This window comes from Aneurinibacillus danicus, assembly GCF_007991215.1.
Classification (GTDB): domain Bacteria; phylum Bacillota; class Bacilli; order Aneurinibacillales; family Aneurinibacillaceae; genus Aneurinibacillus; species Aneurinibacillus danicus.
In genome coordinates, this window is record NZ_BJXX01000078.1 from 1 (window position 1) to 40,743 (window position 40,743).

Annotated in this window: 38 protein-coding genes; 25 read left to right on the forward strand and 13 right to left on the reverse strand. The window is 46.3% G+C overall.

Annotated elements, in window-relative coordinates:
- The first annotated feature begins 139 nt into the window (after positions 1 to 139).
- Positions 140 to 916, forward strand: coding sequence for a sporulation protein (locus ADA01nite_RS09160; protein WP_146809655.1), 777 nt, complete (start codon positions 140 to 142; stop codon positions 914 to 916).
- 155 nt (positions 917 to 1,071) lie between these two features.
- Complete coding sequence (gene tnpA / locus ADA01nite_RS09165) at positions 1,072 to 1,470, forward strand: IS200/IS605 family transposase (protein WP_146809690.1); 399 nt, start codon at positions 1,072 to 1,074, stop codon at positions 1,468 to 1,470.
- Positions 1,471 to 1,570: 100 nt separating this feature from the next.
- Here tnpA and ADA01nite_RS09170 read toward each other — a convergent pair whose 3' ends face one another.
- Entirely contained in the window at positions 1,571 to 2,341 is a 771-nt protein-coding gene (locus ADA01nite_RS09170) for an alpha/beta fold hydrolase (protein ID WP_146809656.1), read from the reverse strand.
- A gap of 127 nt (positions 2,342 to 2,468) precedes the next feature.
- On the opposite strand from ADA01nite_RS09170, the gene ADA01nite_RS09175 reads away from it, so the two are divergent.
- The gene (locus ADA01nite_RS09175; protein WP_503826252.1) at positions 2,469 to 3,224 is read left to right on the forward strand and encodes a class I SAM-dependent methyltransferase; all 756 of its coding nucleotides are present in this window, start codon (positions 2,469 to 2,471) and stop codon (positions 3,222 to 3,224) included.
- A 468-nt stretch (positions 3,225 to 3,692) separates the two neighbouring features.
- Here the strand turns inward: ADA01nite_RS09175 and ADA01nite_RS09180 are convergent, their stop codons facing one another.
- Entirely contained in the window at positions 3,693 to 4,241 is a 549-nt protein-coding gene (locus tag ADA01nite_RS09180; RefSeq protein ID WP_146809658.1) for a hypothetical protein, read from the reverse strand.
- A 180-nt stretch (positions 4,242 to 4,421) separates the two neighbouring features.
- Here ADA01nite_RS09180 and ADA01nite_RS09185 point away from each other — a divergent pair, with 180 nt between their 5' ends.
- Positions 4,422 to 5,288 (forward strand): cell wall hydrolase, encoded by an 867-nt coding sequence (locus ADA01nite_RS09185; RefSeq protein WP_146809659.1) that lies wholly within the window; start codon positions 4,422 to 4,424, stop codon positions 5,286 to 5,288.
- 41 nt (positions 5,289 to 5,329) lie between these two features.
- On the opposite strand, the gene ADA01nite_RS09190 is transcribed toward ADA01nite_RS09185, so the two are convergent.
- Positions 5,330 to 6,160: a basic amino acid ABC transporter substrate-binding protein gene (locus ADA01nite_RS09190; RefSeq protein ID WP_146809660.1), complete on the reverse strand. Its 831-nt coding sequence runs from the start codon at positions 6,158 to 6,160 to the stop codon at positions 5,330 to 5,332.
- A gap of 221 nt (positions 6,161 to 6,381) precedes the next feature.
- Between ADA01nite_RS09190 and ADA01nite_RS09195 the strand changes: the two genes are divergently transcribed.
- From ADA01nite_RS09195 to ADA01nite_RS09215, 5 genes are all read left to right on the forward strand, one after another.
- The gene (locus ADA01nite_RS09195; protein ID WP_146809661.1) at positions 6,382 to 7,149 is read left to right on the forward strand and encodes a 3-hydroxyacyl-CoA dehydrogenase; all 768 of its coding nucleotides are present in this window, start codon (positions 6,382 to 6,384) and stop codon (positions 7,147 to 7,149) included.
- A 252-nt stretch (positions 7,150 to 7,401) separates the two neighbouring features.
- Positions 7,402 to 8,238: an STAS domain-containing protein gene (locus ADA01nite_RS09200; protein ID WP_170230213.1), complete on the forward strand. Its 837-nt coding sequence runs from the start codon at positions 7,402 to 7,404 to the stop codon at positions 8,236 to 8,238.
- A gap of 167 nt (positions 8,239 to 8,405) precedes the next feature.
- Positions 8,406 to 9,053 carry an MOSC domain-containing protein gene (locus tag ADA01nite_RS09205; protein ID WP_146809663.1) on the forward strand — a complete coding sequence of 216 codons (648 nt, stop codon included), beginning with the start codon at positions 8,406 to 8,408 and terminating at the stop codon, positions 9,051 to 9,053.
- Positions 9,054 to 9,212: 159 nt separating this feature from the next.
- Positions 9,213 to 9,434 carry a hypothetical protein gene (locus ADA01nite_RS09210; RefSeq protein WP_146809664.1) on the forward strand — a complete coding sequence of 74 codons (222 nt, stop codon included), beginning with the start codon at positions 9,213 to 9,215 and terminating at the stop codon, positions 9,432 to 9,434.
- 196 nt (positions 9,435 to 9,630) lie between these two features.
- Positions 9,631 to 11,514 (forward strand): copper resistance CopC/CopD family protein, encoded by a 1,884-nt coding sequence (locus ADA01nite_RS09215; RefSeq protein ID WP_146809665.1) that lies wholly within the window; start codon positions 9,631 to 9,633, stop codon positions 11,512 to 11,514.
- 51 nt (positions 11,515 to 11,565) lie between these two features.
- Here the strand turns inward: ADA01nite_RS09215 and ADA01nite_RS09220 are convergent, their stop codons facing one another.
- Complete coding sequence (locus tag ADA01nite_RS09220; protein ID WP_146809666.1) at positions 11,566 to 12,633, reverse strand: DUF6687 family protein; 1,068 nt, start codon at positions 12,631 to 12,633, stop codon at positions 11,566 to 11,568.
- Positions 12,634 to 12,799: 166 nt separating this feature from the next.
- Between ADA01nite_RS09220 and ADA01nite_RS09225 the strand changes: the two genes are divergently transcribed.
- Both ADA01nite_RS09225 and ADA01nite_RS09230 read left to right on the forward strand, forming a co-directional pair.
- On the forward strand, positions 12,800 to 13,399 hold the full coding sequence (locus tag ADA01nite_RS09225; RefSeq protein WP_146809667.1) for a DedA family protein: 600 nt from the start codon (positions 12,800 to 12,802) through the stop codon (positions 13,397 to 13,399).
- A 112-nt stretch (positions 13,400 to 13,511) separates the two neighbouring features.
- Entirely contained in the window at positions 13,512 to 14,303 is a 792-nt protein-coding gene (locus tag ADA01nite_RS09230) for a carbon-nitrogen hydrolase family protein (RefSeq protein WP_146809668.1), read from the forward strand.
- Between the two features lie 179 nt (positions 14,304 to 14,482).
- On the opposite strand, the gene trhA is transcribed toward ADA01nite_RS09230, so the two are convergent.
- A complete protein-coding gene (gene trhA, locus ADA01nite_RS09235; RefSeq protein ID WP_146809669.1) occupies positions 14,483 to 15,130 on the reverse strand; it encodes a PAQR family membrane homeostasis protein TrhA in 648 nt (215 codons plus the stop codon).
- Positions 15,131 to 15,334: 204 nt separating this feature from the next.
- Between trhA and ADA01nite_RS09240 the strand changes: the two genes are divergently transcribed.
- Both ADA01nite_RS09240 and ilvA read left to right on the forward strand, forming a co-directional pair.
- The gene (locus ADA01nite_RS09240) at positions 15,335 to 15,793 is read left to right on the forward strand and encodes a LysM peptidoglycan-binding domain-containing protein (protein ID WP_146809670.1); all 459 of its coding nucleotides are present in this window, start codon (positions 15,335 to 15,337) and stop codon (positions 15,791 to 15,793) included.
- A 215-nt stretch (positions 15,794 to 16,008) separates the two neighbouring features.
- Complete coding sequence (ilvA, locus tag ADA01nite_RS09245; protein ID WP_146809671.1) at positions 16,009 to 17,268, forward strand: threonine ammonia-lyase IlvA; 1,260 nt, start codon at positions 16,009 to 16,011, stop codon at positions 17,266 to 17,268.
- 97 nt (positions 17,269 to 17,365) lie between these two features.
- Here the strand turns inward: ilvA and ADA01nite_RS09250 are convergent, their stop codons facing one another.
- The 3 genes from ADA01nite_RS09250 to ADA01nite_RS09260 are packed head-to-tail and all read right to left on the reverse strand — an operon-like array spanning position 17,366 to position 19,246.
- Entirely contained in the window at positions 17,366 to 18,010 is a 645-nt protein-coding gene (locus ADA01nite_RS09250) for an ABC-2 transporter permease (RefSeq protein WP_146809672.1), read from the reverse strand.
- On the reverse strand, positions 18,003 to 18,869 hold the full coding sequence (locus tag ADA01nite_RS09255) for an ABC transporter ATP-binding protein (protein WP_146809691.1): 867 nt from the start codon (positions 18,867 to 18,869) through the stop codon (positions 18,003 to 18,005). Before ADA01nite_RS09255 ends, ADA01nite_RS09250 begins: the two co-directional genes overlap by 8 nt.
- Positions 18,869 to 19,246, reverse strand: coding sequence for a GntR family transcriptional regulator (locus ADA01nite_RS09260; protein WP_146809673.1), 378 nt, complete (start codon positions 19,244 to 19,246; stop codon positions 18,869 to 18,871). The genes ADA01nite_RS09255 and ADA01nite_RS09260 overlap by 1 nt, the downstream gene beginning before the upstream one ends.
- A gap of 413 nt (positions 19,247 to 19,659) precedes the next feature.
- Between ADA01nite_RS09260 and ADA01nite_RS09265 the strand changes: the two genes are divergently transcribed.
- Positions 19,660 to 22,479 (forward strand): S-layer homology domain-containing protein, encoded by a 2,820-nt coding sequence (locus ADA01nite_RS09265; RefSeq protein WP_170230214.1) that lies wholly within the window; start codon positions 19,660 to 19,662, stop codon positions 22,477 to 22,479.
- 80 nt (positions 22,480 to 22,559) lie between these two features.
- Positions 22,560 to 23,027 (forward strand): SLAP domain-containing protein, encoded by a 468-nt coding sequence (locus ADA01nite_RS09270; protein WP_146809675.1) that lies wholly within the window; start codon positions 22,560 to 22,562, stop codon positions 23,025 to 23,027.
- Positions 23,028 to 23,163: 136 nt separating this feature from the next.
- Here the strand turns inward: ADA01nite_RS09270 and ADA01nite_RS09275 are convergent, their stop codons facing one another.
- The 3 genes from ADA01nite_RS09275 to ADA01nite_RS09285 all read right to left on the reverse strand — a co-directional run bounded on the left by ADA01nite_RS09275 (position 23,164) and on the right by ADA01nite_RS09285 (position 26,451).
- Positions 23,164 to 24,189: a stalk domain-containing protein gene (locus ADA01nite_RS09275; protein ID WP_146809676.1), complete on the reverse strand. Its 1,026-nt coding sequence runs from the start codon at positions 24,187 to 24,189 to the stop codon at positions 23,164 to 23,166.
- 153 nt (positions 24,190 to 24,342) lie between these two features.
- Positions 24,343 to 24,690, reverse strand: a complete 348-nt coding sequence (locus ADA01nite_RS09280; protein WP_146809677.1) for an ArsR/SmtB family transcription factor — start codon at positions 24,688 to 24,690, stop codon at positions 24,343 to 24,345.
- 42 nt (positions 24,691 to 24,732) lie between these two features.
- The gene (locus ADA01nite_RS09285) at positions 24,733 to 26,451 is read right to left on the reverse strand and encodes a SulP family inorganic anion transporter (protein ID WP_146809692.1); all 1,719 of its coding nucleotides are present in this window, start codon (positions 26,449 to 26,451) and stop codon (positions 24,733 to 24,735) included.
- Between the two features lie 603 nt (positions 26,452 to 27,054).
- Here ADA01nite_RS09285 and fumC point away from each other — a divergent pair.
- From fumC to ADA01nite_RS09335, 10 genes are all read left to right on the forward strand, one after another.
- Entirely contained in the window at positions 27,055 to 28,443 is a 1,389-nt protein-coding gene (fumC, locus tag ADA01nite_RS09290) for a class II fumarate hydratase (protein WP_146809678.1), read from the forward strand.
- A 246-nt stretch (positions 28,444 to 28,689) separates the two neighbouring features.
- Positions 28,690 to 30,063 carry an ammonium transporter gene (locus ADA01nite_RS09295; RefSeq protein ID WP_146809679.1) on the forward strand — a complete coding sequence of 458 codons (1,374 nt, stop codon included), beginning with the start codon at positions 28,690 to 28,692 and terminating at the stop codon, positions 30,061 to 30,063.
- Between the two features lie 3 nt (positions 30,064 to 30,066).
- The gene (locus tag ADA01nite_RS09300; RefSeq protein WP_146809680.1) at positions 30,067 to 30,681 is read left to right on the forward strand and encodes an ANTAR domain-containing response regulator; all 615 of its coding nucleotides are present in this window, start codon (positions 30,067 to 30,069) and stop codon (positions 30,679 to 30,681) included.
- A gap of 182 nt (positions 30,682 to 30,863) precedes the next feature.
- Entirely contained in the window at positions 30,864 to 31,865 is a 1,002-nt protein-coding gene (locus tag ADA01nite_RS09305; protein WP_146809681.1) for an aliphatic sulfonate ABC transporter substrate-binding protein, read from the forward strand.
- Between the two features lie 14 nt (positions 31,866 to 31,879).
- On the forward strand, positions 31,880 to 32,734 hold the full coding sequence (locus ADA01nite_RS09310; protein ID WP_146809682.1) for an ABC transporter permease: 855 nt from the start codon (positions 31,880 to 31,882) through the stop codon (positions 32,732 to 32,734).
- Between the two features lie 15 nt (positions 32,735 to 32,749).
- Positions 32,750 to 33,484 (forward strand): ABC transporter ATP-binding protein, encoded by a 735-nt coding sequence (locus tag ADA01nite_RS09315; RefSeq protein WP_146809683.1) that lies wholly within the window; start codon positions 32,750 to 32,752, stop codon positions 33,482 to 33,484.
- A 31-nt stretch (positions 33,485 to 33,515) separates the two neighbouring features.
- Positions 33,516 to 34,586, forward strand: a complete 1,071-nt coding sequence (locus ADA01nite_RS09320; RefSeq protein WP_146809684.1) for an LLM class flavin-dependent oxidoreductase — start codon at positions 33,516 to 33,518, stop codon at positions 34,584 to 34,586.
- 23 nt (positions 34,587 to 34,609) lie between these two features.
- Positions 34,610 to 35,569, forward strand: a complete 960-nt coding sequence (locus ADA01nite_RS09325; protein ID WP_146809685.1) for an ATP-grasp domain-containing protein — start codon at positions 34,610 to 34,612, stop codon at positions 35,567 to 35,569.
- Positions 35,570 to 35,748: 179 nt separating this feature from the next.
- A complete protein-coding gene (gene sfnG / locus ADA01nite_RS09330) occupies positions 35,749 to 36,825 on the forward strand; it encodes a dimethylsulfone monooxygenase SfnG (protein ID WP_146809686.1) in 1,077 nt (358 codons plus the stop codon).
- A gap of 117 nt (positions 36,826 to 36,942) precedes the next feature.
- Complete coding sequence (locus tag ADA01nite_RS09335) at positions 36,943 to 38,163, forward strand: acyl-CoA dehydrogenase family protein (RefSeq protein ID WP_146809687.1); 1,221 nt, start codon at positions 36,943 to 36,945, stop codon at positions 38,161 to 38,163.
- A 76-nt stretch (positions 38,164 to 38,239) separates the two neighbouring features.
- Here ADA01nite_RS09335 and ADA01nite_RS09340 read toward each other — a convergent pair whose 3' ends face one another.
- Together ADA01nite_RS09340 and ADA01nite_RS09345 are read right to left on the reverse strand one after the other, a co-directional pair.
- Entirely contained in the window at positions 38,240 to 39,409 is a 1,170-nt protein-coding gene (locus ADA01nite_RS09340) for a M20 peptidase aminoacylase family protein (protein ID WP_146809688.1), read from the reverse strand.
- A gap of 34 nt (positions 39,410 to 39,443) precedes the next feature.
- Positions 39,444 to 40,463 carry an LLM class flavin-dependent oxidoreductase gene (locus ADA01nite_RS09345; RefSeq protein ID WP_146809689.1) on the reverse strand — a complete coding sequence of 340 codons (1,020 nt, stop codon included), beginning with the start codon at positions 40,461 to 40,463 and terminating at the stop codon, positions 39,444 to 39,446.
- Positions 40,464 to 40,743: the final 280 nt, after the last annotated feature.

Consider the following 40,743-nt stretch of genomic DNA (forward strand, 5'->3'; position numbering starts at 1 on the left):
TGAATCTTATTTCCTCTTCCCTTTCCTTCTTTTTTCATAATTTTCACAGAAAAGAGCAACCTCATTTTTCCTTTCTTCGTATAACTTACTGACTGCCAGGAGAGCGCATAAAAAATATTTAAAAAAGGAGAAATGATGGATGTCCTTCTTTAAAAAAATAGCGGCAAGCGTTGGCATCGGTTCCGCTACAGTTGACACGGTTCTGGATTACTCACAGTATCGTCCCGGCGACATGGTTACAGGCACTGTCTATGTGCGTGGAGGCAGTGTGGAACAGCACATGGATGACATTGATTTGTATGTCATGAGTCGCTACGTGATGGAAAAAGACGATAGCAAAGTATATCAGGAGTCTCCTATCGTTTCGCACCGCGTAGTGAACGGATTTACCATTCTGCCAAAAGAAGTGAAAGAGTTTCCGTTCTCGTTTCGCTTACCGTTTGATACGCCTGTTACGCTTGGAAGCGTGTCCCTCTGGATAAAAACGGACTTAGATATTAAGGGCGGAATTGATTCGGGGGATAAAGATTACATTCGGGTGCTTCCGCATCCATGGATGGAAAAAGTATTGGAGGCAATCCGCCAGGTCGGATTTAAACTGCGCGAAGCGGATTGTGAGTACGCTCCATTCTTCAAGCGCCGCCTTCCGTTTGTACAAGAATTTGAATTTGTTCCAACCTCTTCTAAATACTGTGGACGGCTCGATGAAGTCGAAGTTGTATGCCATGTAGAAGAACACGGCATGGAAGTCGCTCTGGAAATCGATCGCAAGGCCAGAGGAGTATTGGGATGGCTGGAAGAAGCGTACAATATGGATGAACGTCTGGTACGCGTTTATTTAAATGAAACCGAGTTAAATCAAGATGGCGCCTTGACCCGGAAGTTCCGCGAAATCATTGAACGGCATGCCAGATAAAAAGGAGAAAAAAGAATTTTCCGAACGAAAAAGCCCGCTCCTTTAGGGGGGATGAAAGTGAGGTTGGAACAGGCGTGGCCTTATGCCACGTCAAATGTTCCAACTATTTTTGTTTATTTGTTGCTGTTTGTTGGTGTAACTGATACAGTGTGGGTATGAATGAATATAGAAGAACTCATACAACAATATCTTTCATCAAGTATCATTTCGTTTTTTATCCTCGATACAGAAGGAAAATATTTCTTCGTTCCGATGTAGAGGAACGTTTTAAACAGTTGGTAAAGGAAATATGCGAAGAATTGGAAATTGTCATTGTTGCTTTAGAATGTGACAAAGACCACACACATATGTTTCTACATGCACTGCCACACCTGAGTCCTTCCAATATTATGGCAAAAATCAAAGGAGTGACTTCGAAAAAGTTGAGAGAGGAATTTCCTCATCTTCGACACTTGCCGAGTTTATGGACACGTTCCTATTTCGTTTCTACCGAAGGAAACGTATCAAGCGAGACAATCAAACGATATGTGGAACAACAAAAAACAAGGGGGTGAATCTGATGTCGCAAACAATCACTGTAAAAGTATACGAACAAGAGTACAAGGATACAGAAAAGTGAGATCGTGGTCGTTGAAAGCTACCGGGCAGCAAATATTATTGTTGCGCATGTACAAACCTCTTGATTAAACGGTTTAATTCACCGTGTGCTTTCGTCGGAATTTGATGTTTAACATTTGGTATCATGGCAAATTCGCTATGAGGCAGCTTCTGATGGATTAGCCTGCCATAAGCATGGAATGGGATATCGTTTTTACCATATACCAGCAAGACAGGAGAGGAGATGCTCCACAGCCGATTTGTGCAGTTATACGTTAAACTATACCGATAGTACTCTTCGACGCTTTTTTTATCGGCTTTTTTTGCATCTTTCCATAACTGTCGAAACATTGCCATAGTGTCGGAATTGCTCCAGGAAATGGAGCAGGCCAATGTAGGGATGGCCCCGGCTCTGGCGCATGAAGCTCCCAGAGAGATTACATTTTTTAGCCAACGGCTATTTACCTCTGATATCCCGCCGATAAGAATGCCGCCCAGCGATCGTTCCGGAGCCGTTAACAGAAACTCAAGGGCGATAGATCCGCCTGCTGAATAACCGCAGACGAAAGCCTTCTCTATGGTAAGATGATTCAATATTTTCTTCATATCTTCGACGACAAGCGAATAGGTCAGCGTTTGTGCAGAAGGCTGGCTTTTCCCATGCCCTCTTATGTCAAAAGCAATCACTGTGAAGTATTTTGACAGCTCATCAAGCTGATATGTAAAATTTGCACTGCTCAGTACGGGAGGATGAATAAAAATAAGCGGTGCTCCTTTTCCACGAACAATGTAATGCAGGGAAACTCCATTCGCGTCGATGCTGGCCATGACTCCTATCACCTCCGTTGTAAAACCTTCCCGATAAGGGGAACTCCAGCCGTGCTCCGCAGAAGATACGCTTATAGTTTGGCGGGAAAATACGCACCTTATTCAGTTTATCCAACACATCCCGCAGATGAAATTCTGGAGCGTGCGCTTCACTTCAAGGAAACTGGATATACGGAATGGGCGATCTTCCGACAAAAGAAGAGATTTATTGCAAGCCATGGGGTTACCTAATGTCCTTAGCCGTTCAAGATATACGGAAGACAACCTTGAGCAGGCTGTAAAACAAGGGGTGGGGCAGTATGTGATACTAGGGGCCGGGATGGATACCTTTGCTTTTCGTCGTCCGGATCTCCTAAGTCAGGTTCAGGTATTTGAAGTTGACCACCCGGCCACACAGACCTTCAAACTTAATCGACTGGCTGAATTAGAATGGGAAATCCCATCAAATCTTCATTTTGTACCTGTGGATTTCACAAAAGAGAGTTTGGCTGATGCACTCAAGGGAACTCCGTATGACTTGCAGACGAAAAGTTTTTTTAGTTGGCTGGGTGTCACAATGTATTTAACCCGAAACGAAGTGTTCGCAACGCTGCGTTCCATTGCCGATATTGCCCCCGTGGGCAGTGCGGTTATTTTCGATTACTTAATACCAGAAGAAGCTACTCCACATGTGAAAAAGATACAGGAGAATTTACGAAAGATAGGCGAGCCGATTAAAACGACCTTTCACCCGTCAACACTGGCTTTTGAACTGGAAAGTTTAGGACTCCGTCTTCATGAGAACCTAAGCCCATCCGATATCCAAGAACGCTATTTTCAGAGTCGAACGGACGGCTATTATGCGAGTAAGCATGTGTGCTTTGCGTGGGCAATAGTAGAGTAAAAATATATTCTCCCATAGTAGATAATTATGAACGCCGGGTTGATTGCCCGGCTTTTTTTAAGGGAAAAAAGCTTATCAAAATAGATAGATTGGACATGGAATTTGACGAAAGATTTTCTAGACCTGCCATGTTACAGGCGCGAGAGAAGAGGGAAAGACATGATAGGCTCATCGGCAGCAGTGGATATCATGCTGGTTTTACGACAAAATAATACAAAAATAAACAATATTCAATCTTTTAAGCGATCGTTTAATTATTACCCGACTTCTTTGTCGGATATTTTCTTTTTCTGTGAAAATTATGAGAAAAGAAGGGGGGAGAAATAAGATCCGGGGAAGAAAAAGGCGTTCGCCTTTTTCCCCGTTGAAATCCTCTCCTCAGTCTTTCCTCTTTTTTCCTTCGTACCACAAGAGTCAGCCTCTCTCCCATGATTTTCATGTCGGGGTTGCATCCGGCTTTTCCTGGATTTATTCCTCTTTGCACCGGCTAAGATGCTTTTTCCGACACGCCTCATAAAATGACGTTACCAAAATTTCTTCGCCATCTTCCAGTACGAAGTACATATTCTCCCCGTGTTGCTTTGTCCCTGTGATGCGCATGCCGGAGAACCGTTCGGTAAACAACCGCTCAAACTCCGCTTCTTTCCACGCTTGAATGTCGCGCGCCATTGCTTCCATTCCGAATTGCGCGAAGCACTTGCGGATGACGCTTGCTTCCCCGTAACTGCCGAAGAAGTCGGTAATCGGCTGCCAGTAAGAGCGCGTTCCCATCCGACTGTGCACCTTCCATGAATCCGAGCCGACGCTGTCTTCATATGTAAAACAATAGTCTGTTCCACGCCAGTGAATGAGAAACTCCATTGCCAGTTTGGCGGACGGCTGCACGGACGCGTCTTTGAATTCAAGCATGCAGAGAAAATCAAATCCGCGTTCCGATAACTGCGGAGCCCGCTTGTCTTTAATGCGGTCGACGTAACTCTTCCATTGTTCGTTCCATTTTATTATCGCTTCATTCATCAGCTTTTCACTCCCGTGTCGCAAAACACCTGCACAATCATTTTTTTACACTAGCATAGAACATCCGCTGCGGCAACTTCCGAAGAAGTAATAGTACTTATTTATTCCAATTGTTCCATATATTATGAATAGAAAGTAAACCTCCTTCTCGCTTACAATATTGGCAAGGGAGGGAGATATATGAAAAAAAGAGTAGTTGCTATTACACTTGCCGCTTTTTTCCTTGGAACGGCGGGAATCAATACCTCGGAAGCCGCCACTTCCACCTCCGTTCTTGTTGACGGAAGAGCCGTACATACGAACAGCCTGATCCAAAACAACTCGATGATGGTACCGGCCGTATTCTTTATGAACGCCGGTGTAAAAGTGGGGTGGAACAAAGACTATCAGGCGGTCACCCTGCAAAAAGGGGATATGATTATCGGGCTTCCGTCCGGCAAAAACTATGCGGATGTGTACACGAAACAAAGCGGCACCTGGAAGCGAGAATATTTGAAAACGACCACGAAGGACCGGGCAGACGGCACATACATTCCACTGCGGTATGCGGCGGAAAAATCGGGCATGGAAATAAAAGGGAACACATCCGCTACCCTCTCTATTTCCACGCAGCGGATGACAGCGAAACCGTCTGTGCAAATACATTCGCTGCAAAATTCAAAATATAGCCAGGAAGACATTCAATGGCTGTACCGGTTGACCGAAGCAGAAGCAGGCGGTGAGCCGTATGAAGGAAAAGTGGCTGTCGCGGCCACCGTATTAAACCGGGTCGACAGCCCGGAATGGCCTGACACGATACAAGACGTCATTTTCCATGTCGTCAATGTAAACGGTAAAAGCTATTATCAGTACTCGCCGGTATTGGACAAGCGTATCTACAGCGCAAAACCATCCAGTGAAACCATAAAGGCCGTACAGGAAGCGTTAAAAGGCAAGGACCCCAGCCGGTCGGCTCTTGTTTTCTACAATCCCGCCAAAACAGACAATCAATGGGTACGCTCTCGTCCGGTAACGGCGAAAATCGGAAGTCATATCTTTTCGAAATAAGGAAAACCCCGGTCTCTCCGAAGAGATGCCGGGGCTTTCCATTACTTGACTTCGCCGAAGTACTTTTTGTAGATTTCGTCATATTTGCCGCTATCTTTTACTTTTTTTAGCGCTTCATTGACTTGTTTTATCAGCTCGGTATCTTTCTTGTTAGCCATGATTCCGTAGTTTTCTTTCGGAATGTTCGGATCGTCGATTGTTACGTAACCCGGCTTCGGGTTTTTCTTCATGTGCTCCATCAAGAACGCGTTATCTGCGACCACGACGTCTACACGCTTGTTGTACAGGTCTTCAACCATGCTTGGCATTTCATCGTATTGAAGAATATCTTTATTTGCCTTGCCCAGTAGGTCGGAAACGATAAGTGCGCCGGTCGTAGAGGTCATAACGCCTACTTTGTGACCTTTGATGTCCTGTAAGCTCTTAATCGGCGAACCTTCTGGAACAAGAATCAGTTGCTTCGCCTGGAAATACGGCTCGGAGAATAAATACAGCTTCTCGCGGTCCGGTTTAATGGTGATGCCAGAGATAGCAAGTTCTGCTTTTCCGCTTCCAATTTCTTCGAATACGCCATCCCAGCTTGTATTTTTTATTTCGATGTTCCAGCCCATTTCTTTCGCCATTTCGTTAATCAAATCAACCTCAAATCCAACCGGCTTGCCGCTCGGATCCAAATACTCGAACGGCGGGAACTCGGCATGCATCACAACTTTGTACGTCTTTTTCTCCGGTGCGGAAGCACTCTGCGCCTGTTCATCTTTCTTCTCAGCCGGTGCGCTGGTCGGCTGTTCCGTTTTTCCACCGCATGCGACCACAAGCAAGCCCATAATAATAATCAGAAATACAACCCCTGCATGTTTCAACAGCTTCATCTCTTGACCCCCCAGATGTGTGTATAATTATAAGAATTAAAAAGATTATATACAAATTTTAAACAATTTGACAATCTATTCATCATAAAAACTTCTCAATAAAATATTTATCAATATATTTAGAATCTTTAAAATAATAATTGACTATTCATTCACAAAGCTCTAGCATGAAATAAGAGGAGGTTATCTATGAAAAAAATAGAGAAAGGAGATGAGGCACTATGAATCTCGCAAACCAAACCGCAATCGTAACCGGAGGCGCATCCGGACTCGGCGAAGCGACCGTGCGCCGCATTATCGAACAGGGAGGCAAGGCCGCCATTCTCGATCTGGCAGGTGACAAGGGAGAGCGTTTAGCCCGGGAATTGGGTGAACGCGCGTTGTTCCTGCCAACCGACGTTACAAGCGAAGAAAACGTAAAACATGCCATTCAACAAACGACAGACACTTTCGGGCCTCTGACTCTGGCGGTCAATTGCGCCGGTATCGGAAACGCGCAAAAAGTCATTCAAAAAGACCGCCCTCACGATTTATCCGTATTTACAAAGATCATTACCATCAACCTTATTGGTACGTTTAATGTAATCCGCCTCGCAGCGGACCAAATGAAGGACAACACACCGAACGAGGAAGGGGAGAGGGGGGTAATTATCAATACGGCGTCGGTTGCCGCGTTTGAAGGACAGATTGGACAGGCGGCGTACAGCGCATCCAAAGGGGGCGTCGCCAGCATGACGCTGCCAATCGCGAGAGAGCTTGCGCGCTACGGCATCCGCGTGATGACGATCGCGCCCGGCCTGTTCGAGACGCCGATGTTCGATACCATTCCGGAAGACATTCGCAACGCGCTCGGTGCTTCCGTGCCGTTTCCCTCCCGTCTGGGACGTCCGGCAGAATACGCGCGCCTTGTTCAAAGTATCGTCGAGAATCCGATGCTGAACGGTGAAACCATCCGTCTTGACGGTGCAATCCGCATGCAGCCGAAATAAGCAGAATTCAGCCGCCGGGCGTACTCCGGCGGCTTTTTATGCAATGGATGCCCATTTTTTCAACGGATGCATTCCCTTCCTCGTAGTGGCTGCCAAGATATCCTCTTTTTCTTCGCTCCTTCTTTACGATACAATAAAAAGAGAATACATGCTGAGTAAACACCTGCATTCTTTTTTGCATGATTGGAAATGCACAGAGAAAAATAACAGAATAATAGGATGGATGATATTGCAATGAATGAGGAGCAACTGATGAGCAGAAACTTGCAGGAGCTAAGCCGAAAAATTATAGAGAAACGCCATGAGTTGGCGGAACGGATTACAAAGGAACAGAACGAAAAGTATCCTCAACTTGTTCCTTTATCCGAACAACTGCGGGACTTTCGTGTTAACCTGGTGCAGTTGTATGGCGAGGCGATGGCCATGGATGAAGAAGTACGCACCGCCCGCCTGATGGAATGGGGGGAAGAGACCGGCACAGCATGTGCTATGCTCGGTACCACGCTGGATGCGATGCTCAATGAGGTCCCGCAGTACCGAGTTGCCATTGGCGAAGTCATCCGCGATGAAGGGGAGAAAATGAACCTTTCCCTGCGCGAATTCTATGAAATCATTTCTCATTTTGACGCTATTATGAATCTGGTGATTTACAGTTTCAGTTTGCCGTTTGTCCGATACCACGATGAACAAATGAAAAAATCCCAGCTCGCATTGCTCGAACTATCTGTACCGGTTGTTCCGGTAGCCAAAGGTGTAGCGGTACTGCCAGTTGTCGGCAGCATCGATACGCATCGGGCCAAACTGTTAATGGAAGAGGCGCTGAAGCGAAGTGCAGAGTTACGCCTGAACCATTTTATCCTTGATCTTTCCGGCGTGCCGATTATTGACACCGTTGTAGCCCAACAGATTTTCCAGATTATCAGTGCACTGCGTCTGCTCGGCGTCGATGCGAAACTCAGCGGAATCCGGCCGGAAATTGCCCAAACAGTCGTGAGTCTTGGCATCGACTTCGGCAAGACCGACACGTTCGCCAATCTTCACCAAGCGCTGGCTTCGATTGGATTTACATACAAGCAAAACAATCGATAAGCAACTCAGGCTGAATACGCATTACAAAAAAGCGCCGTGGAGCATCCTGCCTCTACGGCGCTTTTTTGTAATGTCTGTTTGCTGCCTGTCTACATTGCGCACCTCCCGATCTACCCTTATGATGAAGAAAAGAAAACTTCTGTATAAGGAAGAGAAGGAGAACCCGTATGTCCAACCATATCGTATCACTCAATGTCGGAAAACCGCGGAAACACGTCTATCAGGGGCGGGAAATCGAGACCGGTATTCACAAAACCCCGCTGAAAGATCGTATATTTTTATCCCTGTTTAACCTGGAGGGAGACGGACAGGCCGACCTTGTCCACCACGGAGGTATAGACAAAGCATTGTGCGTATATCCGTATGAACACTACGCATATTGGGAGCAGGAAATCGGGCAAAAGCTTGCATACGGAGCGTTTGGTGAAAACCTTACAACCATGGGGCTAAGCGAGGCTGAAGTATGCATCGGTGATATATTCCGATTCGGAGAAGCGATCGTGCAGGTCAGCCAGCCCCGGCAACCTTGTTATAAGGTGGCGGCCCGCTACAATATACCGGACTTTCCGCTGCGCATCCAGCAAACCGGGTTCACCGGCTTTTATTTCCGGGTCCTTAAAGAAGGGTGGGTATCCGCTGCCGGTCCGCTGCACCGGCTGGAAAAACACTCCGCAGGCATCACAGTCACCTTCGCAAACCAAATCAAGTATCATGATAAAAATAACATAGAAGCTATAAAAACCATTCTTGACGTGCCGGAACTGTCAGCCAGCTGGCGGGCAAGCCTGGAAGAACGGATAGCCAAACTGAAATAAGGGGAAAATATTTTGCAAGAATAGCGCATTTAGTTATATAACAGTATTTATTTTTTTAAATTATGATAGTACAATGGAAGTCGTAAAGGTTGTCGAAATTTTGTGATTCTATGGGGTTGTTAATCTGAACTAGAACAAAGAAAACAGGAGTGGATTTATATGGGGACATCAACAGGCGCTGATTTTCACCATATGATGCGCGAGGAAGCCCAACGCCTGCTGTCGCATATCAAAAATGAGACAGATAAAAACCGGAAGTACCAATTGTGCGGCATGCTGCTTGAAATCTATGAAGAACTCGACATTGAAGTAAAAGACAATACCTCCTTTTGGGGCGACATTCGCGTCGATTACCGGGATATCGTCAGTCATTTAAGGTAAAATTTACACGGAGCCTTTTTCCGCTTTCAGCGGGAAGGTTCTTTTTTTATGCTTCGTATCTGTCACGCAGACTTCGAATTTTCTACACAAATTGCACACAAATTATCGTTATAATGAATAAGTGTCATAAACAGCATTTTAATACTGGTAAACGAGCCGGAACGAAGTGAAACAGATAAACAATAAGGAGAGAACTATGTTTGCAGCAAAAAAAAGGGAATACCCTATTCTTTTCATCTATTTGCTTGCGGCAAGCATCGCCGGGCTTTTCCTTTGGACTTCGCCCGCGATGGCGCACTCTAAATTGGAGAAAACCATACCTGAAAAAGGAGCGGTGCTTGAAACGCCACCGAAACAGGTGGAAATCTGGTATAAGCAACCGGTCGATGTGCCTGCCAAGACCAATACGGTAACGAGCCAGGATGGCCGGAATGTACAGGGAAAAGCGATAGCCGACCCGAAAAACAAGCGACGGGTCATCATCCCGCTTGTTTCAGATATCCCGGCGGGCGTTTATACTGTCAAAAGCAAAGTCATCGCGCAGGACGGGCACATTCTGTCCCAGACATTTCAATTCGAAGTAAAGAAGCCGAAGCAGCCGGCAGCACCCGTGAAAAAAGAGTATAAGCTTGCAGAAACCTCACCGAGAGACGGAACGCTGCTGTCCGCTTCCCCTAAAGAAGTACGGCTAACGTTTACGGAACCGGTACAGGTCGAATACGCCTCCATTTTCGACAATCGAAACAAAGAATACAGCAACGGTAAGATTAAAACCGATCCAAACAACCCTCGCCAGATGATACTTACGCCGGTTAAAGCGTTACCGCCCGGAACGTATGGAGTAGAATGGAGCGCCAAGACGCCGACATCTGACAAAAAAGAGATGGAGGGTCAAATTTACTTCGCTGTGCAGGAAATGTCTCCGCCACTGAAAAGCGGGGGAGTAGACTTGATCGAGCAGCTAAGCCGGGAAACACTGCCGAACTGGCTGGCATTCTTTGGCATGGCCCTGTCGTTCGGAGGCACGTTATTCGTCCAATTTATTGCCCGAAGTAAAGAAGCGCAAAAACGCTGGCAATACTGGCAGGTTCCGATTTACTTTTTAACGGCAACCGCGACGCTCGTACTGTTCTTAGTCAGAAAAGCCACGCTGCCCGAAATTTCTCTTGGTGAGCTGGCGACGCTGCGCATCGGATGGGTACCGCTTGTGCAATCTCTTGTGTTCATGCTGATTTTCGCCATTACGCTTACGCGTTGGACCCTGCCGTTTCTCGCGGTGATGCTGGCGCTGAACTCGCTTGTCGGACATTCGTATTCATCCGAATACGGCGGCGGGCTGGCCATTATAATGAATACGATTCATCTGTTCGCGTTGTCCATCTGGTTCGGCGGTCTGTTCGCGCTGGTGGTGCTAGCACCGAAAGAAGAAAAATGGAAATGGTATAAAGAAAAAGGCGCCGAGTTCTCACGCTGGGCGCTCATCAGCATCGCGCTTGTCATTCTGACCGGTATTGCGATGACAGTAGATTACGTTCCGTCCTGGAACGATTTCATCCGCAGCGTGTGGGGCGCTTCGGTAGTGACGAAAGCAGGGCTGGTCCTTATCATCGTGCTGCTTGGCTACTTGCAAATGCGCTATGTGAAAAAAGGGACCGAAAAAAGCACAGGCTGGTTTGTCCACAGAATCAAATGGGAAATCGGGCTTGGAATTGTGACGTTGCTCGTAGCGTCCGCATTGATTAATTTTGTGCCGTTCGCCTCGGAAGCAGGCGGCGTGCCCGTGAAGGTGACCAAACACGGCATTACGGCGTATACTAGCATTTCTCCATTTGTCTCCGGCTTTAATGACGTAGACATTCGGTTTGAAAATGCCCCGAAGTTTAGAGAAGTGTATGTACAGTTCGCAGAGCCGCCGGAATATAGCGCAACAAACCGGGCGTTCGATCTTGGTGGAGGTCGTTACCGGATAACTGGCGATCAACTGCGAGCACCGAGCAAAACGTACATTAACGTGGAAGCCATCACGGAAGACGGCCGCAAAATCGTATTTTCTTTCCCGCCGCGCGACACGGCCCGGTAAGGATGTTTAATTTCTGTATACGAAAGACCCGAGGGGAAAGCCTTCGGGTCTTTAAAATGCCCGGGATAAGATCATCGCTACCCTGTCCGGAGCCAATTGACTCGCCATAGGCTCATAATCTTCCGAAAGAAACGAAAGTACCACCGGGAAGTTTCGCCCCTTCACGCTTGAAAAAGGGGAAAGCTCCTTCGCCAGCGTCCAGCCCCCGTTCGCAGGTTCATCCTGCCGCAGCGTCTGCACCGCTTCCTCCAGCGGAGCATATCCATACAGGTAGCCATTCGTGCTTCCGTTAAACACAAACCCGGGAGCTCGCCATGAATGAGGAGTATCCGCCCACATGTAGCCCGGATACCACAAGTCATAGTACCATCCGTCAGGCGTCTCCACGGAAATCAATTGGACTTTTTCTTGGTCCAGGCGATTTCGCGCCTGCGGATGGAGCCACATATCGTCCTGCAGCGCTTCATTGAAAGCCGGCACCTTTAACGCTTTTGTAAGCGATTTCTCAGCCAAAGCGGCAGGGATGTGGTAATGCACAAAGCGACTGTGTATCTCATGTCGAATAATATGACCTGCATCAATCCGTGCTACGGAGCTTTGCAATGCTTCTATGCCCTTCATGATGCGCGGATCGTCTTCTGCACCCTCCAGCAGCGAAAACGCCCGCTCGAAGCACGCTTCATATACCTGCTGCGTATCCGTTCCGCTCGCTTTTAAATCATCCATGAGGAGCGTTAGTCCCTGGTATAGGCGCTGGGCCTTCAGATCTCCCCAGCCGGAGAAATCGCCCATCTCCGCAGCCTGTACAATCGTATTGCGGTGCTCCAGCGCTTGTTTGCTATGTACCAGAGTAAATACGGCCAGTACGCCATCCACATCCACATGATTGTTAACGGCAAGATCCCAGTCGTTTGTATCGTTTCGGCTGAGAAAGTTCATGCAGATTTCTGTTGACGTATCGGCCTTATACACACCGGGCGTCCGGTTGGGAATCCAGTGGCTGAGCTCTAAGTCCATATCGGAACGAAAAGTGGCATCGGGCGCTCCGTCGGTAAAGATTGTCCGGTTACTTGCCGGGCGCCTGGTTTTACTGCCGAGGATATAATAATTTGCAATCATACGTTCCTTCCTTTCCCTTTTCTTTCCACGATACGTTTCTTTTTTTTCATCGTCAATGTCATGTCACAAAGGAATGATTGGATTTTTGCCATTCCACTGTGATACGCTTAAGTGTGGGAAGAGAAAGAATGTGGGAACTGACAATAGAGAAATAAAAGGGGATTCTATGGAACATCAACTTAGCGAATGGCTTGGCCATTTCGGGTACCTCGGCATTTTTCTGGCTTTAGTCGGCGGCATTGTGGGCCTGCCGATTCCGGATGAGCTTTTGATGACGTTTGTCGGATACACCATAGCAACGGGAAGAATGGAATACATGCCGGCGCTATTGTGCGCCCTTTTCGGCTCTATAAGCGGAATGACCGTTAACTATGTTCTGGGCCGCAAGCTCGGTCTGCCTTTTCTGCTAAAGTTCGGTCCGAAGTTCGGCATCAGAAGAAAAAAGATTCGGTATACCCAGCGGCTGTTTTATAAATTCGGCGCTTTTCTGCTGTTTATCGGCTATTTCATTCCGGGCGCCCGGCATCTGACGCCATACCTGGCTGGTATGGCACGGCTTCCTTTCCGCAGATTTGCGCTGTATGCGTATTCAGGCGGCCTGTTCTGGGTCTTTACCTTTATCACGCTGGGCTGGAAGCTGGGGAAGAAGTGGACCGTATTTGAGTACTATATGGGACACTATAAACCGTATCTTCTTCTGCTTGGATCCTTGCTCATCCTGCTTGTTTTCGTATATTTTAAATTTTTGCGCAGAGCCAGTCCATAAAGCTACACAACGAACTTGTATACATTGGATCGGTATGTGGGTGGAAGAGATGACTCTTCAGGAAGAATTCGAACGTTTAAAGAAGAAATGAATAGAGCAGGGAGAGAGATTGATGAAACAGACCTGGAACATTGCGCTGGCGCAGCTTCCGTGCAGGGAAGGGGATAAAGAAGCCAACCTGCGGGAAATAGAGCAGGCGATCGAGGAAGCATACACACAGGGAGCCGATATTCTCGTACTTCCTGAAATCATACTGACCGGTTTCGTCCACAGGGAAACGCTGCGCAAGCTGGCCGAGTCCCGCAATGGCGAAAGCCTAAGCCGGATCCAGCGAAAACTCTCGGCTTTTCCTCTGTACCTCGTCTACTCGTTCCCGGAGCTTGGCGAGGGTGATGCAGTATACAATACGACCTGTTTTCTCCGAAAAGACGGGACTCCGCTTGCGTATTATCGAAAGACGCATCTGTTTGCCGGAGAGAAAAAGGTGACAAAACCGGGAGATGAACTGGTGCATGTGGAAGTGGATGGAGCGAAGATCGGGCTGCTGGTGTGCTTTGATATCGAATTTCCGGAGGCGGCGCGAGCGCTGGCCGCACGGGGAATTCACATGCTGCTTGTGCCAAGCGCCAACATGTCGCCGTATGAGGTCCCGCACCGAACTTTCACTATGGCTCGTGCCATGGAAAACCATATGTTTGTCGCCTACTGCAACCGCATCGGCGCCCATAAGTCATTCGTCTACCGGGGACAGAGCGTTGTCGTCGACCCGGAGGGGAAGATTGTGCTGGAATGCGCGGACAGCGAACGGGAAGTCCGCACCGTGCAAATCGATCTTGCGGACATCGAAAAAAGCAAAACTGCCTACAACTATCTGGAAGAGCGACGTCCCGAACTATACGGTTGAACGAGAAAGCCCCCGAGCCGCATTTGGACCGGGGGCCTGTTATGTGTAAGTCGCGTAGTGGTTAACGTATAGAAACCCCCCATGGCGTCTCAGCCGCGACCCCGACATGAAAATCGTGGGGAAGGGTGGCTTGCTTTTGCGGTACGAAGGAAAAGAAGCTCCAGTTCACACGCCTGCGGTTATCGAAGCGGCAGCAAATAGAAAAATACACCGAAAAAGTGGGCGGCCGTGCCTGCCAGTACAAATGTATGCCATACCGCATGATGAAACGGAAATCCCCGCCACATATAAAAGACGGTACCGAGCGTATACAATACGCCTCCGACAACCAGCAGCACCATACCGCCGAAGGGAAGTCCCGCGACCAAAGGCTGCCATGCAAGCACGATCAGCCAGCCCATCACAATATACAGGACGGTTGACAGGTACATAAATTTCTTGGTAAAAAACATTTTAAAGATGACGCCTGCCAGCGCCATGCCCCAGACAACGCCGAACAACGTCCAGCCGAGCGCCCCTTTAATCACAAGAAACAAAAATGGAGTATAGGTCCCGGCTATAAACAAGTAAATCGAAGCATGGTCACAAATTTCGAAAATGTCTTTGACTTTGCCCGGAGGAAAACTGTGCACCAGGGTAGAAGAGAGATACAGCAGCAGCATCGTCACCCCGTATATGGCGAAGCTTACGACATGCCAGGCGGTCCCGGACTCGCTGGCGGCAACCAGCAGCCATACGAGAGCGGCGATGCTGAACAGGGCACCGATTCCGTGGGTAATCGCGTTGGCGACTTCTTCTTTTCTTGTAAAAACATGAGTGCTTGCCATTTCTCCAATCCTTTCCTCTATCTATCTTTTTCTTCAGTATAACCTCTAGGGGAAAAATAACAACCGCAAAATCGATCACGACCCTGAACATTGCATGATTGTTTTAATGTCTAAGCCCATCTTCCCGTTTGCCATGAACCCCAAAAAATTGCTGGCATACACTAGGCATAGGTAAACGACTATATATGCAATGGAGGAGATTGTATGGACCGTCAATTTTTCTTTGGTAGCCCCTTCTTCTTTCCGCGCCGTCGCTTATTTCCGTTCTTTTTCTTTTTCCCGTTCTTTTTCCCGTTTTTCCGGGGAGAAGAGGATCGGGACGGAATGTATTATACACATACATGCGGCGAAGGCGACACAATGAGGAAATTGGCCAAAAAATATAACGTTCCTCAGCCGGTGCTGGAAGCTATGAACCAGCACATTCAAAATCCCGCCGCACTGCGCCCGCGTGAAACGGTATATGTACCTCGAATGGATAAAATGTACTGTCAGAAGATGTACATGGAAGAAGGCGAAATACAGATGAATCAACCCATGATGCCGTACACCGCTATGCCTTCTTCTATGTATCCAGCCCAGCAGATGATACCATATCCCAACCAGCCGGTGAATCCATATCCCAATATGGCGATGCCAGCCCCTGCACATGCAAATCAATAGAGAAAAGCAGCCGACTGTTCTTGCAGAGCAGTCGGTTTTTCTTATTATAGCATGCTGCCCGCTGATTCCTTTCTGTTTCTTTTCACTAATATAGCTTTGAAATTGACAGATATGTTGTGAATATCTATAATTTTTCTTATTCTTAATCTAGCGGAAAATAAAAAGAAGAAAGAACATCCAGGAGCAAACTCGCAGGACTTAGGGGGAAAACGAATATGAATAAAACTGCAGCGAAAGTAACCGTAGAAGACATCCTGGTAGCTCATCACACATTAAAAGATGTCGTCTATAAAACACCCCTGCAGAAAAACCGGATTCTATCGGAACAGTTGGGCTGTAACGTCTACATCAAGCGGGAAGATTTGCAGGTGGTCCGTTCGTTTAAACTTCGCGGCGCCTATAATCTCATCCGCAGCTTGTCGGAAGAAGAACTCGCGCAGGGCGTCGTGTGCGCCAGCGCAGGGAACCACGCGCAGGGGGTTGCATTTTCCTGCCAATCGCTCGGTATTCGCGGCACGATTTTCATGCCGGCGACGACCCCGCGTCAAAAGGTTTCTCAAGTCAAATTGTTCGGCGGCGACGCGGTGGAAGTGGTGTTGGTAGGCGATACATTCGACGATTCGTTCGCGGAAGCGATGAAATATACAGAAGCACACGGCATGACATTCGTTCATCCGTTCGACGATCCGAAAATTATCGCCGGCCAGGGCACGGTCGGCATGGAGATTATGGAGGAGATGACGGAAAACATCGATTATGTATTTGTCGGCATTGGTGGAGGCGGGCTTGCCTCGGGCGTCGGCACGTACTTAAAAAGCATCTCTTCTTCGACAAAGATTATCGGCGTTGAGCCGGAGGGTGCGCCCTGCATGAGGGAAGCGCTGAAGCAAAACAAACCGGTTATGCTGGCCAACATTGAGAAATTCGTGGATGGGGCAGCAGTCAAGCAGGCAGGAGAGTTGACGCTGGACATCTGCCGTACCGTACTCGACGACATTGTCCTGGTGCCGGAGGGGAAGGTGTGCACGACGATTCTTAACCTCTACAACCAGAACGCGATTGTCGCGGAACCGGCAGGCGCACTGTCTATCGCCGCGCTGGAATTTTATAAAGATCAAATTCAAGGCAAAAACGTCGTCTGCGTCATCAGCGGAGGCAACAATGATATCGACCGTATGCAGGAAATTAAAGAACGTTCACTCATCTATGAAGGTTTGAAGCACTACTTTATTATCAATTTTCCGCAGCGCGCCGGTGCTCTGCGTGAGTTTCTCGACAATGTGCTCGGTCCGAACGATGATATTACCCGTTTCGAATACACGAAGAAAAACAACAAAGATAATGGCCCCGCACTCGTCGGCATCGAGCTGAAGAAGCCGGAGGACTACCAGCCGCTCATGGAGAGAATGCGGCAGCACAATATTGACTGTATGGAAATTAACCATAATCCATCGCTGTTTAATTTGTTAATTTAATAATCGTTCCATCATAAAAACCGCCAGCTTCTTTGAATAAACTGGCGGTTTTTATATGCAATGATTCCATCGTATGCTTACCTTCGCCCGCAATCTCCTAGAATTCTTTCTTAGCGTAAATTCGCAACGAAGCCAGCCACGAAACCAGCATCAGTACCGCCGCCTCAGCAAACGCTAGCAGCATCATCTGTTCCGCTGACAGTTCTCTGATTATATTGAGTAAAGAAACGAATCCTTCCATATACGTATCCAGAAAATTAATGGCAAAGAAAATAGCAAATCCAAGGAGAAAGATGGCCACCCGTACATATTGCGCACCGAACCGGTAATACAGCGGGAAATAAAACGACACGAAATGCATCACTGCAATAGCTGCCACCCCAAGCTCAAACAAACCAATGGGGCGTACTCGATCCGCGCCTAACGTTAAGTACAGCAGCACGTTAATGCCCGCTACCATTCCGGCTGAGATTAAAATGAATAGAAAGGAAGAGAGATATTTCGCTGATACGATTTGCCGCCGTACCAGCGGAAAACTATTCAGTAAAATGTCTGTCTTGCTTTTATCATCAAATCCGTTGGCGGTTACAATAAAGAAAAAGCCACCGACAAACGCAATAAAACCATAAGAAATATACACTCCATAGATACCCTGTAAAAAAAACAGCACGGCCAGATAAATCAGGGAAATGACAAACATTTTCTTTTGAATGATTATATCCTTCATCAGTAAACTACGCATGGCGTCTCCCCCTTACCGTGTAAAACATAATGTCTTCTAATGAGGGTGTCTCAATCAGCGCCTCGTCTCCGAACAGTTCCTCAGCCATCTGCACATTGCTCGTCAGTCCTTCAAACCCGACCGCCGTCTCGCGGAGCCCGATAAATTCTTTCCGCGTATCCGCATCCAGCAATTCCTTCGCCCCTCGCACAATGCCATACTGCTCAAGGATTTCGTCTTTCGGGCTGTTGAATACAATGCGTCCACGGTCAATAAATGTAATGTAGTCGGCGATGCGATCCAGATCGGTTGTAATATGGGTCGAGAAGAAGACCGCCTTTTCCTCATCCTGAATGATATCGGCGAGAATATCGAGAATTTCGCGGCGAAACACCGGATCAAGTCCGGAGGTCGGTTCGTCCATAATAATCAGATCAGCATGGTGGGAGAGGGCGACAGCAAGAGAGAACTTCATCTTCATCCCCTTGGATAAATGTTTAATCTTTCTGCGGGTGGGCAGCTCGAAACTGTCGATATAGCGCTGAAACGCAAGATCGTCCCAGCGGCGGTAAAGCGGAGCGATAATCCGTTTCATCTCCCGGATGGTCAACTCTTCATAAAAATAACTCTCATCATAAACGAAGCCGATGCGCTCTTTAATTTCTTTTTCGCGTGCAATGTTATCAAGACCGAACACGAAAATGTCTCCTGAATCCCGCTTAATTAGATTCATCAAAAGCTTAATCGTAGTGCTTTTGCCGGCGCCGTTCGGTCCAATAAATCCGGTAATATAGCCCTTCTTAATCGAAAACGATACATCCTGCAGCGCGAAATCCTTGTAGCGCTTATTTACGCCTTTCATTTCTACGATGTTCTCCATCATATTTCCTCCTTGTAAAGCAGTTCAAGCATTTCTCCCAACTCCTCAAGACTTATGCCAACCAATTTGCTTTCACCTACGACTTCCGCCAGTTTTTCCTCGATGGCTTTCAGGCGTTTTTCCCGCAGAAAATCTTTGTTTTGTCCGGCCACGAAGGAGCCTTTACCGACGACGGAGACAATAAAACCTTCTTTCTCAAGGTCCTCATACGCTCGTTTGGTCGTAATTACGCTGATCTGTAAATCTTTGGCCAGTTGGCGGATGGATGGCAGGGCATCGCCCTCTTCCAATTCCCCCTTGAGAATGCTTTGTTTCATTTGATTCTTGATTTGCTGATAAATCGGCTCTTTCGATGTATTTGAAATGATGATATTCATGCATTCTCCTTTCGCTACGCCTTTTGTTCATAGTGTATATATATAATATATACACTAATTACACTTTCGTCAACAAATTTTGTAAACGCCAAGCTGTTCATGAATGCTGGATATTATCGAAATAAGCCAGCGGTTTAAAAACCGGGGCTTATTTTCATCGTTCGATATTCACTAATTTTCTCTGTGGTTCTTACATTTTCTAACTAACTGTAGGAAAAACCTATCATCTTTAACTAAAATAGAAAACTTTTCTGAGCGTTACGTGTCTAATCGTAATGAAAGGAAGAAAAACCGGATGTTAATTACATCATGGTCATACAAAGCCGCCAATGCAGCATATTGCGCGGCTCCTTGTCTTCCCACAACAACATCTCAGCCATATACAACTACGGTTTTTAAGGAGGAGAATGTATATGTCCAAGAAGAAAATCGTACCTGCACTATTAGCGACAGCTATGGCGGTTCCGGTGGCAGCCCCGGCATCTGCCGAACAACTGACCGATATTCAAAAAAGCTGGGCCAAAACATATATCCAGGCCCTCGTAGATAAAGACGTATTAAGCGGCATGGGCAACGGCAAATACGAGCCTGCCAAGACGCTGACCCGCGCTGAAATCGCGGTTGCGCTGACCCGCGCATTGGATTTGGAACTTGACGCTGCCGCCGCCGCAAAATTCAAAGATGTACCGGACTGGGCCAAGCCGTATGTGGGCGCTCTCGTTAAAGCAGGCATTGCAGCCGGTATGGATGCCAATACATACGGATCCAATCTAAAAGTTACCCGTGAACAGCTCGCGGTATTCTATGTACGTGCGCTCGGTCTTGAACCGGTGGCCAAAGAAGCGCAGGGTCTTGAGCTGACATTTAAAGATGCTGCTTCTATTTCTGAGTATGCGAAAAAGCACGTTGCACTGGCGGCGAAAATCGGCTTCATTCACGGCTTCCCGGATAACACATTCGGACCGAAGCAAAACGCCGACCGTGCACAGTTGGCTAAGCTGACATACGACCTGTACTTCAAAGGCGAAACATTCGTACAGAAAGCGAATGAATTGTTTGGTACTGTAAGTGTGCAAAGTGTAACAGCGACAAACGGTACGGTAACCGTAATGTTCGACAAAGCGCTGACAGCGGCACCACAGGCGGCCGATTTGGAAGTAACGCAAGCAGTCAACGGCTCTTCGCCGATGGAAATTACACCATCTGATATTACATTAAGCGAAGACAAAAAATCAGTTTCCTTTAAGATTCCAACCGTTGAAGAAAAAGAGGAGAAACAATCTGTTGTCATCTCCGTCGCTTACCGCGGTGGTGCTGCAAAATCGGCAGAAGCGTTTACTGTCGCTTCCAAGTATCTGATGGTAGAAGACGTCACTGCGCTTAATCCTTCTGAAATCAAAGTCATCTTCAACAAGGAAGCCGACAAGAGTACGGCTGAAGATGAAGGGAATTATACGCTGCAGAACGGCAGCCATCCGAGAGAAGCCAAACTGTCTGATGACAAGAAAAGCGTAATTCTTCGTCTTGCCGCACCGCTGGCAAACGATGCCGCTTACAGAGTGGATGTAGCGAATGTAAAAGATACGAACTATAACGTAATGCAAAAATTCGAAGGTACGGCGAAGCTGTTCTTCGATAAGGAAGCACCGAAGCTGCAAAAAGCCGAAATGATGACCGACGGCAGACTGAAGCTAACATTTAACGAACCGGTGCAGGATACGATGACGGTGAAAGTAGACGATACCGTTGTGGCAAACGGCGACACAACCAAGGTGACTCCTGCGACAGAAGCCGGCGACTACTCCGTTACTGTGGGTGGACTAAACGATGAACTCAAGCAAACGGGTAACCACACCGTTACGGTATACAATGTAGCGGATACGCTCGCAGGCAAGCCGAACACGCTAAACATCGCTTCGCTTTCTTACACGGTAGAAGCTGATTCTTCCGCTCCGACCGTATCGAGCTTGACCGCAACCGGCAAAAATACATTCAAAGTAAAATTCAGCGAAGAACTGGCAGCAGCACCGACCATTTCCGTGAAGAAAGGTTCGCTTGTACTGAAAGCGGACGCGGTACAGGATGCAAAAGACAAGACCGTATACAATGTTACTGTATCGTCGAATGATCCGACTAACAATCCGCTGTACGGCAACAACGAAACATCGGTACAGCTGTCCGTAAATGTGAAAAACATGCGTGATGCCGCAGGCTTCATCGGCTCCGAATACAACGGCACTGTAACGCTTACCGAGCAGAGCGGCGCACCTACGGTCGTAAGCACTGCACTGAACAAAGTCAATGTGGACAATAGAACGATTTCTATCAAATTCGATAAAGAACTCGCAAGTGTAGATAAGAACAAAATTACGGTACGAAAAGACAATGTGATTATGCCGGTTCAAGACGCGAAAGTAAATGCAAGTGCAAAAGATACGGTAGACATCACGCTTTCCTCTGTAACAGCCGGTACGTATAACGTAAACTTTGCCGCCGGAGCTGTTACGAGTCAGGAAGGTTCAGCCAAGAACAGTGAGCTTAGCACAACAGCTACAGCAAGCACGAACACGGATGCACTAACGGTAGCAAAGCCGCAAGTGCTGACCGGTAACGTAATTGAACTGAAATACAGCGAAGATATGGGCGACAGCGCAACGAATGCGGCAAACTATACGCTTGATAATCAGCCGCTGCCGAGCGGAACCACTATCGACTTCGTCGGTGACCGCAAAACTGTGCAAATTAAGCTGCCGGCAGGATCCGTTGCAAAGAGAACAGAGAAGCAGCTTGCAATCGGTCAGGGTGTGCGCAGCCAGAGCGGCAAATCTCTGGCAAGCGATGCAGCCACACACTTCCAGATTGAGCTTGAGGATAACACGAATCCAACGCTGACAGCAGCCCAGTTTCAGGATGTTATCTCTAACAACAGCAGCAAAATCCGTCTGACATTCAGCGAAAATCTGGCTGAGGACTTGCCGGCAACAGAGGATGGTACCGCGATTGATACGGACGACTTTGTTGTTACGGTAAATGGTATAAAACAAACCGTAAAGCAGGTTATTGATGGAACCAAAGGTGATACTATCATTACACTGGAACTCGCAAACGGAGTGAACGTCGGCCAAAATGTACAAGTGGAAGTACAAGGAACCGGTGCAGGCAATAACGAAATAGAAATTAAAGATAGAGCCGGAAACGCGCTTGCAAGCGGAACGGTAAATGTATCCAGATAAAATCTGGCAATAAAAGATAAAGAGGAGACCCGCTACGGCCTCCTCTTTCCTTATGTTATACTTTCGAAAGGGGATTATCTATGAAATCTCACCTCAAAACTTTCATTGCAGAAAGCAGTGGAGAAGAGCTTAGAAGAACCGGTGAAAATACTATGCCTCTCTCGCTGAAAGTCGACCCTGAGCTTGAAGAATTCATCGGTTTGGATCGACGCTATACTTTTGCGTTCTTCCAGGATGCGCTGCCGCCCATCGACGAAAACCAGATATCCGTTCACGGTCTGGAACTTGAAAAAGATATGATGGGGGTACGTGTTATCGGCATGTTCCGCAACGGGCTGAACGCATCCATCGGATTAGAAAGCATTCCGCTTCATCTGCGCGACGCTTCCGGCGAAACGGTGGCACGCCATGTATTTCATTTAAAGGAGTGGAGCGACATTCCGCCGCGGACGGGATTTGTTACCAGCTGGGTGTTTCCTTACTCATCCTTTATAAGAAAAGACGTTGATTTTTCAGATTGGAGCGTTCATTTCGCTGTTTCACCTTGATAAAGCGCCTGTGTAGCCCGTGCTCAAAAACATGGACTACTTTCTTTTTACACAGCAAATTCGCACCATCCTGCCTACGTAAAAATGTCAGATGTAATGCATATAGTTTTTTTGTCTACAAAATTCTTTATTTCAGTCATAAATTGTCATATAAAGAGCTGGCATGGTTCGCAGGATCTGCCGGAATGATACTATAATACGAACTTGCTAATAGTAATTCCGTAATAAACCATCCTTCCTTGCCATTTACCGTACGTTTTTCGACAATAAATTTCTCGAGCCCTGTCGTGGACCCGCTTGAAGTAATTTCAGGATAGGTAACCGTATATTCTACAGCCGTATCACTGAGCTTCTTTTCTTCTTTTACGGTAATCGGTCCGACCCATGGACTTGAGCCGCCGGTAACCCAGCCGTAATTTTTTACGCGTTCCATCGCTTTTTTGCGAAGCTCGGGTGAGAGCGCCGCATATTGCAGGGCACCGCTCCGGGTTTGTTCCCCGCGTCCCCATAGTTTCATTGCTTCTTCCGGGGTAGCGGGAATAAGCGCTTCTTCAATCATTTTGATTTGCGTTTCAATCTCGTCCCGATTGGGAGATTCGATAGAAAGTTTATTTGCCATCTTATCATATGTAACTTCCGCTTTGAATACTTGTTGTATCCAATCTGCAAGAACATAGATATGTCCATTATGAATTTCTATATCATAAACGGCATAAGGCTGATGATTGACGGAAAGAGTGATTGGTTTCTTCTTTTCAAAAGGCTGATTTTCAAGATTAAGCGTTAACGGGCGAAGAGGGAGATGCGGGACTGCAATTTTTTTGGCGTTTTCGGGAAGAGGCCATATTTCGTCTTCCTTCCGGCGATTCTGGCTCGTTAGTCCTTGAACATATGAGGATAGTTTTTCAAATGCATCATAAGCTTCATTTGTTTCAATGGAAACGGTTTGGGTTTTTGGGTCCCACTCAACTGAACGGGCTCCGAGCTGCTCGGCGGCCCAGCGAATAGGAACCATGACTTGGCCCTTCGCCGTATGTACACCGGGGGGAGCGGCAACGGATCCGTTTATTTGAATTGTCAATGCTGGGGAAGCGAACGCTGATGAGCTGCCTAATGCGGATGCTAAGAGAAGGCTTGCCAGGATTATTTTCGACTTTTTCATTTTTTCTCGTCCTCCCGATTCGTATATAAAAATTCGGCCTATATACTTAATATTACCAGGAATTTTTGAGATTGTTTAAAAATAAAAAACAGCCGATGAAGATTGTACCCTTTCATCGGCTAAGCTTTCTAATTCTCAGGAAGTATTTCACTCTTATTCTTCCATATTGCTTTCTTTATCGTCATTGAATTTATCAAGCATAGTGATAGCGTCAATTAGATGATTATTAAAGATTTGTCGCGCAATATGCAGTAAATCAATAATCATAGGATCGCGGAGGGAGTAGATTACGCGATTTCCTTCCTTCGTTCCCACTACAATATTTTTTGACCGTAAAACGCTTAATTGCTGTGAAACAGCTGAGCCTTCCGCACCGATAATGGTTTGAAGTTCATTCACATTCTTATCTCCTTCGGCCAGCAGTTCCAGAATGCGTATCCGTAAAGGATGCGAGAGCGCCTTGAAAAAGTCTGCTTTAAATTGCTGCAACTCCAAATTCATAATTTTCCTCCATTTTGCCGGTTATCCAGGAAGGCTGTGCTTTCACCGGGATGCTTCTCCTGCCACCTCGTATAAGCTGGACATCTTCGAACACTCCCGGAACGCATAGTGTTTACATCCCAGACAGCGATTTGGTTCAAGCCGGGCAAGTGCAAAGGTAATCGCGTCGCCCGTACGTTTAAAAAAGTGTTCTTGACCAATTTCATCATATAATCCGGTTTTTTTCAAAACATTTTCCGGCTGGCTTTGAATCCCCGAAATCAAAATCGTGCCGCCATTCTTCTGAAAATGGCGGACAATACTGGTAAGGTTGGATTCACCCGTTGTATCCATATAGGGGACCCTGCCCATTCGCAAAATGAGAATGGAAGGGCGTTGGTGAATCGTGTCTATCAGTGTTTTCTCAAACATTTGAGCTGCTCCGAAAAAAAGAGGGCCTTCTATTGTATACATGCTAATTTGCGGACAATCGCGGCCGCTGTTAACGATATGAGGGCGAACTTTGTTGTGTTTATCCTCCGGATCCGGAAGTACTTTTGCAACTGTAAGAACTTCGCTCATTCTCTTCACAAAAAGGAGAGCCGCCAGTATAAGGCCAATTTCTACTGCTGTGGTAAGATTTGTAAATACAGTAAGGAGAAAAGTCAGCACTAAAACAACGGAATCACTTGTCTTTGTCTTCAAAATATGCGCAAACTCTTTTCTTTCACTCATATTCCACGCCACCACCATCAAAATCGGTGCCATGCTGGCCAATGGAATAACAGAAGCGTACGGAGCCAGCAGCAATAAAACGGACAGCACTACCAGCCCGTGAATCACCCCGGCGACAGGAGAAGTCGCGCCGTTCTTAATGTTAGTCGCTGTCCTGGCAATAGCTCCTGTGGCGGGAATTCCTCCAAATAACGGCGTTATCATGTTTGCGATTCCCTGTCCGATTAGTTCCCGGTTACTGTTGTGCCTGCTTCCGGTCATTCCATCCGCTACCACTGCAGACAATAGGGATTCAATCCCGCCTAACATGGCGATTACAAAAGCGGCAGGAAGCAACTGTTGCACCTTTTCCCAGGTTAAGTCAGGGAAGTGGAAGTCGGGCAGTGTGTTTGGGATACTGCCAAACGTTGAACCGATTGTAGCCACTTTTCCTGAGAATAAAAGGGCCGCAAGAAAACTGGACAGAAGGAGGCCAAGCAGCGGACCCGGCACTCTCGGAACATATTTTGGTGTCAATAAAATAACAAGAAAGCAAATACTGGACGTAAGAATGCTATACACATTGATGGTGTCTAGATGGCTGAGTATCTCTTTTACATTGGACAGAAAATCCTCGTGTTTTTCAATGCCGCGTAAGCCTAAAAAATTGGCGATTTGCCCCGTAAATATAATAACAGCAATTCCGGAAGTAAATCCAATCGTAACAGGGCGGGGAATGAACTTTATTAAGGAGCCGAGTTTAAACGCGCCCATGAGAATGAGCATCAGACCTGCCAGAAAGCCTGCAAGCAGCAGGTTCTCATACCCATACTGCATGACAATGCTTAAAAGAACGGGAATAAAAGCTCCGGTCGGGCCGCCGATTTGATACTTCGAACCACCGAAAACGGAGATTAAAATTCCGGCAATAATCGTTGTATACAGACCGTACTCCGGCTTTACTCCGGAAGCGATGGCAAACGCCATCCCCAATGGGATCGCAATAATCCCCACGATAATCCCGGACAGCAAATCTTTGCGAAACCGCTGAAATGAGTAAGTATACATATGGTTTCTTACTAAATTACGCACTGAAATCCCTTCTTCTTTATATTTGAATATTTGAATATAGATATTATATAATAATTGATTATTATAATGTAAAGATAATAATACCTCAACGAAAACTTTCCCCTTCGCTTCGTATACAGATAACTTCAAAATGAAGGACCGTGTTTTTCAGATGATAAAGATAAAAAATAACCCGCTCTATCCAGCACAGTAAATGGCATGAAGATAGGCGGGTTAAACAACAACGCTGATACACTTCTCTCTTTTCCTTCGTACCACAAAAGTCAGCCGCCTTTCCCACGATTTTCATGTCGGGGTTGCGGCTGAGACGCCATGGTGGTTTTCCGGTAAATAAGAACCGTTTCTATTGGTTTATCTTTCCATTTTGATTATGATAAAATATAGTATATTTAATTGATTTTGTTTAGGTCGAAAGGGAACCGGGTACTGCAAATAGAGAGGGGGACCCGATTATTTCATGTTTAAAAGGAATTCTTTTCCCATAAAAATCTCATAATATAAACATTACGCAACGGATGCCATATATAAATATTGTCTGATACATACATCACTTTAGAGAATGGTCAAGGAGGATGCAACATGGAGTTTAGAATCGAAAGGGACACACTGGGCGAAATCAACGTACCGGCAGAGAAGCTGTGGGGAGCCCAGACACAGCGCAGCAGCCAAAACTTTAAAATCGGTACAGAAAAAATGCCCCTAGAGGTAACCCGCGCCTTTGCCATATTAAAGAAAAGCGCGGCCATCACAAACCAAAAGCTTGGTAAATTGGAATCGGATAAAGCCAATGCGATTAGTAAAGCGGCAGATGAGATTTTAGAGGGGAAATGGAATGAACACTTCCCGCTTGTCGTCTGGCAGACAGGAAGTGGCACCCAGTCGAATATGAATGTGAATGAAGTGATTGCCAATCGTGCGAACCAGTTATTGGAAGAAAGCGGAAGCAGTCATCGGATCCATCCAAACGATGACGTTAACAAATCACAAAGCTCAAATGATACGTTTCCTACAGCCATGCACATTGCCGGTCTATTCGCGATCGAAGATCAGGTCTTGCCCGCCCTCACCAGACTAAAGAAAGTGCTTCATCAAAAATCTGAGGAATTTAAAGATATTATTAAAATCGGGCGTACCCATCTGCAGGATGCCACCCCGTTAACATTGGGGCAGGAAATAAGCGGTTGGTACGGGATGCTTGCAAAAAGCGAAAAAATGATTAGAGAGAGCGCCGAATCTCTAAGAGAGCTTGCCATTGGAGGAACAGCGGTAGGCACCGGCATTAATGCCCACCCTAAATTCGGTGAAATGGTAGCGGAAGAGATTAGCCGGTTAACGGGCAAAACGTTCATTTCCGCTCCAAACAAGTTTCATGCCTTAACCAGCCATGATGAGATTGTGTATGTACACGGGGCTTTGAAAGCTCTGGCAGCGGATCTGATGAAAATCGCGAATGATGTAAGATGGCTGGCAAGCGGACCGCGTTCCGGGATCGGCGAAATTACGATTCCGGCCAATGAACCGGGAAGCTCCATCATGCCAGGCAAAGTCAATCCAACGCAAAGTGAAGCCTTAACGATGGTCGCTTGCCAGGTCATGGGGAATGACGCCGCGATCGGGTTTGCTGCCAGCCAGGGGAATTTTGAACTGAATGTTTTTAAGCCGGTAATTATTTACAATTTTCTTCAATCCGCAAGGCTGCTTGCCGATGCGATGGTCTCCTTTACAGATAATTGCGCGGTTGGTATAGAGCCGAATCTTGAGGTAATCCAGCGCAACGTAGAGAGATCACTCATGCTGGTTACAGCTTTAAACCCTCATATCGGTTATGAAAATGCCGCCACCATCGCAAAACTCGCCCATAAAGAAGGCTTAACGCTAAAAGAAGCCGCCATTAAAACAAATTTACTTACAGAAGAGCAGTTTGACAAGATTGTGCGGCCTGAAAACATGATTCATCCTAGAGAATAGCAGGACATGCAAACAATTAAGAAAGCAAATAAAAAACTTCCCTTTACTTTACGCTATAGGGAAGTTTTTTATTTGCTTTCGAAATAGCGGAAGGTGAAAGGAGGACAGACAGTACTTACTGGATTGAAAGTAATGTAAAAGTATGTAAGATAACCTGACATGAATATAAAATTCCAAAGAGGAAAAGAGTAGGATAAGAATATAACAATGATGTTATAAAAAATACACAAAGGAGTGTATGCAAACATGAAGATGTGGTATTTATCTATTTTAGTACTATTATGTCTGTTTCCACAAACTGCATGGGCGGCAGGGGAAGTCGAGCAAGTCGCAAAATCGGCTGACTTTTTATGGATTGTTGTATCGGCCATTTTGGTTATTTTTATGCAACCGGGATTTGCTTTGCTTGAAGCAGGCTCTACCCGTATGAAAAACGCAGGCCATGTGGCAGGCAAAACGGTCTTTACCTTTGGATTGAGCACGCTCGTTTTCTGGGCCATCGGATACGGAATCGCTTTTGGCGAAGGCAATCCTTTGGTTGGTCTCACCGGTTTTCTATTACAGGGATTTAATGATGTAGCCGGTATACCGGTATCTATTCATTTCTTTTTCCAGTTTGCGTTTGCGGGCGTGTCCCTGGCAATTGCTTGCGGCGGCTTTGCTGAACGTGCAAAATTATCCGTTTACCTTATCTTCGGTATTTTGTTTACAGCCATTATTTATCCTGTCATCGGTCATTGGGTTTGGGGCGGAGGCTGGTTAGCGGAACACGGCAAACAGGACTTTGCAGGCTCTACGGTCGTGCATTTAACGGGGGCGACGGCAGCACTTGTTGCTACTATGCTGTTGAAACCTCGGTTAGGAAAGTTTACCGCTGATGGAAAAGCGAATTTCCTGCCGGGTCATAATCAAGTGTATACGGTACTTGGCGTATTTGTTCTGTGGGTCGGCTGGTTTGGATTTAATGCCGGAAGTACCTTAAGCGTTAACAGCGATTTATTCGGCCACGTAGCTATGACAACACAACTGGCGACAGCCGCCGCCGCCGTGTTTGCTTTCCTTGCTTCCTGGATGTACAACGGAAAAGCGGATATTACTGCTATGCTTAACGGTACTCTGGCCGGTCTGGTTGCTATCACTGCTTCCTGTGCATTCGTGGAAGCCTGGGCTGCTGTAGTCATCGGAGCTATTGCCGGTGTGTTAGCCTACTTTATGTCCATCTACGTAGAACGTAAAGGAATTGACGATCCGATTTACGCTGTTTCTGTACACGGTATCGCCGGGGTCTGGGGTACGCTGTCAACCGGATTCTTCGCCGCTCCGCGTCTGGTTGAAATTGTTGGTGTCGGCAAAGAAGGATTATTTTATGGAGGCGGCCTTCATCAGTTAGGGGTACAGGCGATAGGAGTCCTTGCTTGCTTTGCTTATGTAGCGGTCGTTTCGTATATTGTTATTGCCATCTTAAAAGCGACGATCGGTATCAGGGTATCGGAGGAAGAAGAGATCCTTGGTTTAGACTTAAGCGAACATGGGGCTTACGGGTACCCTGAGCATCTTTCCGACGATGCTTCTCCGTCCAAACGGTTCCAAACTGAATCTTTCATACAGAAAAGCGTGTAGCGTATGAAGCTTGTAAAGATAGAATTTGAGCGACTCCTCCTTTTGGAAAGCGGCATGACAGATGATAACGCTCAGTTCATAGAAAAACTTTACAAAAGTCCGATCATCCGGAAGGTCATTGTAAGCAATGATCTTCCGGATGATTTATCTTCTTTTGCCGGCGCAATTCTAGCCTGTAAGGAAGATATGCTTCCTTATTGGATTAATAAAGCGAAAAAGGAAGCGAATGTCCCGTTTTTTTCGATTTTTCAATCACATCCCCCCTTTCATGTTGAGCAAGCAGAAGTTATATCCAAACTCGACGGCTTACTTTTTTATTCCATGACGGCAGAACAAATCACCTGGGGACTGCGGATGGGACAATCTCACTGGAGGCGGCGAATGGATATGACAAAAGAAATTCATCAGCTAAAAATTAGACTCAAAGAACGAAAAGTGATTGATAAGGCAAAAGAAATTCTTGCCGAATTGAAGAATATTTCTCTAGCCGAAGCATATCAAATGCTTCGTTTGAAAGCGATGAGTGATAGACAAAGCATCGAAACAGTATCCCGCTCTATCGTAACGGCTTATGATTTAATTCAAATCGAAAAAGGGAAATCTAAAAATCATAGTTGACTCATAAGAATTATCGAATTAAAATAAAGTAAACCAAACAAACAGCATGTAAATATATAGAGAAATAAACGGATGCTGACCGGACGACCGGAAGACCCATACATTTCCACAGGAAAAGTGAGCCTGGGGAAAGTGTAGGGTCTTTTTTATTTCATAAAAACCATAAAGTAAGGAGATTAGAGATGAAAAAATTTACGAGGAGTATCATTCAACTAGCAACAGCTATCATGTTTCTTTCACTCACCATTGTTTCGGCGGGCTGCTCCCTGCAGGCTAGTGGCGAAAAGCAAAAGCCAGAGAAAATCCGGCTTGATTATGCGTATTACTCTCCACTTAGCCTTGTACTCAAAGAGAAAGGCTGGGCCGAAGAAGAATTCAAAAAAGAAGGGATTGCGGTTGAATACGTGTTGAGCCAGGGCAGCAACAAGGCGCTGGAATTCCTTAATAGCAACAGTGTGGATTTCGGCTCAACTGCCGGCGGGGCGGCTCTGATTGCAAAAGCGAAAAAAGCGCCGATTGAAGGAATCTATATCGCTTCCAAACCTGAGTGGACAGCGCTCCTGACACAGAAGAATTCCTCGATTCAAAATGTAGAAGATTTAAAAGGAAAAAAAGTAGCCGCAACGCTAGGAACAGACCCGTATATTTTCCTGCTTCGCTCGTTGAATGAAGCGGAAATCAAACAGGAAGAAGTGCAAATTGTCAACCTGCAGCACAGTGATGGTGCAGCAGCGCTGACTACCGGACAGGTTGATGCCTGGGCCGGCCTTGATCCGCATATGGCACGTATAGAAGTAGAAAGCGGTGCCCGTTTATTCTATCGGAACCCTGATTTTAATACATATTGCTTTTTAAATGTACGCTCTGATTTTGCGAAAAAGTATCCGGAACAGGTAGAAAAGGTCATTGCTCTTTATGAAAAAGCAAGAAAGTGGACTTTGGAAAATCCGGAAGAAGCGACAAAAATCCTTGCGAAAGCCGCGAATCTGAATGAAAAAATCGCCAGGATCGAAATGACGCGAAATGATTTTACGTCCCCGGTACCGGGTGATACACAGCGTTCGGCTTTACGCGAAGCGGCCGTTGTTCTTCAGAAGGCAAATGTAATTGCACCGGGAGTTGACACGGAAAAAACAATCGAAGAATTAGTTAACCCATCTTTCGCGAAAAAAGTAGTGAAATAAAAGGAGGAGAGATTATGGCGCAGGAACAGGCACAAAAGCAAGCGGTTCCTTCCGTATTAGGATATGAACAGCAGCCGCTGAAAAAAGCGAACTTCGTTTCGAGTGGTGCAAAAGCTTTTTTGCTTGGGTTAGTGCTTCCAATTCTGCTAGTTGTAAGCTGGGAGATTCTAAGCAGACTTGAGATATTCCCTCCCCACCTCCTGCCTGCTCCATCGGAAATTGTTCAAACAATCGCGGCAATGGCGGTGGACGGGAGCCTGTGGGGGCATATCGTAATTACGATTTTTCGTATTATCATCGGCTTTCTTTTAGGGACAGCCGTGGCGATTATTTTAGGTTCACTCGTTGGCTTTTACCGCGGATTGGAGCAGTTATTCGACCCGTTAATCCAGGCGTTCCGCTCTATTCCTTCGCTGGCCTGGGTTCCCCTGTTTATTCTCTGGATGGGAATCGGTGAACTATCAAAAGTGATGTTAATCGCGGTCGGTGTGTTTTTCCCTGTTTACCTCAATATTGTTAGCGGGATCAAAGGTGTTGACCGCAGGCTCATTGAGGTAGGCAAAATCTATGGCTTTACTTCTTATGAACTGATTCGCCGGATTATTTTACCCGCTTCTCTCCCTTCTTTTTTAGTCGGGCTGCGGAGCGGACTCGGTCTCGGATGGATGTTTGTTGTGGCGGCCGAACTCATGGGCGCGGCCCAGGGGCTTGGGTATTTGCTTGTTAATGGGCAGAATACGTACGCGCCGGATGTCATCATTTCCAGTATTGTTCTATTTGCTTTTCTTGGTAAAGCGACGGATTTTATATTAAAAAGTCTAGAAACAAGAGCCTTGCACTGGCAGGACAGCTTTGTGAACAAAGAATAAAGGGGGAGGCAGAAAATGCTGGAACTGTGGGATGTAAGCCGGGTATTTGAGAACGGGAATACGGCTTTTCGTGAAATCACATTTACCGCGCAAAAAGGAGAAATTATCGGTGTGCTTGGCACAAGTGGTTGCGGCAAGAGTTCGCTGCTCCGCGTGATTGCCGGGCTTGATCAGGCCAGTACAGGACGCCTGGTGTTGAACGGAAGTGAAGGAGAAGAAATAAGCAAAAAGGTCGGTGTTATTTTTCAGGAACCCCGTCTTATGCCGTGGCTTTCTGTTATTGAAAACGTAGCTTTCGGTTTAAAAGGCAGAGAGGCAGAAAAAAAAGAAAAAGCCAGCCGCTTTATAAAGCTGGTCGGCCTCGAGGGATTTGAAAATCATTATCCGCGCCAGCTCTCAGGCGGGATGGCGCAGCGAGTAGCCATTGCACGTTCGCTTGTTACACGGCCAGAAATCCTGCTGCTGGATGAACCATTTAGTGCGCTTGATGCGTTTACGAAAATGCAGTTACAAGATTTACTGCTTAAGGTTTGGGAAGACTGTGGTTCAACGATGATTATGGTCACACATGATATCGATGAGGCATTGTATTTGTGCGATCGCTTGCTTGTCATGCGCGGACAGCCTGGTGTCCTTTCATGTGTGGTTGATATTACACAGCTCAGGCCACGAACCCGCGGCAATGCGGAACTGGCAAGGCAGAAGCAGCAAATACTCGACATTCTGGATATTACCGGGAAAGCGGGATAAACAATGTAGTAAAGATGGAGGGGGAACAAAAATGAAATACGGCTTTTGGCTTCCAATTTTCGGAGGATGGTTACGGAATGTGGAGGATGAAAACATGCCGCCAACTTTTGAGTATGCAAAACAAGTGATTCAGTCGGCAGAGCAATGGGGATATGACACTACCTTAATCGCAGAACTGTACTTAAATGATATTAAAGGACCCGAACATGATTCGTTAGAGGCCTGGTCAACCGCAGCGGCTCTGGCAGCCGTAACAGAAAAAATTGAAATTTTGACCGCGATTCGACCTGGGTTCCATAACCCTGCTGTAATAGCAAAAATGGCAGCAAATATTGATCAGATTAGTAAAGGAAGGTTCACCTTAAATATTGTGTCCGCCTGGTGGGAAGAAGAGGCCCGTCAGTATGGAGGCGTTTTTACTGAGCATGATGATCGGTATGAGCGTACCAAAGAGTTCGTTGATATATTAAAAGGGCTGTGGACGGAGGATACCTTTACCTATAAAGGAAAGTACTATGATATTAAAAACGCCAGGCTGGCACCAAAACCTGCTCAAGCTCTTACGTTATATGCCGGTGGAGAAAGTGAACGAGGAAAGCAGGTTATTTCTTCGATATGCGACTCGTATGTTATGCATGGAGGGACAGTAGAAGAAATTAAGGAGAAAATTCAGGATATGAAAAACCGCCGGAAAGCAGCGGGAAAAGAACCTTTTTCAACGTTTGGAATGGCCGCCTTTGTTATCTGCCGGGATACGGAGGAAGAAGCGTTAGCCGAACTTCAGGTGATTACCGATGTAAAGGAGTCAAGCGGGTATGCGGGATATGATGATTTCATCAGCAAGTCGCAACTTGAGCGGCAAATTCAGCTGTATGACTACTCTGTCTCCAATCGTGGGCTGCGCCCTCATTTAATCGGAACACCCGAACAAATCGCAGACAAAATTCTGGCTTATGAAAAAGAGGGGCTTACTCTTTTGCTGCTGCAATTCTCGCCGCAGCTTGAGGAGATGGAACGTTTTGCGAAACAGGTTATACCGTTGGTGGAGGAAAAGCGCAAGCATTCCCGGGTCTACTTAGCGCCTGCAAACAGTAACCATTAAGAAAGTAAAGGAGCATACCGTGCATGAGTAAAATTTACATTATCCACGAAAATAGTGAATGGACTGTACATTTAACCAAACGTTTAGAAGAACGGAATCTCCCCTACGAGGAATGGTTTTTGGATGAAGGAACGGTTGATCTGTCAACTGTCCCTCCAGACGGTATTTTTTACAGCCGTATGAGCGCTTCCGCTCATACGCGCGATCACCGCTATGCTCCGGAACTGGCGCAAGCTGTACTGCTGTGGCTGGAAAGTCATGGTCGAAAGGTTTTTAACGGAAGTCGTGCGCTGCAGCTTGAGCTTAGTAAAGCTGCTCAATATGCAGCACTTAGCGCGCTGGGTATTCGGACACCAAGAACCCTTGCAGCAGTTGGGAAAGACCAAATTATCGAAGCGGCTTCTTCATTGGAAGGGCGCTCTTTTATCACGAAACACAACCGTGCGGGAAAGGGACTGGGCGTCCAGCTCTTCCACTCTCTTGAAGCGTTGCAGACGTATGTGTACGGGCCAGCTTTTGAGGAGCCGGTAGATGGAATTACATTGGTCCAAGAGTATATCAAGTCGCCGGAAAACTATATTACGCGTTGTGAGTTTGTAGGGGGCAAGTTTCTTTATGCGGTCCGTGTGGATACTTCGGAAGGCTTTGAATTGTGCCCGGCAGATGCCTGCCAGATTGGAGACTTGTTTTGCCCTGTAGGTGAAGAAGTGTACAATAAACCTAAATTCCAGATTATTGAAGGGTTTACAAACCCGATTATCCAAAAATATGAACAGTTTCTGAGCACAAATCATATTCAGGTAGCCGGTATTGAGTTTATTCAAAATGAGGACGGGGACATCTTCACCTACGATGTAAATACAAACACGAATTACAACACCGATGCAGAGGCGAGGGTAGGAATATACGGAATGATGGAAGTGGCTGCTTTTTTAGGAAACAGATTAGAAGAATTAAATACGTCCACCGTATCTTACAGTTAAAAAAGAGAAAAATCTCACTTGACCAATAGGAATAATTTTATTAATATATAGAACAAGAAAGGTAAAAGGAAATACTTTCCGACTGGTCAACCGGAGGATTCTGATTGTCTTAGCACTTTTGTTAAGATAGGCAGGGTCCTTTTTTGTTGCCGGCGCACTACTAAAGAGGAGGAATGAAAATGAGTTTACAGTTTGCTTACTGGGCACCGAACGTAAGCGGAGGATTGGTCATTTCGAAAATCCCACAAAAAACAGGATGGTCTTTTGAAGACAACAAAAGATACGCACAGCTTGCTGAAGAATTAGGATTTGATTTTGTCCTGCTTCAAACCCGCTTTCTCGCCAGTTACGGAGCTGAAAATCAATTGGAAGCCAGCGCCGTGGCAGCAGGATTGGCAAGCGTCACCAAAAAGCTAAAGATTATTACTGCTGTACTTCCCGGTTTGTGGCATCCAGGCGTTACCGCCAAAATTATTTCAACTATCGATCACATCAGCAATGGGCGTGCAGCCATAAATATTGTAAGCGGCTGGTTTAAAGGTGAGTTTCACGGATATGGAGTACCCTGGCTTGATCACGATGAACGCTATCGGCAGTCAGAGGAATTTATTCAGGTTATTCGCGACTTATGGACGAAAGAGACGACGGATTACAAAGGGGATTTTTACCGAATTAACAAAGCGCCTTTAAAGCCCAAACCGATTAATCAGCCGCTGATTTTCCAGGGAGGAAACTCTAGGGCCGCAAAAGAAATGGCCGGGCGTGTTTCAGACGTTTATTTTATGAATGGAAACTCACTGGAAAATTTAAAGCGGCAAATCGATGAGGTCAGCGCATTAGCGGCACTACAAGGACGTACGGTGAAGTTTGGTGTAAACGGCTTTGTCATTGTCCGAGAAACCGAGGAAGAAGCAAAACGCGTCTTAAAAAGCATTATTGCCTACGCTGATGAAGAGGCGGTTGAAGGCTTCCGAAGCCAGGTAAAATTCGCAGGCAAATCCTCACCAGAAGGAGAAGGAATGTGGGAAAATTCATCGTTTGATGACTTAGTTCAATACAATGATGGTTTCCGCACGGGGTTAATCGGAATAGCCGAACAGGTCGCAGATCGGATTATCGAATTGAAAAAAATCGGAATCGACATTGTACTGACAGGATTTTTACACTATGATGAGGATTTGCAGGCATTCGGTGAGCAGGTTATTCCGCTTGTACGCCAAAAAGAAGAACAAATAAAAGTAGCAGGAGTAGTATAGAGGACTACAACCTGCTCCAACAAATTATAACATACAATACTACCATCATATTACAACGTATTTTCGCAGTCAAATAGATAGGGTCTGGAAACTGAACAATATGGAAGGAGTGAAAATATGTCGTTAGCCACATTAGAAGCAACGCGCTTTAATCGTGAATCTAAAAAATTTTACGAAGAAATCCGGGCGCAAATCCAGCAAATTGTTGAAGAGGTCATTCAGCCAAACGCTGACCGAATTGACCGGGAAGGAATTTTTCCACGGGAGAATCTGGAGGCTTTAATTAAGGCAGGCTGGGGAAATATACTCGTTCCTAAAAAATATAACGGTCTGGAACTTGATCACGTAGCCTTTGCAATCGTAGCTGAGGAAATCGGAAAAGCATGCGCCTCGACTGCTTTGGTATACGTGATGCATGTAGGTGCCGTACAAACGATTACTCTGTACGGAAATGATGAACAAAAAGAGCGCTGGTTGAAACCGATTGAAAATGGATGGATCGGAACTTATTCAACAAGTGAAAAAGCTTCCGGAGGCCACTGGTGGTATAACTTTAGTGAAGCCCGGCGTGATGGAGATGATTATCTTATTAGCGCGGAAAAATCATTCACAACCAGCGCCGGACAGGCTGATTTTTATGTTCTGCAAACCAAAAGCCCGAATTCGAAAGATGCAACCGATATTAGCTTTTTTATCATTGATGGAAAATTGCCGGGCATTGAGGCTAAGCCATGGGAAGCCCTTGGAGTAAAAGGAAATCACAGCGGGCCGATTACGTATACGGATGTTAAGGTGAAACGCCGGGATTTACTGGGATATGAAGGGCAGGGGAAAGACCTGTTATTAAACGGGGTATCTCCCATCTATTTGATTGGATTAGGTTCTGTTTGGCTGGGCGTAGCACAAAACGCACTGCATAAAGCTGTTGAGTACGCGAAAAATACGATTCATCGTGATTTTAATAATAGCCTGGCAGACTATCAGGTGATTCGCCAGCAGTTAGCAGAGGCGAAGGTCTTGATTGAAAGTCTAAAGCCATGGCAGCGCGACTTAGCAGAACAGTTGGATATTTTGCAAGAAGAGGGAAAAGAGCAAGGGGTTCTAAACCTTTCATTAACCGAATACAAAGTACACGCCGCTGAGGTAGCCAATCAATCAGCCAAAATTGCCTTAGATGTTAGCGGTGGTTATGGGTATAAAAAAGGCACGATTGAACGCCTTTTCCGTGATGCACGCGCTGGTATCGCTATGGGACCATCCAATAATATCGCACGCGAATGGATTGGGAAAAATCTTGTTGGTCTTCCGCTAGAAATGTGGATAAAAGGCGGGGAATGAAAAACAGGAACGAAATAAGAACCGGCTTTCTTGGCAGCCGGTTCTTTATATTTTTATACACGTAAATCCTTATCCATTATCGGTTGCCGCCCAATTTATTGAGCGCCTCCTCTGCCAGTACAGCAAAGAAATGAGCGCTGCTTTGTAAAGCGCGTTCATCCACTGTAAAAGCAGGGTGATGCCATTCTTTTGTACCTGATGTGCCCATAAATACGAAGGAACCGGGGATTTTCTCCTGATAGAATGCAAAGTCCTCTCCGGCTGGAGAAGGTGCGGGCTTCACGACTTCCAATCCTGCTTTTTGTGCCACTTGAATAGACAACTTCGTTAGTTCTTCATCATTTTGAACGGATGGAGGACCTGCATACCAGTGCAGACTAACATTTGCTCCGTATGCAGCAGCCACCCCTTCAATTACACGCCGAATATGCGCCGGGATTTGTTTCCGCACCTCCTCCTGAAAGGTGCGAACCGTTCCTTCCAGCACGGCTTTGGACGGAATTACATTCCATGTACTTCCGCTGTGCATGCTGGAAACACTCACGACGGCATTATGCAGAGAGCTAATATTCCTACTTACAATGGTCTGCAGTGCGGTGACGATATGAGCCGCTGTTACAATCGGATCAATTCCGTTATCCGGGACCGCAGCATGTGTACCAACACCTTCCACTTCAATTTTAAATCCATCCACGCTCGCCATTAATGCCCCTGGTTTAATCCCAATTGTCCCCACAGGGAGATCAGGCTTATTGTGCATACCAAAAACAGCCTGCACACCTTCAAGCGCCCCGCTTTTGATGACCTGGAGCGCTCCTCCTCCGTTTTCTTCGGCGGGTTGAAAAATAAACCGTACGGTTCCGTTCAATGTTTCTTCTTTTTGTTTTACTAAATAAGCTGCGCCTAAAATAGAAGCGGTATGAAAATCATGGCCGCATGCGTGCATTTTCCCCGGTACCTTTGAGGCGAATGGCAGGTCGGTTTCTTCTTGGATCGGCAAAGCATCAATATCGGCTCGAAACGCAATGGTCGGTCCGTCCCCTTTTCCTTTCACTTCGGCAATGACCCCTGTTTCCAAAGGAAAATCGAGTATCGCAATCCCGGCTTCTTCTAGCCAGGCGCGAATCGCTGCGGATGTTTCGAATTCTTCGTTAGACAGCTCAGGATTTTGGTGCAAATGACGGCGAATCATGATTAATTTTTGCTCGAAATTCGTAACAATACGGTCTACAGCTGCCTGTGCCATATCCCTTCACCATCCTTTTGTATAGTATATACCATTATGATGTATGGACGACATTTGCGAACGCTTCTTTCAACAACTCAAACGAACGGAGCCTTTTTTGAAAATTTCTGACAGGGGTTAGGATGATTACTTCTTCGAGATCGTACGCTTCCTGCATCTCTATTAATTTCGTATATACCGTTTCTTTTGAACCGTGGAGGACGCTCGATTCTGTTATTTCAATGCTGTATGGTTCGTTAGAGCGTTGCCCGTATTCTTCTGCTTTGGCAGCGCTTGTAACGGTTAAAGTTTTGCCATTTTCAAAATGAATTTTAACGGTTTTAGCTTCGGCAGCTAATTGCGCGGCTTCTTCATCCGTATCCGCGACAATAGCAAAAAGAGAAAGGATGGCCTGCGGTTGAGCGGCTTTTTTCGGATTGAACTGTTTGCGGTATGCTTCAAATGCTTCAGAGATGGCCGAACGGTCACTGCTTAAAAACTGCGCAAATACGTACGGAACCCCGAGCCTGGCTGCCAGCTGCGCGCTGGAAACACTTCTTCCGAGGAAGTAAATGTCCGCTGGCTGTGGAGGAATCGGACTGGCCTGCAGGTCGTGAAGAGGATGGTCTTCCGGTAGCGTTCCGCGGATAAAGTGGTCTAATTCAATTATTTTCTCCGCAAGAGGTTTTGTTTCGGTTGCATAGTCCTGCTGCAGTGCCCGTGTGGAGAGCGGGAGACCCCCCGGCGCTCCGCCAATTCCGAGATCGATGCGGCCGGGTGCGAGAGAGGCAAGAACATTAAAATTTTCTGCTACTTTATACGGGCTGTAATGCTGGAGCATCACCCCGCCTGAACCTACCCGGATTCGTTTGGTATTGGCTGCTACATACGAAACCAGCACCTCCGGAGACGAGCCGGCTACTTTATCCGAATCATGATGCTCTGAAACCCAGAAACGGTGATAGCCGAGCTCATCGGCTTTTTTGGCCAGCTCAACCGTGTGGTGAAGCGCTTCGACCGCAGTTTCCCCTTCGTCGATGTAACTTTGATCTAAAATGCTTAACTTCAACGTCATTGTGGCTTCCTCCCGTCTTTTGATTAAATTTAAACAAAACACATTGTTATAGTATGGATTATTTTATCAAACTTCGCAATATAAAAAAAGCATAATTTTTCCTTAAAACATAGTTGACTTATATGTTTAATATAAATATAATCAGTACTATACATCGATGAACGATTCGATTTCGTACAAAAACATAATCCCAGGCTGATTGGACCACCAAAAGCCCCTATTTGTATAAATAGGGGCTTTTTCTGTGAAAATCGTAAGGAAAGAAAGAGGGAAAGAGGAA

What these genes read in the sequence shown, in the direction of transcription:
- ADA01nite_RS09160 (WP_146809655.1), top strand. Translation starts at nt 140, where the DNA reads ATGTCCTTCTTTAAAAAAATAGCGGCAAGCGTTGGCATCGGTTCCGCT.
- tnpA (WP_146809690.1), top strand. Translation starts at nt 1,072, where the DNA reads ATGAATGAATATAGAAGAACTCATACAACAATATCTTTCATCAAGTAT.
- ADA01nite_RS09170 (WP_146809656.1), bottom strand. Translation starts at nt 2,341, where the DNA reads ATGGCCAGCATCGACGCGAATGGAGTTTCCCTGCATTACATTGTTCGT.
- ADA01nite_RS09175 (WP_503826252.1), top strand. Translation starts at nt 2,469, where the DNA reads ATGAAATTCTGGAGCGTGCGCTTCACTTCAAGGAAACTGGATATACGG.
- ADA01nite_RS09180 (WP_146809658.1), bottom strand. Translation starts at nt 4,241, where the DNA reads ATGAATGAAGCGATAATAAAATGGAACGAACAATGGAAGAGTTACGTC.
- ADA01nite_RS09185 (WP_146809659.1), top strand. Translation starts at nt 4,422, where the DNA reads ATGAAAAAAAGAGTAGTTGCTATTACACTTGCCGCTTTTTTCCTTGGA.
- ADA01nite_RS09190 (WP_146809660.1), bottom strand. Translation starts at nt 6,160, where the DNA reads ATGAAGCTGTTGAAACATGCAGGGGTTGTATTTCTGATTATTATTATG.
- ADA01nite_RS09195 (WP_146809661.1), top strand. Translation starts at nt 6,382, where the DNA reads ATGAATCTCGCAAACCAAACCGCAATCGTAACCGGAGGCGCATCCGGA.
- ADA01nite_RS09200 (WP_170230213.1), top strand. Translation starts at nt 7,402, where the DNA reads ATGAGCAGAAACTTGCAGGAGCTAAGCCGAAAAATTATAGAGAAACGC.
- ADA01nite_RS09205 (WP_146809663.1), top strand. Translation starts at nt 8,406, where the DNA reads ATGTCCAACCATATCGTATCACTCAATGTCGGAAAACCGCGGAAACAC.
- ADA01nite_RS09210 (WP_146809664.1), top strand. Translation starts at nt 9,213, where the DNA reads ATGGGGACATCAACAGGCGCTGATTTTCACCATATGATGCGCGAGGAA.
- ADA01nite_RS09215 (WP_146809665.1), top strand. Translation starts at nt 9,631, where the DNA reads ATGTTTGCAGCAAAAAAAAGGGAATACCCTATTCTTTTCATCTATTTG.
- ADA01nite_RS09220 (WP_146809666.1), bottom strand. Translation starts at nt 12,633, where the DNA reads ATGATTGCAAATTATTATATCCTCGGCAGTAAAACCAGGCGCCCGGCA.
- ADA01nite_RS09225 (WP_146809667.1), top strand. Translation starts at nt 12,800, where the DNA reads ATGGAACATCAACTTAGCGAATGGCTTGGCCATTTCGGGTACCTCGGC.
- ADA01nite_RS09230 (WP_146809668.1), top strand. Translation starts at nt 13,512, where the DNA reads ATGAAACAGACCTGGAACATTGCGCTGGCGCAGCTTCCGTGCAGGGAA.
- trhA (WP_146809669.1), bottom strand. Translation starts at nt 15,130, where the DNA reads ATGGCAAGCACTCATGTTTTTACAAGAAAAGAAGAAGTCGCCAACGCG.
- ADA01nite_RS09240 (WP_146809670.1), top strand. Translation starts at nt 15,335, where the DNA reads ATGGACCGTCAATTTTTCTTTGGTAGCCCCTTCTTCTTTCCGCGCCGT.
- ilvA (WP_146809671.1), top strand. Translation starts at nt 16,009, where the DNA reads ATGAATAAAACTGCAGCGAAAGTAACCGTAGAAGACATCCTGGTAGCT.
- ADA01nite_RS09250 (WP_146809672.1), bottom strand. Translation starts at nt 18,010, where the DNA reads ATGCGTAGTTTACTGATGAAGGATATAATCATTCAAAAGAAAATGTTT.
- ADA01nite_RS09255 (WP_146809691.1), bottom strand. Translation starts at nt 18,869, where the DNA reads ATGGAGAACATCGTAGAAATGAAAGGCGTAAATAAGCGCTACAAGGAT.
- ADA01nite_RS09260 (WP_146809673.1), bottom strand. Translation starts at nt 19,246, where the DNA reads ATGAATATCATCATTTCAAATACATCGAAAGAGCCGATTTATCAGCAA.
- ADA01nite_RS09265 (WP_170230214.1), top strand. Translation starts at nt 19,660, where the DNA reads ATGTCCAAGAAGAAAATCGTACCTGCACTATTAGCGACAGCTATGGCG.
- ADA01nite_RS09270 (WP_146809675.1), top strand. Translation starts at nt 22,560, where the DNA reads ATGAAATCTCACCTCAAAACTTTCATTGCAGAAAGCAGTGGAGAAGAG.
- ADA01nite_RS09275 (WP_146809676.1), bottom strand. Translation starts at nt 24,189, where the DNA reads ATGAAAAAGTCGAAAATAATCCTGGCAAGCCTTCTCTTAGCATCCGCA.
- ADA01nite_RS09280 (WP_146809677.1), bottom strand. Translation starts at nt 24,690, where the DNA reads ATGAATTTGGAGTTGCAGCAATTTAAAGCAGACTTTTTCAAGGCGCTC.
- ADA01nite_RS09285 (WP_146809692.1), bottom strand. Translation starts at nt 26,451, where the DNA reads ATGTATACTTACTCATTTCAGCGGTTTCGCAAAGATTTGCTGTCCGGG.
- fumC (WP_146809678.1), top strand. Translation starts at nt 27,055, where the DNA reads ATGGAGTTTAGAATCGAAAGGGACACACTGGGCGAAATCAACGTACCG.
- ADA01nite_RS09295 (WP_146809679.1), top strand. Translation starts at nt 28,690, where the DNA reads ATGAAGATGTGGTATTTATCTATTTTAGTACTATTATGTCTGTTTCCA.
- ADA01nite_RS09300 (WP_146809680.1), top strand. Translation starts at nt 30,067, where the DNA reads ATGAAGCTTGTAAAGATAGAATTTGAGCGACTCCTCCTTTTGGAAAGC.
- ADA01nite_RS09305 (WP_146809681.1), top strand. Translation starts at nt 30,864, where the DNA reads ATGAAAAAATTTACGAGGAGTATCATTCAACTAGCAACAGCTATCATG.
- ADA01nite_RS09310 (WP_146809682.1), top strand. Translation starts at nt 31,880, where the DNA reads ATGGCGCAGGAACAGGCACAAAAGCAAGCGGTTCCTTCCGTATTAGGA.
- ADA01nite_RS09315 (WP_146809683.1), top strand. Translation starts at nt 32,750, where the DNA reads ATGCTGGAACTGTGGGATGTAAGCCGGGTATTTGAGAACGGGAATACG.
- ADA01nite_RS09320 (WP_146809684.1), top strand. Translation starts at nt 33,516, where the DNA reads ATGAAATACGGCTTTTGGCTTCCAATTTTCGGAGGATGGTTACGGAAT.
- ADA01nite_RS09325 (WP_146809685.1), top strand. Translation starts at nt 34,610, where the DNA reads ATGAGTAAAATTTACATTATCCACGAAAATAGTGAATGGACTGTACAT.
- sfnG (WP_146809686.1), top strand. Translation starts at nt 35,749, where the DNA reads ATGAGTTTACAGTTTGCTTACTGGGCACCGAACGTAAGCGGAGGATTG.
- ADA01nite_RS09335 (WP_146809687.1), top strand. Translation starts at nt 36,943, where the DNA reads ATGTCGTTAGCCACATTAGAAGCAACGCGCTTTAATCGTGAATCTAAA.
- ADA01nite_RS09340 (WP_146809688.1), bottom strand. Translation starts at nt 39,409, where the DNA reads ATGGCACAGGCAGCTGTAGACCGTATTGTTACGAATTTCGAGCAAAAA.
- ADA01nite_RS09345 (WP_146809689.1), bottom strand. Translation starts at nt 40,463, where the DNA reads ATGACGTTGAAGTTAAGCATTTTAGATCAAAGTTACATCGACGAAGGG.